The 57138-nt window shown below is 70.7% G+C and carries 55 protein-coding genes (1 of these 55 only partly in view); 32 read left to right on the plus strand and 23 right to left on the minus strand.

The annotated features are described in order from the left end of the window. The 7 genes from D450_RS0101375 to D450_RS0101410 form a co-directional block, all read left to right on the plus strand. On the plus strand, window positions 1-718 hold a 718-nt coding region (locus D450_RS0101375; RefSeq protein ID WP_026128319.1), incomplete at its 5' end, for a polymorphic toxin-type HINT domain-containing protein. 60 nt (window positions 719-778) lie between these two features. After that, a complete protein-coding gene (locus D450_RS0101380; protein WP_017536893.1) occupies window positions 779-1426 on the plus strand; it encodes a hypothetical protein in 648 nt (215 codons plus the stop codon). 240 nt (window positions 1427-1666) lie between these two features. Then, entirely contained in the window at window positions 1667-2878 is a 1212-nt protein-coding gene (locus D450_RS34245) for a colicin E3/pyocin S6 family cytotoxin (RefSeq protein WP_206539647.1), read from the plus strand. Between the two features lie 32 nt (window positions 2879-2910). Next, a complete protein-coding gene (locus tag D450_RS0101395) occupies window positions 2911-3150 on the plus strand; it encodes a DUF7683 domain-containing protein (RefSeq protein ID WP_017536894.1) in 240 nt (79 codons plus the stop codon). A gap of 88 nt (window positions 3151-3238) precedes the next feature. After that, window positions 3239-3715, plus strand: coding sequence for a hypothetical protein (locus tag D450_RS0101400; protein ID WP_152520775.1), 477 nt, complete (start codon window positions 3239-3241; stop codon window positions 3713-3715). 120 nt (window positions 3716-3835) lie between these two features. Beyond that, window positions 3836-4087: a hypothetical protein gene (locus D450_RS29165; protein ID WP_017536896.1), complete on the plus strand. Its 252-nt coding sequence runs from the start codon at window positions 3836-3838 to the stop codon at window positions 4085-4087. A gap of 22 nt (window positions 4088-4109) precedes the next feature. Beyond that, window positions 4110-4625 (plus strand): hypothetical protein, encoded by a 516-nt coding sequence (locus tag D450_RS0101410; protein WP_017536897.1) that lies wholly within the window; start codon window positions 4110-4112, stop codon window positions 4623-4625. Window positions 4626-4662: 37 nt separating this feature from the next. Here D450_RS0101410 and D450_RS0101415 read toward each other — a convergent pair whose 3' ends face one another. From D450_RS0101415 to D450_RS0101435, 5 genes are all read right to left on the minus strand, one after another. Next, window positions 4663-5166, minus strand: a complete 504-nt coding sequence (locus tag D450_RS0101415; protein ID WP_241483015.1) for a hypothetical protein — start codon at window positions 5164-5166, stop codon at window positions 4663-4665. Beyond that, a complete protein-coding gene (locus D450_RS0101420; RefSeq protein ID WP_241483016.1) occupies window positions 5159-6541 on the minus strand; it encodes an alpha/beta hydrolase in 1383 nt (460 codons plus the stop codon). The genes D450_RS0101415 and D450_RS0101420 overlap by 8 nt, the downstream gene beginning before the upstream one ends. A gap of 715 nt (window positions 6542-7256) precedes the next feature. After that, window positions 7257-7802 carry a hypothetical protein gene (locus tag D450_RS0101425; protein ID WP_017536900.1) on the minus strand — a complete coding sequence of 182 codons (546 nt, stop codon included), beginning with the start codon at window positions 7800-7802 and terminating at the stop codon, window positions 7257-7259. A gap of 143 nt (window positions 7803-7945) precedes the next feature. Beyond that, window positions 7946-8338, minus strand: a complete 393-nt coding sequence (locus tag D450_RS0101430; protein ID WP_017536901.1) for a hypothetical protein — start codon at window positions 8336-8338, stop codon at window positions 7946-7948. Between the two features lie 158 nt (window positions 8339-8496). Next, entirely contained in the window at window positions 8497-9780 is a 1284-nt protein-coding gene (locus tag D450_RS0101435; RefSeq protein WP_017536902.1) for a hypothetical protein, read from the minus strand. A gap of 1096 nt (window positions 9781-10876) precedes the next feature. Here D450_RS0101435 and D450_RS35095 point away from each other — a divergent pair. The 6 genes from D450_RS35095 (at window position 10877) to D450_RS0101460 (ending at window position 15976) form a co-directional block, all read left to right on the plus strand. Beyond that, window positions 10877-11002, plus strand: a complete 126-nt coding sequence (locus tag D450_RS35095) for a hypothetical protein (RefSeq protein ID WP_275041879.1) — start codon at window positions 10877-10879, stop codon at window positions 11000-11002. Window positions 11003-11076: 74 nt separating this feature from the next. Beyond that, complete coding sequence (locus tag D450_RS0101440; RefSeq protein ID WP_017536903.1) at window positions 11077-11799, plus strand: hypothetical protein; 723 nt, start codon at window positions 11077-11079, stop codon at window positions 11797-11799. Between the two features lie 142 nt (window positions 11800-11941). Next, window positions 11942-12415, plus strand: a complete 474-nt coding sequence (locus tag D450_RS0101445) for a hypothetical protein (RefSeq protein ID WP_241483017.1) — start codon at window positions 11942-11944, stop codon at window positions 12413-12415. A gap of 613 nt (window positions 12416-13028) precedes the next feature. Beyond that, complete coding sequence (locus D450_RS0101450; RefSeq protein WP_017536905.1) at window positions 13029-13580, plus strand: hypothetical protein; 552 nt, start codon at window positions 13029-13031, stop codon at window positions 13578-13580. A gap of 267 nt (window positions 13581-13847) precedes the next feature. Continuing rightward, on the plus strand, window positions 13848-15269 hold the full coding sequence (locus tag D450_RS0101455; RefSeq protein ID WP_017536906.1) for a C2 family cysteine protease: 1422 nt from the start codon (window positions 13848-13850) through the stop codon (window positions 15267-15269). A gap of 23 nt (window positions 15270-15292) precedes the next feature. Next, window positions 15293-15976: a hypothetical protein gene (locus D450_RS0101460; RefSeq protein ID WP_017536907.1), complete on the plus strand. Its 684-nt coding sequence runs from the start codon at window positions 15293-15295 to the stop codon at window positions 15974-15976. 59 nt (window positions 15977-16035) lie between these two features. Here the strand turns inward: D450_RS0101460 and D450_RS0101465 are convergent, their stop codons facing one another. From D450_RS0101465 to D450_RS0101495, 6 genes are all read right to left on the minus strand, one after another. Next, on the minus strand, window positions 16036-16419 hold the full coding sequence (locus tag D450_RS0101465; RefSeq protein WP_241483018.1) for a hypothetical protein: 384 nt from the start codon (window positions 16417-16419) through the stop codon (window positions 16036-16038). Window positions 16420-16569: 150 nt separating this feature from the next. Further along, entirely contained in the window at window positions 16570-17190 is a 621-nt protein-coding gene (locus tag D450_RS0101470) for a hypothetical protein (RefSeq protein WP_241483019.1), read from the minus strand. Then, entirely contained in the window at window positions 17187-18638 is a 1452-nt protein-coding gene (locus D450_RS0101475; RefSeq protein ID WP_017536910.1) for a hypothetical protein, read from the minus strand. The genes D450_RS0101470 and D450_RS0101475 overlap by 4 nt, the downstream gene beginning before the upstream one ends. A gap of 877 nt (window positions 18639-19515) precedes the next feature. Then, window positions 19516-19911: a hypothetical protein gene (locus D450_RS0101485; protein WP_017536912.1), complete on the minus strand. Its 396-nt coding sequence runs from the start codon at window positions 19909-19911 to the stop codon at window positions 19516-19518. Further along, a complete protein-coding gene (locus D450_RS0101490) occupies window positions 19908-21494 on the minus strand; it encodes a hypothetical protein (RefSeq protein ID WP_241483020.1) in 1587 nt (528 codons plus the stop codon). Before D450_RS0101490 ends, D450_RS0101485 begins: the two co-directional genes overlap by 4 nt. Before the next feature lie 202 nt (window positions 21495-21696). After that, complete coding sequence (locus tag D450_RS0101495) at window positions 21697-22449, minus strand: hypothetical protein (RefSeq protein ID WP_017536914.1); 753 nt, start codon at window positions 22447-22449, stop codon at window positions 21697-21699. 176 nt (window positions 22450-22625) lie between these two features. Here D450_RS0101495 and D450_RS0101500 point away from each other — a divergent pair, with 176 nt between their 5' ends. The 5 genes from D450_RS0101500 (at window position 22626) to D450_RS0101520 (ending at window position 25868) form a co-directional block, all read left to right on the plus strand. Beyond that, the gene (locus tag D450_RS0101500; RefSeq protein ID WP_241483021.1) at window positions 22626-23513 is read left to right on the plus strand and encodes a hypothetical protein; all 888 of its coding nucleotides are present in this window, start codon (window positions 22626-22628) and stop codon (window positions 23511-23513) included. 144 nt (window positions 23514-23657) lie between these two features. After that, window positions 23658-24050: a hypothetical protein gene (locus tag D450_RS0101505; RefSeq protein WP_241483022.1), complete on the plus strand. Its 393-nt coding sequence runs from the start codon at window positions 23658-23660 to the stop codon at window positions 24048-24050. After that, window positions 24047-24298, plus strand: coding sequence for a hypothetical protein (locus D450_RS33165; RefSeq protein WP_152520777.1), 252 nt, complete (start codon window positions 24047-24049; stop codon window positions 24296-24298). The genes D450_RS0101505 and D450_RS33165 overlap by 4 nt, the downstream gene beginning before the upstream one ends. A gap of 170 nt (window positions 24299-24468) precedes the next feature. Further along, window positions 24469-25167, plus strand: coding sequence for a hypothetical protein (locus tag D450_RS0101515; protein WP_152520778.1), 699 nt, complete (start codon window positions 24469-24471; stop codon window positions 25165-25167). Between the two features lie 176 nt (window positions 25168-25343). Next, window positions 25344-25868: a DoxX family protein gene (locus D450_RS0101520; RefSeq protein WP_017536919.1), complete on the plus strand. Its 525-nt coding sequence runs from the start codon at window positions 25344-25346 to the stop codon at window positions 25866-25868. A 48-nt stretch (window positions 25869-25916) separates the two neighbouring features. Here the strand turns inward: D450_RS0101520 and D450_RS0101525 are convergent, their stop codons facing one another. Next, the gene (locus D450_RS0101525) at window positions 25917-26771 is read right to left on the minus strand and encodes an urea carboxylase-associated family protein (RefSeq protein WP_017536920.1); all 855 of its coding nucleotides are present in this window, start codon (window positions 26769-26771) and stop codon (window positions 25917-25919) included. A 210-nt stretch (window positions 26772-26981) separates the two neighbouring features. On the opposite strand from D450_RS0101525, the gene D450_RS0101530 reads away from it, so the two are divergent. Next, window positions 26982-28286, plus strand: coding sequence for a C15 family peptidase (locus D450_RS0101530; RefSeq protein ID WP_017536921.1), 1305 nt, complete (start codon window positions 26982-26984; stop codon window positions 28284-28286). Between the two features lie 84 nt (window positions 28287-28370). Here the strand turns inward: D450_RS0101530 and D450_RS0101535 are convergent, their stop codons facing one another. Further along, on the minus strand, window positions 28371-29051 hold the full coding sequence (locus tag D450_RS0101535; protein WP_017536922.1) for a type III secretion system chaperone family protein: 681 nt from the start codon (window positions 29049-29051) through the stop codon (window positions 28371-28373). 521 nt (window positions 29052-29572) lie between these two features. On the opposite strand from D450_RS0101535, the gene D450_RS0101540 reads away from it, so the two are divergent. From D450_RS0101540 to D450_RS0101550, 3 genes are all read left to right on the plus strand, one after another. Further along, entirely contained in the window at window positions 29573-29782 is a 210-nt protein-coding gene (locus D450_RS0101540; RefSeq protein ID WP_017536923.1) for a hypothetical protein, read from the plus strand. 108 nt (window positions 29783-29890) lie between these two features. Further along, window positions 29891-30706, plus strand: coding sequence for a pentapeptide repeat-containing protein (locus D450_RS0101545; RefSeq protein ID WP_017536924.1), 816 nt, complete (start codon window positions 29891-29893; stop codon window positions 30704-30706). 23 nt (window positions 30707-30729) lie between these two features. After that, the gene (locus D450_RS0101550; protein ID WP_017536925.1) at window positions 30730-31185 is read left to right on the plus strand and encodes a hypothetical protein; all 456 of its coding nucleotides are present in this window, start codon (window positions 30730-30732) and stop codon (window positions 31183-31185) included. 71 nt (window positions 31186-31256) lie between these two features. On the opposite strand, the gene D450_RS0101555 is transcribed toward D450_RS0101550, so the two are convergent. The 6 genes from D450_RS0101555 to D450_RS0101580 form a co-directional block, all read right to left on the minus strand. Beyond that, a complete protein-coding gene (locus D450_RS0101555; RefSeq protein ID WP_026128321.1) occupies window positions 31257-32390 on the minus strand; it encodes a serine/threonine protein kinase in 1134 nt (377 codons plus the stop codon). A gap of 216 nt (window positions 32391-32606) precedes the next feature. Further along, the gene (locus D450_RS0101560) at window positions 32607-33455 is read right to left on the minus strand and encodes a LolA-like protein (protein ID WP_017536926.1); all 849 of its coding nucleotides are present in this window, start codon (window positions 33453-33455) and stop codon (window positions 32607-32609) included. 269 nt (window positions 33456-33724) lie between these two features. Beyond that, complete coding sequence (locus D450_RS0101565; RefSeq protein WP_017536927.1) at window positions 33725-35119, minus strand: Nramp family divalent metal transporter; 1395 nt, start codon at window positions 35117-35119, stop codon at window positions 33725-33727. A gap of 227 nt (window positions 35120-35346) precedes the next feature. Then, complete coding sequence (locus tag D450_RS0101570) at window positions 35347-35946, minus strand: mycothiol-dependent nitroreductase Rv2466c family protein (RefSeq protein WP_017536928.1); 600 nt, start codon at window positions 35944-35946, stop codon at window positions 35347-35349. A 140-nt stretch (window positions 35947-36086) separates the two neighbouring features. Further along, complete coding sequence (locus D450_RS0101575; protein WP_017536929.1) at window positions 36087-37298, minus strand: NAD(P)/FAD-dependent oxidoreductase; 1212 nt, start codon at window positions 37296-37298, stop codon at window positions 36087-36089. 155 nt (window positions 37299-37453) lie between these two features. Beyond that, a complete protein-coding gene (locus tag D450_RS0101580; RefSeq protein ID WP_017536930.1) occupies window positions 37454-37921 on the minus strand; it encodes a hypothetical protein in 468 nt (155 codons plus the stop codon). Between the two features lie 189 nt (window positions 37922-38110). On the opposite strand from D450_RS0101580, the gene D450_RS0101585 reads away from it, so the two are divergent. The 6 genes from D450_RS0101585 (at window position 38111) to D450_RS0101610 (ending at window position 46643) form a co-directional block, all read left to right on the plus strand. Continuing rightward, entirely contained in the window at window positions 38111-39685 is a 1575-nt protein-coding gene (locus D450_RS0101585) for an OFA family MFS transporter (protein ID WP_017536931.1), read from the plus strand. A gap of 245 nt (window positions 39686-39930) precedes the next feature. Next, window positions 39931-41223, plus strand: a complete 1293-nt coding sequence (locus D450_RS0101590) for a pectate lyase family protein (RefSeq protein ID WP_017536932.1) — start codon at window positions 39931-39933, stop codon at window positions 41221-41223. A 234-nt stretch (window positions 41224-41457) separates the two neighbouring features. Next, window positions 41458-43836 carry an FdhF/YdeP family oxidoreductase gene (locus tag D450_RS0101595; RefSeq protein WP_051063537.1) on the plus strand — a complete coding sequence of 793 codons (2379 nt, stop codon included), beginning with the start codon at window positions 41458-41460 and terminating at the stop codon, window positions 43834-43836. A 450-nt stretch (window positions 43837-44286) separates the two neighbouring features. Beyond that, on the plus strand, window positions 44287-45207 hold the full coding sequence (locus D450_RS0101600) for a DUF3592 domain-containing protein (RefSeq protein WP_017536934.1): 921 nt from the start codon (window positions 44287-44289) through the stop codon (window positions 45205-45207). A 179-nt stretch (window positions 45208-45386) separates the two neighbouring features. Continuing rightward, window positions 45387-46307 carry a DUF3592 domain-containing protein gene (locus D450_RS0101605; RefSeq protein WP_017536935.1) on the plus strand — a complete coding sequence of 307 codons (921 nt, stop codon included), beginning with the start codon at window positions 45387-45389 and terminating at the stop codon, window positions 46305-46307. Window positions 46308-46427: 120 nt separating this feature from the next. After that, on the plus strand, window positions 46428-46643 hold the full coding sequence (locus D450_RS0101610) for an EF-hand domain-containing protein (RefSeq protein ID WP_017536936.1): 216 nt from the start codon (window positions 46428-46430) through the stop codon (window positions 46641-46643). A 54-nt stretch (window positions 46644-46697) separates the two neighbouring features. On the opposite strand, the gene D450_RS0101615 is transcribed toward D450_RS0101610, so the two are convergent. The 4 genes from D450_RS0101615 to idi all read right to left on the minus strand — a co-directional run bounded on the left by D450_RS0101615 (window position 46698) and on the right by idi (window position 51469). Further along, window positions 46698-47936, minus strand: a complete 1239-nt coding sequence (locus D450_RS0101615; protein WP_017536937.1) for an endonuclease/exonuclease/phosphatase family protein — start codon at window positions 47934-47936, stop codon at window positions 46698-46700. 102 nt (window positions 47937-48038) lie between these two features. Next, entirely contained in the window at window positions 48039-49643 is a 1605-nt protein-coding gene (locus tag D450_RS0101620) for an alpha-amylase family glycosyl hydrolase (RefSeq protein ID WP_017536938.1), read from the minus strand. A gap of 180 nt (window positions 49644-49823) precedes the next feature. After that, window positions 49824-50783 carry a nucleotidyltransferase domain-containing protein gene (locus D450_RS0101625; protein ID WP_017536939.1) on the minus strand — a complete coding sequence of 320 codons (960 nt, stop codon included), beginning with the start codon at window positions 50781-50783 and terminating at the stop codon, window positions 49824-49826. A gap of 125 nt (window positions 50784-50908) precedes the next feature. Further along, window positions 50909-51469 carry an isopentenyl-diphosphate Delta-isomerase gene (idi, locus tag D450_RS0101630; RefSeq protein ID WP_017557323.1) on the minus strand — a complete coding sequence of 187 codons (561 nt, stop codon included), beginning with the start codon at window positions 51467-51469 and terminating at the stop codon, window positions 50909-50911. Window positions 51470-51826: 357 nt separating this feature from the next. Between idi and D450_RS0101635 the strand changes: the two genes are divergently transcribed. The 4 genes in view from D450_RS0101635 to D450_RS0101650 are tightly spaced (each overlapping or abutting the next) and all read left to right on the plus strand, a layout consistent with a single transcriptional unit that may run on beyond the window. After that, window positions 51827-53425: an ABC transporter substrate-binding protein gene (locus D450_RS0101635; RefSeq protein WP_017536941.1), complete on the plus strand. Its 1599-nt coding sequence runs from the start codon at window positions 51827-51829 to the stop codon at window positions 53423-53425. Beyond that, the gene (locus D450_RS0101640; RefSeq protein ID WP_017536942.1) at window positions 53425-54384 is read left to right on the plus strand and encodes an ABC transporter permease; all 960 of its coding nucleotides are present in this window, start codon (window positions 53425-53427) and stop codon (window positions 54382-54384) included. Before D450_RS0101635 ends, D450_RS0101640 begins: the two co-directional genes overlap by 1 nt. Continuing rightward, window positions 54381-55295 carry an ABC transporter permease gene (locus tag D450_RS0101645; RefSeq protein ID WP_017536943.1) on the plus strand — a complete coding sequence of 305 codons (915 nt, stop codon included), beginning with the start codon at window positions 54381-54383 and terminating at the stop codon, window positions 55293-55295. The genes D450_RS0101640 and D450_RS0101645 overlap by 4 nt, the downstream gene beginning before the upstream one ends. Then, window positions 55292-57138, plus strand: the 5' portion of a protein-coding gene (locus tag D450_RS0101650) for a dipeptide ABC transporter ATP-binding protein (RefSeq protein WP_017536944.1). The gene runs 49 nt beyond the window's last position; only the first 1847 of its 1896 coding nucleotides appear in the window; it begins with the start codon at window positions 55292-55294; the stop codon falls past the right edge of the window. Before D450_RS0101645 ends, D450_RS0101650 begins: the two co-directional genes overlap by 4 nt.

Here is a 57138-nt window from a genome sequence, read left to right on the forward strand (position 1 = left end):
ACCCCAGCCGGTGACCGCGGTCATCGGCTCCTACGGCGACAAGGAGCTGGTCTCCCTCGGCTTCCACGACGGAACGGGGATCACTGGCGCCGGCGGGATCACCGCCACCGGCGGCCACCCCTTCTGGGTCGAGGACGAGCAGACGTGGAAGGAGGCTCGGGACCTCGACCTCGGGGACGAGGTCATCGGCCCCGACGGAGAGGTCTCGCGCGTCACCGCCGCCAGCACCGAGCGGCGTGCGCAGCAGGTCAACAACCTGAGCGTGGCGAACTTCCACACCTACTACGTGTGGGCCGGAAGCGGCGCCGCACTGGTCCACAACTGCAAGCTCAAGGAGCTCAACGGGCCGGGCCGCCCGTTCCAGACCCCGAAGGGGCTGATCTTCAGGGACCGGACCTACAAGGAGGGCGACCAGCACGCGCTCCAGCATGTGCTCGAACACAGCTCCGACTCCTCGCCCAAGGCGATCGAGCGCATGAAGAACGGCCAGCCGCACACCAAGTTCAAGCAGGACGGCAACGCGCTGCAGACACTCAACGACGCCTGGGGCAAGCGCAAGAAGAAGGACGTCCAGAAGTCGACGAACAACGGCAGGACGACCTTCTGGATCCCCATGGACAACACCATCGGTGACGACGGTGAGAAGATCGTCAAGATCGTCGTCGAGAAGGGGAACGAGGTCGTCACCGCCTACCCGGTGAAGAACAAGGGCGACTGAGCCGGTCGCCGGTGAGAGGGCGGCGGTGATCGGGGGTCGCCGCCGGTACGAGGGGGGCCGATGCAGCGGTGCAATGAGTGCGGAACGATCGACCTGGGCAAGGAGTGCGCCGAGCGCACCGGGGAGTGCCTGTGGGTGTGCGGCGAGTGCGGCTCCATCTGGCGCGAAGGCGAGGACCTCGCCGGCCCGGCGTCCGGGGAGACCAATTCCTACGTTCCTCCGCCGGGCGGAGCACAGTTGGCGGAGTTCGTCCCGGTCCCGGCGTCGCCGCACGATCGTTCGGCCTACCCGAAGGCGGTCCGCGCCGTCGGAGACCTGGTCTACATGGGCTCCTACGGCGGGATCATGCTGGGCACGTCCGTGACCGAGGCCCCGTCGCTGCTCGCCTTCGGCTCCGGAGAGGGGCAGTGGACGCCTGAAGAGGGCCCCTTCCGGGTCAGGATCAGCGCCGACCGGGTCGCCGGGATCGAGATCCGTCCGCCCGGCGGTCCGCTGCCCATGCCCGGTGACCTCCCCCCGGGGCCGGACCTGTCCCTGATCAACGTCTCCCTCGCAGAAGAGGCGGTCGCCGATGCTCATGGGTCGTCCGAGCGGGCCGGAGAGTTCATGGGGAAGGTGCGCGTCGACTTCCGGACCCCCGACACCGTGGGCGACCTGCACTTCGTCCGCTACCGCCTCGTCCGCGCCCGGGTTCGTCCAGCGGACTAGACTCGGCGCTCCGACAGGTCGGGAGGGCGCTCAGCAGGTTCGCGGCCGCCGATCCCGGCGGCCCCAAGAGACGAATCCGTCCTCCTCTGGCCAAAAGTGCCGATCTGGGCCCATTCCCCCGCATTTTGGGCCTGGGGACACTATTCCCCTGCTCAGCCCCCCTCATAGGCTGCTGTCCCGCTCCAGCGTCTCTTGCGCATGGGCGGATCTGTAGACGGCAGCCACGGGGGATCACGGGACATGCGTTGGGTGTGGAAGGCCGAACACGGCGGGTTCAAGGTCGAGTACGGGGCCCTGATCCTCCTGGTGGCGACGATCGTCGTGGCCGTGTTCGCGTTCGGGCTGCCCACCCGCACCCAGGAGCTGTACGTCGCCGCCCTGTGCCGTGTCGACCCCGAACGCCAGGACTGCGAACAGTTCGGCGGGGGACCGGGCACCGGCGGTGAGGACTCGGCCGACGGGAGCGACGGCGAGAACGGCGGGCCCCAAGACGGCGGTGACGGAGAGGGCTCCGGAGACGGCGACGGCTCGGCGGACGGGGAGGGCTCCGAAGACGAGGAGTCCGGGGACGAAGAAGGCGGGTCCGTAGACGAGGAGGACGGCTGGGACCCCGCTCTGGCAGAGGCGCTCTACGAAGCCGAGCAGGACCTGGACGATGCCGAGGAGGAGCTGGCGGACGTCGACGATCCCTGGGACGAGCTCCTCGACGTCGTCGGCGACATCATCGGCTACAACGATGCCAAAGCCTGCCTGACCGAGGGCGACCTGGTGGCCTGCCTGTGGACGGTCGTCGGGTTCTCCCCCTGGGGAAAGGGCGCCAAGCTGGTGAAGAACATCCCCAAGATCACCAAGCTCTGGAACCGCTGGCGCAAGGCCAAGAAGCTCAAGAACACGCGCAGGGCCAAGGTCGCCGAGGCTCAGCGCAAATACGATGACGCGTTCAGCGCCTGCGAGGAGTTGGCCGACGCGGCCGTGGACGGCGCGGCCGGCGGCCGTGTCCATCCGGTCACCGCCACGGTGGTCGGCGGAACCCTGGTCCTCGACCCCGCAGCGGTCCAGCCCGCCGACAACCCCCCGGCGGTCGGCCTCGCTCCGCTCGGTCCCTCTCCGGCTCCCCTCCCGCGGTCGGGCTCCGGCTCCATCTCCGAGACGGGGACCTTCCTCCCCGCGGGGAAGAAGGACAAGAAGCCGGCGGCCTGCAACTTCCACCCGGCCCCCTCCTCCCTGTCCGCGTTCCCCAAGGCGAAGAAGGTCAAGCCGAAGACATCGGTACAGGGCGGCGGTAAGAAGCGGGCCCGCTGGAAGGACGACCAGGGCAACATCTATGAGTGGGACTACCAGCACGGCACCGTGGAGAAGTACAACAAGCGCGGGAAACACCAGGGCGAGTACGACGCCACCACCGGTGAGGAGACCAAGCCCGCCGACCCGCAGCGCAAGGTCGAACCGTGACCGTGCCGTGCCGCGCCCTGGGGAGGAGTCGGATGTACCTGACACGCGAGATCTGCGGCTACGACCGGGAGACGGAATGGCAGGTGTGGAGCACGTCCATCGACGAGGAATCAGCGCGCGCTCTGGCCCGGTTCCTCGACACTGAAGGCGATGACGACCTCTTGTTCGTCTACGACCTGGAGGGCGAGCCCCTCCAGGCGGCCGCGCGGCTGGTCGGCTTCGAGATCCGCCCCGGTCTCGACTACACGTTGGAGGCCTCCCAGGGTGCCTGACGACCGGGGTGGAAGGGACAGGATGACGAGGTCTCGCTGCACACCCCGTGGAGGACTGGCCACACCAGCACCTACGATGGCTGACGCGATGAGCCGGACGATCCCCCGGCTGCGCCGAAACCTTCCGGGCCTGCGCACACTCGCCGTCGGGGCGGTGCTCCTCGGCTCCGCCATGGCCTGCGGGGCAGACGCTGACGAACCGGTGGAGCCGGTGCGGCCGTACACCGCTCCCTCGGTCCGAACGGTCAATCCGACCCCGACGTTCGCCGACGGGGAAGAGGCGACGCTGACGATCGCTCAGAGCACTGTGGGTACCATGCTCGGGCTGCGAATCGGTGTCCAGTCCGTGGGCGGAGGCGAGGCGAGCCTCTCGGTCATCGAGGCGGCCCGCGAGGACGGCGAGGGCGAGGGAGTGACCGGTTCCGAGGGCGAATCCTTCGAACTCGATAACGGTTATACGGTCATCATCGACGAAGTCACCGAAGTAGGGACCCCCTCCGACGTCGAGGGTGGCGAGACCGGTTCGGTGACCCTGACGGTGAAGGCCCCCGAAGAGGAGGAGTAGCCGCCTGCTGTCGGGCTGCGAACCGTGGGCGGGGCGAGGTGCTCCGAGGTTTCCGGACAGGGGCCGAACAGGTTCCCTGTACGGCGGGAGCACCACGGAACGGGGAACGGCTCATCCCCCGTGTGGAAGTTCATCGCATCGGCAGGGGTGCGGCGGGTGCTGTCCTCGCACCGGTGGCTCACCGTGGTGCATCTGCCGCGCGACGCCCCTGGGCCCGACACGGTCGAGGCGCTGTGGTCCCAGGTCAAGACCAGGATCGCCGACAGGGCCTTACATGACCTGGCGGAACTGGAGGTGGCGCTGACGACCGTACTGCGCTGGTTCCAGAAGTCGAAGAACCCCTATCCGACTCCGACATCGACAAGGCTCTGAGCTACTTGGACCTGAAGCGGCCATGATCACCAACGAAGCGATGGACCGGCTCCTCATAGAGAGGGGCCCTCTCGGCGACGACCCGCTGCCCGAGCCGCTGCGCGGGGTCGCGGACGCGCCGTGGGGGCGCGGTCCGACCGGGGTCCTCTCTCCCGGTGGACCACCCCCGGACTGGACCTCTGAGGAGCCCGACACCGGCCCTGAGGGGCTGATGGACACCGAGCTGGAGGTCAACGACTTCCGGATCGACGATGAGGACCTGGTGGAGGACCCTTCCTCCTACCTGCAGGCGGCCCTGTCGCGCGGGCTCCGCTTCGCGGCGCTGTGCCTGCGGAACGCAGGAGCACTCCCTGAGGCGCCGGACCTTCGCGCGGTCGTGGCGACCGCGGTCGACGCGGACTTCCTGGTGAGCGGAACGACCGTGCGGTTCTTCCTGCTGCGGGACGCCCTCCCCGGCCGTTACCAGAACCTCGCGCGTTTCACGCTGGAGGCCATGGCCGTGATGGATCCGAAGGACGCGGAACGGATCGCCGGTTAGGCCGCCGACCGGGACCGGTCGGCGGCCGGGGACCCGGTCAGTCGGTTCCGGACGGGTGGATACACGGTGACGTCGCATCGATCGACAGGCCGCCCTGCTTGCTCATCGCGACCGACATCGTGAACCCGTCCTCGTCGTTGACGGCCGTCACGAAGACGTCGTCCGGGCGCAGATCGTCCGTCACCGTGAACCCGCCCTCCTCCCAGTGCTCGACCAGCAGGTCCACATTCTCTTCGTTGTCCTCTTCGGGCAGACCCCGCAGCCAGTACGCCTCGCTCACCGTGATGAGGGGGTCGGTGTCGCACGCGGCGCTGACGCGGCCGTTGCCCACCTCCTCCAGCTCCACCTCACCGGGCAGCGCCTCGACCGCGTCCTGGATGTGCGCGGCCACGCGCTCGCCGGCCTCCGCCTCGTCCAGCGGGCTGCCCGGTTCGGCGTCCTGCCCGCCGCAGGCCGTGGCCACGAGCGCCGCGGCGACGGCGCAGAGGATCCTCGCCGGCCACGGGCCGGGGACGGCGTGTCGTGCGCCCGTCTCATCCACCCGCGACGATCTCTCCGAACTGGCGCAGCTCAACGGTGTCCCGCCCGTTCTCCTGGTTGAAGTACGCGTCATGCTCAGTATCGTCTCCGGTCGTGATCCGCGACACATCGGGGTGGTCCAGGCCGTCGTAGTCGTGGAACCCCTTCAGCGGACTCTTATTGATCCAGTCCTCGTCCGACATCGCGATATGGATGTCCTCGACGCCGCCGTCGAAGTTGAGCTCCTCGACGGGGCCGCCCACCCCGGGGCTTCCGACGAGGATCAGATTGTCGGCGTAGACCCCCGAGTCGTTCTGCGCGGCGTGCCCGACGACCACGGAACCGTAGCTGTGCCCGATGAGCGTGTTGTTCGACGGCTCGCCTTCATGGGTGACCCGAAGACCGTACTGGAAGTCCTGGAGGTCGTCCTTGCCGTCGTCGGCCTTTCCGCCCCAGGGGGCCTGGACCTCGTTCGGGCTGTCGTAGCCGATCCAGGAGATCACTGCGTTCTCGGCCTCCTCGTCGACCCGCGCGGCCGCGTTGCGGACGTTCTCCGCACGGCCCAGCTGTCCGTTGATGGCCGTCCACTCGATGCCGGTCCCCGGGACCAGGGTGGCGACATTGTCCGCGGTGTCGGGGTTCCCGGAGGACACGATGGACCGCCCCTCCTCGGGGTCCAGGGCCAGGATGTAGTGGTCGGAACCCTCCTGGCCGACGGTCCTCTGCAGTTTGGCCATCTCCCAGAGCTCCAGGCTGGGGGCTCCGGGGACGGGGTCGTCCCGGACCTGGGCGAGGTCGTAGTCGAGCACCTCGTCGGCGGTCAGTCCCTCCTCCTCGAGCATCCGCTCGATCTCATCGTCGAGGAACTCGCGGTTGAGCTCGTCGCGGACGTCGGCCGGGATGCCGTCCAGGTCGCGGATGTGCTCGGGCTCCTCCTCCATCACCTCGTCACGCTCCGCCTGGCTCAGGCCCTCCCACCAATCGTTCACCCCATCGGGCTTGGTCTCGGGGCCGGGTGCGAGTTCCGGTCCCTCATCGCCTCCGAACCAGTCGAAGGCCACCGGCTCCACTCGGGTCGGGGCCTGGTCCTCGGACTCTTCGGAGGCGGCCGGCAGGTCCGCGTCCTGCGGTCGCCCCTCCCCGGTCGGGAGGTCGGCGCTCTGGGGCCGACCGGTGTCGTCCTCGGAATCGGAGCCTGCCTCAGGGGTCGCCTCCCCCTCTTCCCGCGGGACCACACGCCGGTCGAGCGGCGCGTCCGCTTCTTCGGGCCCTTCGTCGGAGGCTCCTTCACAGGCGTGCGCACCGGGGTCGGCGACGCACTCCAGGCCGTGGGTGATCAGGCCTCCCACACGCCCCGGGACGTCCACCAGAATGACCGCGCCGATTATTCCCGCCACCAGAAGAACCGTGGCACCGTATTCGATGAAGGAAGCGCCCCGATCTCCTCTTCGTACGAGTCGAAGCATTCATTCCTCTTTCGGGCAACGGGGACGGGCATGCGCTCCCCACGGTGGAGGCTGGGACCAAGGGGGAGGGAATTCACAGGCGCAGCACCGCCCGTACGGACGGCCTCCGCCATCGAGAGAGATCAAGCGCCTCGATGCCCGGCACATTAACGGGGAGGGAAGCCCGGCCACCAGGGCCCACGGACCCAATCGTGAACACATCGCCCCAGGACTCGTCTTCGCACGCCGACAGGCTCGCCCCGCCCCCGTACTGGAAAGATGAGCCAGAGACGCCGTCCGAGCGGCCCGAAGCGGCATCCACCGCCCTGGACCAGGTCGATTTCCTCAGAGCAATCCAGGCCCTCCAGGTCGGGAACGCGGTCGGACACCGAAGCCCATCAGGAGAGATCGCCCCGCCTAAGACCATCTTGGGCCCACGGACCCTATGTCCAGCAATTCCGTGCATTTTGCGGTGTCCGCCCTCGGAAAAGGGCCGACCTCCGGGCAAGGCAAGGTTCGCTCAGAACGCATGACGACGGCCTTCGCCGACGCAGGGGGAAGGCGGGAGGGGACCTGAAGCAGCCGCCTTCCCCGGTTCTCCCTGGTCGGGCCTTGGACCGGCCACCGCCAAGGTCCGGTCGCCCGGCGCCGGGAGCACAGAGACGCGTCAGCGCTTGGGCCACAGGATGCTGTGCGCATAGACGACGGCGACGTCCTCACCGTCCGGCGCCTCCGGCCCCTCCTCGAATCCGTCCTTCGGGAAGACCACGGACACCAGGCGCTGCACCCGGGGCTGCCTCGGGTTGCTGCCATCGCACCTGACGCTGTCGCCGATCTCGTCGTCGCTCTCCTCGTAGTCGAAGACCTCGCGCTCCTCGTCTCCCGGAACCTCTTGCGAGGTATAGACGCCGAGATTGTCCGCGTCGCAGACGACTTCGGCCCCTCCACGCGTGGTGACGAACCGGAGTTTGTACTGGGGGCGGGTGCCCTCCAGCATCCACGCCTGAACGTCCATGTCCGAAGCGTTGTCCGGGATGACGAGCCCGCTCTGCTCCTCGAAGGCCGCCAGAAGTTCGTCCGTGTCACCGTCGATCGGCGAAGGAGAAGGGGACGGACGGTCTCCGGTACCGGGTTCTGACGGCGACGATCCACCGCAGCCGCTCAGAGCCAGTGCCGTGACCCCCGCGACGATGCCGATCACAAGGTGCTTCAACGTCTCTCTCCCCTGACTTCGGAAGGCCCGTCCCTTGAGAGCGGCCGCGGCACCGCATCCGGTGCGACGGATTTGCGGGCACACGGCGTTCAGCCCCCCGTCCAGAGGGGCGTACGGCGACTGGTAAGAGTACATGGAGTGACTCACCCGCCCAGGTAATGGTCGCGAGAGGGCCGGGCGATCAGCAGCACGATGATCCCGATGGACGCGGTGATCTGCACCAGGGCGGCCTCCGGGTAGCCGCTGAGGCTGTAGTCGTCGAACCTCAGGACGCTCCACACGAGGAAGCCACAGGCCGTCAGCAGAATGGCCGCGAAGACGCCCTTGCTTCTCCTGCCCGCCAGCGCGGACAGCAACAGGGCGAAGAATCCAGGGACCGCGAACAGCGCGGCGATCAGTGTGAAGTCCATGTGTGCGGGAAGCGCCAAGTACCAGCCCACCGCTCGGTAGGCGCCCGCGAGGAACAGGGCCGCGAGCAGGATCCTGATCCATCGCAGCGAGGCCGGCGACGAGGCCGGGGCCGATGGGGCGTACATGAGGGGTCTCCAGTAGTGGTCGGCTGCTTGTGCGGTGGATGCCGTGACGGGCGCGTGGCCGTGGCGGTGCCGCCGGCCGGTCACAGACGGCTCCGGCGCCTGCTTGCACGTGATGCTGTGAGCGCGCCCGTCCGTCGCCTATTTCAGCGTCGGGCACCTCACCCTTCTACGGTGGGCAGGTCCTTGTCACCGCGGACCCAGAACTCTTGCGCGGCACCGTGCTGGTGGAGCAGCGCCAGGTCGCTGTGGGAGAACCCCATCTGGTCGGCCTTGAGCCGGTCCACGAAGCCGCTGTCCTCGTCCGCCTCGAAGAGCGGGTCGAAGGCCGTGTCGTCGTTGTCGGGATCGTCGTCCTCGAGGGTCGACGGGTCTCCGCGCTCCCAGCTGTACCACTTCTCCATGTTGATGCTGGTGTCCATGGAGTAGGTCGGTTCACCTCCGGGCTCCTCAGGGGGATAGACGGTGATCTCCCCTTCGAGCCAGTAGTGGAAGCTGCCGATCGCGTTGGCCCAGTCCGGGCTCTCATAGACGAAGTCGCCCCCGTTGACGGCGTCCGGCGGGTACCCCCATCCGACCTGTTGGGTGTGGATCGGGTAGGTCAGCGGTCCGTCCATCCCCCGCCCCTCCGCGTCTGCGAGCACGTCCTCGACGACCTCGTTCTGCTTCCGCTCGATCTCCTCTTGGAACTCGGGCACGTCGGCCAGGAAGTCGTCCATGTCGACGATCATGTCCTCGCCCGAGGCCCCCAGATAGTGCTCGAAGTAGTCCGCGGCATTGGGACGGCAGTACGCCCACTGCTCATCGGAGAACCAGTACCTCGGGTTGCCGCAGGCAAGGCGTGCTCCATCGATCGCGTTCTTGACGCCGATCAAGGTCTCGCACACGCTCTCGCCGGTGTACTCGTGCTCCATGGAGTTGTCGGGGCCGAGTCCGCACCAGAACGGTTTGCCATCGCCGACGCTCTGGAAGTCGTCCCGGGACTCCCGCACGTCCTCCATCTGGACGTACTCTTCAGACGGGTCGTACGCGGGGCTCTCCTCCGGAGGAACGTCTCCACTGGTGGCCAGGTCGTCCTCGCCGTCCTCATCGCCATCGGACCCCTCATCGCCTTGGCCGGGGTCCGAGGCCGGAACCACCTGGTAGGGCCAGGCCGTGTCGTCGTCCGGTACCCGTTCATCGGGGTCGGGGGGCTCGTAGTCGCTCAATGGGACGACGGTCGGGTCCTGAGCATCAGGAACGCCGCTCGCGCTCTGTGTCCCTTCGGTTCCCTCACAGTTCTGAGGATCAGTGATCCGGCACACGCCCGTCCGGTACAAGTCGGCGATCCGCTCCGGGACGCCCACCAACACGACGGCTCCCACGATCGCGCTGACCAGAAGGATGACGCCGCCGTATTCGACGAAGCTCGCTCCCTTATCGACGGTGCGGTTGCGGCCGAGCACGGCTCTCTCCAGTTGTTCACGGGGATGGGGGGGTTGTGACGCTATTGGGAGTGATCACTCCCCCGCGTGGGCCCCGGGACCCAAATCTCTCGCCTTTCGGGCCCAAGTGGGGATCGCGCCCAACCACCTGTGCGTCGGATCACAGCCGCCTCTGTCTCAAGCCGCCGACGGATGACCGCGAAGGAGCGCTGCTATCCCCCTCCTCCTCAAGAGGGCCCACGCCAGGACAGCTACGGCGAGATCGAGGGCGGATGGCCCAAGAACGCCATGGATACCATCGCAGGTTTAGGCGGCTCAGAAGCCGTAGAGCTCACGGTCTCCCCGACGGAGTAGGTCGGGTGTCAGCGCCTGGGAACATCTTTGTCGCTTCTCCAGGCGCATCGCCCGTGGTCTCCCGTCCGTGCTCAGACCCACAGGTTTGGGCCCGTCTATCAGCAGATTGGGCACCGGGACACTGTCCCGCTCATCGTCCTCCCCGAGAGCCTGCTGCGCAGCCCCGGGACCTGTCGACTTGCGCCGTCGGGCTCGCACATCACGGTGAGACATGGAGAATGCGCTGGGTCTGGAGAGCTGAGCACGGCGGCTTCAAGGTCGAGTACGGGGCCCTGATTCTGCTGGTGGCCACGATCGTCACGGCCGTGTTCGCCTTCGGGATGCCCACACGCGTCCAGGAGTTCTATGTGGCGGCCATGTGCCGCATCGACCCCGAACGCGAGGATTGCGAACCGTACGGTGGAGGCCCCGGCACCGACGACGGCTCCCAAGACGACAGCCAGGACACGGAAGGCTGCTCTACGGCGAGGACATCGATCCCGTCAGCGCCGTCACAGCTCCCGATCCAATCGGAGACGGCTCCCTGGTTGAGGCGCCGCCCCTCAGTGTCGCATCCACCCCTGCCGCAGCACCTGCCGACACGCCTGACAGCGGTAGGAGCGACGCCTGCGAACGACCACCGGACAATCCGGCGACGAAAAAGGTTGACGGCCTCAAGAACGAGATCGCCGAACAGTTGCCCGATGCAACTGTGAAGCCTGCCAAGACCGGTTGGGTTATCAAGGTTCTAACAGGAAAGAACAAGTCCGTCACAATCCGTGTGATGCAGGACGGCAAGGGAAACGCACGGGAAGGCGAAACCTACTACCGCGTCAGTGTCGAGAACAAGGGAGCCGTCGGCAAGAGCGGCAATCCGTCGAGTGATCGCGCGGCGACGCACATCGACTGAGACGATAACTCACTTGCCGACATCACCGACACCGTCAACAAGTACAAGAAGTGATCCGGGGAAGCGGGCATATTATGGAATCGACCGAGGTACTGGGAGCCGTCTGGGCCGGCCAGATCGAGTCCGTCAGACTCGACGTGCTGGCCCGGCGGGTCACGTTGTCGATCGTGGTCGTGGACGGCTCCCGTCCCGCCGGGGAGGCGACCAGCGCTCACCAGCTCGTCTTCCACGGAGTATCCTCCTTCCACTGGTTCGACATCGTCGAGGGTCCATGGCTGCGCGTTGAAGCGGCCGAGATCTATGCGGAGCGGCTCGCCGGCGGCCACCGGGTGAGCATCTGGTTGAACGACGACGACAATCGACTGGTGGTCGACACAGCAGAAGCCACACTTGACGGGGTTGCGGTCCTCCCCCGCGACTCGGCGGATGTCCCCGCGGTCCCGGCCCCTTCCCCGGATGCCCGGCCCGGAGCGCTCGGCGGCCTGTGGGGCGGCCGCTTCGAGTCACTCCACATCGATCTGCCCGCGAAGCGGGCGTCGCTCTCCCTGCTCATCGAGCCCGTGGGCGACAACCCGCTCACCGGTCCCACCTCTCATCTGATCGTCCTGCAGGAGGTGTCGAGCCTTCGACTCCTCGCCGCGGACGAGGCACCCCGGGGAGAGGTGTTCGTCAGCACGATCCAGGGACAGACCACTGAGGAGGGTTGTCGACTCGACTTCTTCTTCGATCCCCCAGGTGACCGACTCGAGGTCCATTCCGCATCCGCACTGGCGGACTTCGGGAAGCTCACGCTCTAACCCAACGAATGTATACGGCTCTTTTTACTGACAGCACGCCATCGGCTTCCGCGGAGTCAAGCTGATCTGCCCGAAACGCAGAGTGGGAACGCGAGTATCCGTTCCCTTCGGCAGCGGGGCGTACCACCGTCACGATTCACGGATGCGAAGGACGAGCATGCACCGGATCGAGATCGCGTCGTTCCTCAAGTCCTCTGAAGGCGCATTCGTCCCTCCCGATCAGTGGGAGGGAGGCGTCGAGGACCCGGACTACGTCGAAGGCGCCGTCGCTCTGACGATCGACGGCATCCCCCTGCTCGACACCGAGCTCTGGGACTACGTCGACCAGCTCTGGGCCTACATCCTGACCATGCTCACCGACCTGCGCACGGAGTGGCGGGTTCGCACCTACTTCCCCGACCAGCCGATCGAACTCGTGCTCCAGAGGACCTCTCCGGGGCGCCTCTACGTGTCCGCCAGGGTCGACGATTCGGACGTGCGCAACGCCCACGTCGATGAAGCGGAGTTCACAGGGGCGCTCGTCGAAGCCGCCGAGGCGTTCTTCACGGGGATGGAGCGCATCCTCCCGGGGGCGTACTCGACTGAAGCCCGGCAGCTGGCAGCCCTGCGGACCTGACCCGCATCTGCTTCCGCTCGCCGCCCACGGTCCCGTGCCGGCCCTGCACTCCGATGCCCCGGCGAGCCCCGGAGAGGCATTCGTGCACGGGACCCGCCCGGTCGGGAAGTATCGGATTGCGCTTCGGTCTCGTTTTCGCCTCGGAGATCCATCGACTCGGATCACATTCCGGCTTCACTGCGGCGGAATTCGCGATGATCGGTCGGTGAGCGGAGGGCGGCGCCCGCCGGACCGCCCCTTCCGCATCTCCCTCCGACATGGAGGAGCGCAGCTCAAACCGAGGACGAGGTCCCAATCGGACCCAAATCCAGCAGCCCCATTTGGGACCTCTTGGGCCTTCTATCCCTCTTGTCGGCCTGCTTAGCCTCATAGTGCGAGTACTGAAAGCCGGACGGCAGGGACCGCTTCCGTCCACAGCCCCCTGCCCCCGGGACCGGCGCCTTCCCCGCTCCTCGTCGGCGATCCGTCGGCGTGACCGCGCCGCCCTCTCCGGCCGCGTGCCGTGGGCCCGCCCCTTTCGGGGTAGGGGTCCATCGCGCTCCGCGGTCGAGGCGGTGCGGCGTGCGCACGCGGGCAGGGTGCCCTGAAGGAGCGGATCGGAGGATCCCCGAAGATGGGCAAGTTGAGGGGCGCTGGGTGCATTACCGTCTTGGTGGTCGCGGGGGTGGCCTCCGGCGTCTATTACTTCGCAGCCCCTCCGCCCGAAGGAGTGCTGACCGAGGAGCGCGCCGACGAGCGCACGTCGCAGTACATCGCCTCGGCGGTCCGGTCCCTGCCCGGAGACTCCACCATGGACGAGAGTGCACTCCTGCCGGCCGTGAGCGCTCCCTGCAAAAGGAATGAGCAACAGGTCTCCAAGAGCTACCGGGTGGCGACCGGCTCCGATGAGAAGAAGGCCGAGGTTGCCGACGCTCTTGTCGACCATTGGGGGAACCGGGGGTACACGCTCCAGGAGGACATGCGTCCAGACGAGATGTACGTCCGGTTCCGCAACGATGACGGGTTCCGTCTGTCCCTCAGCAACTCGTCCGCTGAGAACAAACTCGCCATCAGCGCAAGCTCTCCGTGCTTCGGCCCTGAGGCCGACGGCGGAAAGGGAATCCCGGTGGTGACCGACATGTGGTCCAGGGTGCGGTCCGCGATCGACGGCATCGGCGAGAAGTGAGCGCTTCCTATGGCGAGCGCCCCTTGCTCGCCTGATGCGTGGACTCGGCGGATACGACCAGGACAACGGCCGTGACGAGGAGGAGCCTGTCCGTGTCGATGGGCCCGTCGTCGCCAATGGGGCCCTAAAGCCGCAGCCGGAGCGTCACAGAGTGAACTTGGGCCCCGGGGCCCTAGGACGGTCACGCACGAGTGGCTAGCGTTCTCTCCAGCCCACATCCCCCACCACCGCCCGTGTCGGCGGTTTCCGAACCGACAGGTGGTCCCTGTGCTCCCCCGACGAGACCCCGGCGACCGCGGCGCCTCCTTCGTGGAATACGGCGCCGTCGTCCTCCTCGTGGCGGCGATCGTCGTCGCCGTCTTCAGCGCGGGCGTCCCCGGACGTGTGGCCGGGCTCTTCCAGACCGGGCTGGACCGCATCGGTGATCCGGCCGGCAGCGCAGACGCAACGCAACCGCCTGAGCAGGGCGGAGACGAACCCGAGCAGTGGAACCAGGCCGCACCCGACCAGCAGGGCGGCTCCTCCGGCTCCGATTCCGGTTCGGAGTACGACCCGGCGCCGCCCCCGGGGCACCCGGCCGGTCCGCCCGCTCCCGAGTCGCGGGGGGCCGACCCGGACGACGCCGATCCCGACACGGTCGACGCCGCCGTCGAGGACCTGGACGAGTGCCTGTCGAGATTCAGCCCCGAAGACGAAGTCCCCTGGATGGTCTCCAGCTGTGCGTGGGAGGTCTTCCAGGACCTGAGCCACGAGGAGTTCGGGGCCGTCGTCAGGGACATGTCCGAGGAGGACCTGTACCGGCTGTTCGAGACCGGGCCGGTGCCCCTCGAGCAGGACTACTTCGACTGGCTGGAAGAGGTCCGGCGCACCGCTGATCTCGACACACTGCGCAAGCTCGACGACTCCGAGGCCTACTTCTTCGTCGAACCCGACTTCTCCGACGTGGGCGGAGACCCGGCCGCCGGGAACTCGCCCTCATCGCTGAGCTACGGCGAGCTCGACGACTACTCGCTGTTCGCCTCCGGCGACGACGCCGTGGACTGGGAGCATGTCGATCAAGGTGCGTTGGGCGACTGCTGGCTGATGGCGACCATGGGGGCGATGGCGGTCCAGGACCCCGGAGCGATCGAGGACATGATCCAGGAGAACGTCAACGGCACGTTCACGGTGACGTTCCCGGGCCAGGATCCGATCACCATCACTCCGGACCTTCCCCTCGACGCCGCCGGCAACCCGGAGTTCGCCTCCTCCAACGAGGAGCCGCCGGTCATCTGGCCCGCCGTCCTGGAGAAGGCGTACGCACAGATGAACGGCGGAGACTACTCCCGCCTCGAGAACTGGCACCCCGGTGCCGCCATGACCACGTTCGGCGGCGACGCGACCGACTATGCGCCCGACGACTGGGTCCCGCCCTGGGAGGACGTCACCATGGACGGCCTGGCGGACAAGTTCGAGTCCGGCGAATCGATCACCCTGTCCACCCCGCTCGACGGGGAGGACTCCGCCCTCGTCGACGACGAGGAGGATACGCTCGTCTCCGCCCACGTCTACTTCGTGTCGGACGTGGACCGGGAGGCCGGAACCGTCACGGTGCGCAACCCCTGGGGGTCGGAGACCGACGACATCGTGCTGGACATCGACCAAGTGAACGACAACTTCGCCGCCTTGCACGCGGCCGACCTCGGATGACCCGGGAAAGGAGAGGAAGCGCCATGGCCTCGTCCACGATCGGCCGTGCCGCCTCGGCACTCCTGGCCGCCGCGGCCGCGGCAACGCTCGCGGTCGGCTGTACCGAGGACGGGCCCGAGGAGCCGGACGGCGACCTGCCGGCGGACTACCTGTACATCTCCCAAGGCGCCCAGCACACCGAGGACGACCTGTCCATCGGGGTCGGCAGCATCTCCGACGGAACGGCGGCCCTGCACATCGGGGCCGATGACATCGACGGCACGGAGGTGGTCAAGGCCGGCGCCGGGGACACGGTCGAGGCCGGTCACCGCACCATCACCGTGCACCGCGTCGATGAGGGCGACCGGTCCGAGGAGGGGGTGGCCCTCACCGTCGACGACGGGGAGGAGGGGGACGGCGGTGGCGGTCCGGAACCGACGGCCTCGGAGGACGCCTCGCCCCGGCCCTCGGACGACGCCGCCTCAGGGGATCCGATGGACGACCCTGCGGTGTTCGCCGCACTCCCCGGCCGCAGGACGACCAGGGACGGCGTGACCTTCGCGCTCGGCTCCTCCCAGGACGGGGTCGCACGCCTGCTCGTCTCGGCCGAGGGGCACGAAGACGAGGAGATCGAGGGCGAAGCCGGCGACGAGATCGATGTGGCCGGGCGGACCGTCGGCATCGTCGAGGTGCGCACGCACTCGGTCTTCTTGAAGTTCGCAGACTGACCACGGTCGAGGACCACGGGCGCACCGGAACGGCCCCGGCGCTCGCCCGCGCGCCGTCCTCACCGGCGCCGCGCACCCGCGACCGCGCCTCCGACGGAGCCGAGGAGGCCGGCCACCGCATGGGCGGCGGCGATCGGCGGAGCACCGGCCCCGCTGAAGAACAGAGCGAGCACCGCCGCGACCGCCGCCGCCGGTCCGCACAGTCCCGCCACCGCCGCGGCCGGAGGCCGCACCCCTGCCCTCCTACCGGCCACGGCGGCACCCAGGCCCGACACGGTGGCGGTGAGCAGCATCAGGGCCGCAACGCTGAGGACGTCGAAGACCGATACGGCCCCTGCTCCGCTCCTCCCTTCCGGAAACGCCGCTTCGGAGGGCACCGGCCGGTTCATCGCCACCCCTTGCGCGCCCACCGCCCCGATCAGGGCGTAACCGAACAACGTCATCGCAAGTCCCCCTGCGAAGACCGCGGCGCACCACCCCAGCGGCCTCACGTCGTTCTCCTTTCTTGTCGTCCGTCCCCGGGTCCGTGGGGCCGTCCCGGCACGCTCACGCACCTCCACAAGGCGCCGGCTCGGGCGGACGCCCCCGTGGCTTCACAGCAGGGCAAGAGACTCTTGGAGCTCCTGGGCCCCGCCCTCAGGCTCCTGTCCGTCGCGCCAGCTCACCCGCACCAGGTACATGTCACGGTCGCGGTGCAGGACGAACGCCGCCCCGGCGCACTCCCCGCCCTCCTCAGAGCACGTGTAGGTGTAGTCGATCCGGCGCGCGGCCTCGGCGCCCTCCACCACGATGTCCTCGGGCTCCTGGGCGGAGTAGTCGTCCCAGCGCACCTCCTGGGCCGCCCGGGCGATGCCGATCCCGGCCTCGATGGTGCCCACCTGCCCCTCGAAGGCCTGGAGGTACAGGCCCGCGTCCCCGCCGTCGGCGGGGGCGGCCGTGTAGAGCACGGGGTCGGTCTCCTGCATCTCTTCGTCTTCGGCGACCTGTGCCTCCCACCCGTCGGGCGGGTCCAGGGCGACCGGCACACCGTCGACGACGGGGGCGGTGCCCCCCTGAGGCGTGCACGCGACGGCGAGGACCGCCGCCGCGACCGCACCCGGCAAGGCCAGTGTTGGGCCGCCCCGGTGGGGCCGGCCGACCCGGCCGGCCGGCCCCACCGGGTGGGCGGAACGGGAACGGCGGTCCACTCGCGGCCAGAGGGTTCGGCGGATCATTCGGCCTCCTTGGACAGGCAGTCGGGGAACTCCAGGAACGAGCGCGTCCCGTCGGGCCGCGGGGCTCCCAGGAACTCGGCCTCGACCGTGTGCGCCTCGGACGATTCGGTGGACAGTTTCAGCCCCAGCCCCATGCCGAGGGCGACCTTGCCGCCGAACGCCGAGGCATCGGTGCTCTTCTCCTGCACCGTGTTGGAGACCGTGGCCTTGTCGTAGAGCAGGTCCTCGAACGGACCGCCCTCCTCCGGAGGGGCGTCCAGCAGGTCGTCTCCGTCTCCGAAGAGCTGGCTGAAGGCCATGGCCGGCATGCCGGTGAGCCCCTTTTCCTCCAGGTACCGGTCGGCGACCGCCCGTTCCTCCGGACTGTCGAGTTGGACGGTGGTCCGGGTCTCCTGCAGGAGCGCGTCGGCGTCCTTGTCCTTCAGCCCGCCCTTGCCGTTCTTGCGCTTGTTGCCGAGCCGGTCCTTGTCGACGATCGAGGAGTCCACGGTGGTGGTGTACACGATCTCCACGGGTTCACCGGCCTCGTTGCGCATCACCCGGACCGCTCCGGACCAGTTGTGCAGGTTCTCCGCGCCCGCCCCGCCGATCTCGGTCCCCACCCCGACCTGGCCGTCCACCTGGTACGTCGTTCCGGTCAGGGGGTCGTCCGGGTCCCGGGTGTCGGTCCGTACCGCCACCTGGCCGCCGACGCGGACCTTGCCGTTCAGACCGGTTCCGGTGTCCCAGTACTGCTCTGCGGTGGACGTCTTCACCCGTGCCCCTGCCTCGGCGTTGGCGCCCGCCTCCAGACGCAGGGTGGCCGTGCTGATGCCGGGATCGGGGATCTCCGGTGGCGGGTTCAGGGCGTAGTACAGGGCCGATCCCGGATTCCGCGCCATGCTGTCCATGGCCGTCTGGTTCTCGATGATGTCGTCCTTGAAGGACTCGGCCTCGGCCCGGTTCCCGAAGACCCAGGTGTCCCCCACTCCGGCCTTGAGGTAGGCGCCGACCTTGGCCTCCGCCCCCAGACGCATGTTCCTGCCGCCCTCGGTCCTGACCTCGAAGGCCTTGCCCTCGACCCCCAGTTCGGCGTTGTGCGGCATGAGCGTCATGCGGTACGTGCCGTCGGCCATCTGCTGTTCCATGAACGCGTACTCTTCGCCGAACTTGAAGATGCCGACGTAGAGCGAGTAACCGGCCTTGTCCTGCGTCTGCAGCACCTCGCAGCGCGGAGGCAGGTAGTCCTCGTCGTTCGGCGCGTCGGCCTGGTCGCCGTCGGCGGGGAGGGAGCAGTCGTCACCGCCGCTCACCAGGCACAGCCCGTACTCGGCGAGGCCCGCCACGCGCCCGGGCACCCCGGCGACGGCGATCGCGCCCACGAGGGAGGCCACCAGCAGGACGAGGGCCGCGTACTCGGTGGCCGCCGCCCCGGTATCACCGCCCGGTCCCCGTATCCCCGCGCCCATCGGAACCTCCCGCCCCCGTTCCTCGGAGAAATACCGAGCGGGAGAGAGATTAGGGGGCCAGGCCCGGGAACATCAGTCCCAAGAAATGCCTTGCAAAGGTGGGCCTGAACTGGGCCCAGAGGCGGACGGGTAGCGCGGAGCGCCGGACGATGAATGGGCATCGCCCCTGGTAACAGCTCCACAGTGGGCGTTCAAGGAAGAAGGAGGGGGCCCAGGGATTCTAGGCCCGAACCCGGAATTCCATGGTGAGGACACCTTCGCCTGCGCAACCATTCCCCCGGCATTCACCGTTATTTCGCCCCGCCGGGCGCCCTCCGGATCAGCCGCGCGTGCGGCCGCCGAAGCCGGCACCGAAGGCGACCGCGAAGGCCACCGCCAGCCCCGCGCCGAGGGCCGGATTGTCCAGAGAAACCCCCAGGGCGACCCCCATGGCCAGTCCGAGAATGACCCCGCCTATGGTCCGACGTCGTCCTCTACCCACAGCCCACTCCCTTACGTGCCGACCTTCACCGGTTTCGACGCAGAAGGCAGGGATCCGGCTCCCTCCACACGGCTCAGGCGTCGCCCTACGCGCATTGCCGCCCACGCCCCACGCGGACACGATGGGGCCCATGCGGGTCCTTGGACCCTAATCATCCCAGAATGGGGTACACCACCCCTCCGGGGTGGCCTCAACCTGCCAATTCCCGACGGCCCCGGCTCCGGATGAGGGCCGGAGGGGCTCCGGGCGCTCAGCGCACAGAGGAGCGGCGGGGCCCGAGNNNNCCGGCTCCGGATGAGGGCCGGAGGGGCTCCGGGCGCTCAGCGCACAGAGGAGCGGCGGTCCCCGAGCGACGACGGGGCGTCAGCCGCTCGGGGGACTGCGCGAAAAGGGGCGTCAGCGTGACGCGAGGCGCATGGGCGCCCGGGCAGGGCGCATGAGGAGGTAGACGAGCAGGGCGCCGGCGACGGAGCAGACCGCCTGCGCCACGTTCATCGCCGCTTCGGTGCCGACGACCGCGCCGAGCACGGCCCCCGCCACCGTGTGAATCGCCGGGAGCGCCAGGACGACCACGGCTCCGCCCACCGAACGCAGCTCGTCGCGTCCGTGGACCAGGCCGGCGGCCAGCGCCATGAGCGCCGTGATCACCGCGTGCGGGAGCGCGAACCAGACGTACTCGCCGATGTCGTCCTGGAGCATCTCCAGGGGGACGAGGACGGGGATGAGCGCGGTGGCCAGGGTCCCGAGCAGCCACACGCCCGCGGCGGCTCCCAGCGCGGCAGCGACCTTCACTGGCCCTCCTCCTCGCTGTAGTCGTCGGACAGGCAGTCAGCGTAATCGATGAACCTGCGGCCGCCCTCGTTCGGCGGTTCCAGCATCAGGGCCTGCTTGGTGTCCTTCTCCTCCAGCTCCCAATTGACCGAGGCGCCGAACTGCATGCCCAGTTTGACCTGGGCGCCGAACTCCCCCTGGTCGATCTTCTTGTCGGAGGCGTACTGCCAGGCGGTGCCGCGCCGGTAGAAGATCTCGTCCCAGGGGTCGGCGTCGGGCCCCGGCTCCTCGAGGACCCTGCCGCCGTTGTCCTCCTCGTCCAGTTGGTTGGCCATCGCGTTGGTCGCGTAGGGCGGTGGTGCCAGGCCGTACTCGTCCAGCAGCTGTTCTGCGGCGGCCTGTTCCTCAGGGGTGTTCTCGAAGTCCACCTGGACCATCTGCGTGACGCTGTTGGCCTCGCCCGTCCCTACAGAGCCGTTTCCGCCGTTCTCGACGTCGTTGCCCTTGCCCGTCTTGTTGCCGACGTTCTTGTCCACGCCGAACGAGAACTTGCCCTCCGCTCCCGCGATGTAGCGGATGTTGGCGATCGAGCCGTCCTCGTTCCGCATGATGCGGGTCCCGCCGTTCCAGCTGATGGACCCGTCGGCGTGTGCGGACAGAGCGGTCGCACCGAGGCTGCCTTCGGCCGTCCAGCTGTAGGTGTCGGACTTCTGGATGTTGTCCGGATCGGTGTACCAGGTCGCGTGGTCGCGGGTCCGCGACGCGGTGAAGGAGCCCTCGGCCCCCAGGTTCATCGTCCAGGCCCCGCCGTCGCCGTCCTTCCTGCGCTTCTCTCCAGGGCCCGCCCAGGCACCGGCGCTGCCCGCCACCTCGGCCTCGATGCCGACCGTCGTGGTGCGCACGTCCGGGTCGCGCTCGATCTCCGGGTAGTCGTACACACCGATCCAGTCTCCGAAGCGGAGCATCCCGTCGGCGGTGGGGTTCATGGTCCTGCTGGTCTCCATGGCGATGGCCTCGTTGACCTCCTCCTCGAACTCCTCGAACTCGTTTTCGTCCTCGAAGATGTAGGTCATCCCCGAGCCGAGCTTGACGCCCGCGCTCGCCGAGACGCTCGCGCCGGCGTGCGCCGACTCCCCGGCGCCGAAGTCGAAGCCCGCCCCCGCGGTGGCCTTCGCCGACGACGTCGGCAGGAAGGTGATGACGATCTTGCCGTTGGACAGGTCCTCGCGCGCATAGGAGTACTCCTGGCCGAACTCGAGGAAGGCGATGGTGACCGAGCCCCCGTAGGTCTGCTTGGACCCCTGCTTCACGCAGTACGCGGGCGTGTAGTCGAAACCGGGCTCGGGCTCGATCCAGTCGTCCTCGTCCTGCGCCTGGTCGTCGCCGTCCTCGCACTCCCCGCCCATTCCGGCGGCCTCTTTGATGCGGCACAGGGCCGAGCTGAACAGGTCCCCGGTCCTGGCAGGGGCCACGACGGCGACACTGCCCGCGATGGCCGCCACGCACAGGATGAGCGCGGCGTACTGGGCGAAGGACGCCCCCCGGTCGTCTCGGGCCGTCCGGCCCCTGCGCCGTGGTGGTGGAGCATTGCGCGCCGCGCTCATCGAACGGCCCCCCGGGCGGACACACCTGCCGGGTCGCATCGTCGGTTCGTGAGGAGAGGCATTGGGCGAAAGTACGACCGGAGAGCATCGGGCGAGTAGAGCCCACAAACCCAACTCTGGGCCCAGGAAAGGCCCACTGACCGTCGCCGCCCCGCCGCCGGCGCCTCACCCGGCGTTCATCCGCCTCTGCGAGAGGGCCGGGTCATCCGCACGGCATGGACGGCTGTTCGAACAGCTCCACCCCGTGCCAGTCGTCGCCTTCGGCGTAGCACAGGCGCCCGGGAACGGAGTCCGCCGGCGGTTCGACCGTGTGGCCCCAGAGCTCGGCGGGGGTCTCGTAGCGGATGTAGCGGCCGGTGAGCCCGTCCTCATGGACCTGCGCACCGTCCTCCTCGGGGACCCCGGCGATCGCGACGGAGAAGTCGGCCGTCGGCTCCTCCGGAGTCAGCTCGGCGAGGACCTCCCCGTCGGCGGCCGTGTAGGAGGTGAATCCGCCCCCTTCCTGGTCCTCCTCCTCATCGGGCACCAGGACGGTGAAGTCCTTGCTGTGAACGAGATAGGCGCCCTTGTCGTACAGATAGGCGGCCGTTCCGTCGAATACGACGTCGTCTCCGGACCGCTCCGCCGAGGTGAAGGTGATGCTCAGGCGCGAGGTCCAGTCGACGGCGACCGCCCCGTTGTCCCCGGCCGGCTCGGAGAGCCGGCCGCCCGTCAGCAGCTCGATGGTGTCGTTGGCGGTGGCCTCCGTACGTACGAGGCCGACCTCGAGGTCTCCGCCGACGGGCCCGCCCCGCTCGCCCCGGTCCGTCGCTACGCCGTCGAACCGGCCGGGGCCGTCCTCGGTCCCGTCCCACGAGGGAGCGGCCTGCCCCTCGTCGCCGTCCGGCGGGCTGACGCAGCCGGTGAGCAGGAGGACCGGCAGAAGCAGAAGGGCCTTGGGAAAGGTTCCGTTCATCGGCAGGACTCCGGCTTTCACGGTCTCTCAGGGGGAAGGGCACCGCAGTCTAACGCACGGCACCGTCCGGAAAGCGGCGAGTGCCCGGGGCTCCGGAGTGACCTGACGGACCCTGGCCGGTATGGGACACGGCCGCATTCCCCCCGCTCGAATCGCTCGGTTAGGCTCCAGGAACTATGAGAACTCCCGTCCCCCGGACCGCCGTGCTCCTCGCGACGGCACTACTCGCCACCGCCTGCCAGAGCGGCGGCGAAGAGGACCCCTCCGAGCCCGCCCCCTCCCCCGTCGCGCCGGCGGCGATGGACGACGTCGAACTCCCGGACGCCCCCGAGGACCTCGCGGCGCTCGTCGAGGAGCGGATGCAGGAGGCCCTCTCCGTCGAGGTGACCATGTCGGTCGAACCCGAGGAGGGCGAGGAGGAGGGCGCCTCCATCGAGGACGTCACCATGTCCATGCTCTTGACCGATCCTCCGTCGGCGCAGATGACGACCGTGGACAAGAGCGGCGAGGAACCGGAGACCGCCCACACCGTGGTGTCCGAGGGCGTGACGTACATGATGCTGGAGGGGGAGCCGCTCGTCGGGGAGAAGGACTGGATGCGGCTCACCACCGAGGAGATCGACAGCGCCGAGGAGGAGCTGGGCCCGTTCGCGGAGATCTTCCGGGTCATGCACAAGGAGGTCAACGACTCTCTGGAGCAGGCCGCCGGGAACTCCAGCATGGACGTGGTGGCCTTGGGCGAACTGGACGGGGACCCGGCCGCAGAGGACGGGGAGGACGGTCCGGTCACCAGGTACACCGGGACCACGAAGACGAGCGACCTGGCGGACAAGGGCAACGACGACTTCAAGAACGCCGTCGACGCCGGCCTTGAAGAAGTGGAGTGGGAACTCGCTGTGACTCCGAAGGGCCTGCCGGAGGAGTTCACCGTCCAGATGGCCACGCCCGACGGCGAGGAAGCGATCAGCACCGTCCACTACAGCGCGTGGGGAAGCGATCTGGAGATCGCTCCTCCGCCCGAGGACAACACGGGGAGCATCCAGGACAGCCTCGACAGCGCTTGACGGGTCGGGGGGCGGTACGGGTCGTTCTCGTCGGTTTTCGAGGGGACCGGTGGCGTCGGCACCGAAACCCGGCCGGGGAGAACGCCGAGGCGGGGCCTGAGGCGTCTGGAGACCGGACCGTCCGGATCCGGTGAGGTGGTCCGCGTGAGGCTCCGACCGACCACGCTGATATCGCTCCTCGGCCTGCCATTCGTCCTGCTATCGCCCGCCGCCGCAGGGTGCGGGGAGCGGACGACCCCGCAGGAGGCACCGTCGGAATCGGCCGATGAGCTGCCCGAGGTCCCCGAGGGTGCCGCCCGCGTCTTCCAGGGGACCCGTGGGGATTTGGGCGACTATGCCGTCACCTCACTCGGCACCGTCGACGGCCGGTCCCGCATCGAGGTCTGGACGGTCGAGGCCGAAGAGGAAGGCGAATACGGCGGTGAGGTCTTCAAAGCGACCGAGGGCGACGAGTTCGAATTCGACGGGGCGGCCTTCACTCTTCTGAAGGTCGACGACGACCATGAACCGCCTTATGTGACCGTCGTTCTCGAGTGACGCCTCCTCTGGGGTCCGGAGAGCGGGGCCGCCGGCTCCGCACGGTATCCACTCGGCCCTCGCTGCCGCCCGACGTCCATGCTCTGCCGGCGCACTGGGTGTTCGGGCGGGTCTCCACCGACGAGGCATCTGAGCCCCTACGCACCACGGACTCCGCGCGGTGGTGCTACCCGGAGGTCGCCCATTCGGAGAAACACAACATCGGGCTCATCGAGCGCGAGTACGAGGACCTGCAGATCTTCTCCTGAGAACAGCACCGTTGCGAGGAACCGGACTCCTGAACGCGGCTCCAAGCGCCGGCGAGCGCGCAGCCGGCATGGTCGACCGGGAGCGGAGCGAAACGGCGAAGGCCGCTCGCCGACGGTGGCCTTTCGGGAATCACGATCGGCTCAGGTACATGGGAATTCTGGTGGGCAGGATGAGCGCACAGGACGAGATCAGGCGGAAGATCTCCGCCGCGCACGCAGCGGGCGACCGCACACCGCTGTTCGCGGCCATGGCGATCGCGGGAACCCACATGCGCCCCGCCTTCGAAGCGTTCGCCTCCCGGCCCGAGGTGGACGACTACAGCCGGGTTCTCGAACTCCTCTGGGACAACGCCGCGTCCCCGCAAGAGCACTCGTTCCCATCGCTCCGCGAGGCCTTCCTCGCGGTCTGGCCGTTCGGCGATGACGACCCGGACGAGGACTACGACGACTCCTCGCCCGTCTACCACAAGCTCATGACCCTTGACCCCCTGCACTTCTTCACCTTCAACGCCCTTGAGCACGGCCTGAAGGACGGCGCCACCGTCGGGGTCCTCACAGCCTGCGATCTCATCACGGAGTTCGGCTTCTCGGCGGCGAACGCGACCGACGCCGAAGGCGCGACCCAGCGCAGCACAGAGCTGGAACGGCTCGGAGACCACGAGGAAATGCTGCTGTCGGCCGAGTTGAGCGTGCTCTCCGAGGGCGGCACCGGTGTGCTCGCCGCCTGCCGTCATCGGGCACTCGACCGAGAGCAGCACGTCCGCACCGTCCTGGTGCCCAACTGGACCGAGGCGAACTCCTGGGACGCGGACTTCCGGGCGGGGGCCCACGGTCTCCAGGACACGCTGGGGAACGCTCCGAAGAGGTGACGCCTGCCGGGCGGTGTGACCGCGGGCCACTGGACTGCTCCGGGGCTGAGGGCATGCGTCTTTGTCAGCGGTATTTCGGGCGGGTGCGATCGGGGTACGGGTCGGTGGGGAACCCGCGCTTCGGGGGAAGGCGTGGGGAGCCGAGATCGGGGGGATCCACTGTGGGACGTGTCGACATGGGAGACGTCGCCGTCTGTGCGCTGCGTGTCGGGCTCGGGGCGACGCTGTTCGCGCACGGGGCGCAGAAGCTGTTCGGCTGGTTCGGTGGCGGCGGGCTGAAGGGGACCGCTGAAGGGTTCCACGCGATGGGCTACCGCCCCGGTGGCGCCACGGCGCTGGTGGCCGGGGCCTCGGAGGCCGTCGGCGGGGCCGCGCTCGTCCTCGGGGCCGGCACGCCCGCCGGCGGCGCGGCCGTCGCCGGGACGATGGGGGTCGCCGCCGAGATGCACGCGCCCAACGGTTTCTTCAACACCGAGGGCGGGGTGGAGTACCCGGGGCTCTTGGGGCTGGCCGCGGTGTCGCTCATCGCCGGCGGCCCGGGGCGCCTGTCCGTGGACCACGCCACCGGGCACGTCTTCGACCGCCCGTGGATGCGCGCCGCCGCCATCGCCTCGGTGGCGCCCGCGGTCGCCGTGGTCGTCGCTCGCAAACGCAAAGCGCTGGCCGCCGAGGACGGAAGCGCCGCAGAGGACGAAGGATAAGTCGGCGGGCGCGTCGGGGCACGGCGGCCCCGGCATCGTGGCCCCTCGTCAGTCCGTCCCTGCGGTCTTCTCCGCCCACGTCTGTGCCCTGAGACCGTGGGCCCCGGCGTATTGCGCGGTGGGCGGAGGGCTCCAGCCCTTCAGTGGCTCCGGATCCGGGCGGTGGACCTCCACCCGGATGGGGTGGCACACGTCCACGGGGTCGCGCGCGTCCGGCCCCCATAGGGGCACGGACAAGTCTCCGCCCGGGCAGGTCGACAGGGCGCACAGGAGGTCGATCTCGGCGAAGAACTCGAAGTGGTCCCCCGGGCGGGCCGGGCTGGACTTCATGAAGTACCGGTCCTCGTCGTTGAGGCCCGTGCACTGGAAGACGTTCAGCACGTCGTGGACGTCGAACTCGGTGAGCCCGTAGGGCAGGACGGCCCGCACCAGGTTCGAGTGGCAGTGGTGGTCGAAGTCCTCACCCGTCAGCATCCGGTTCACGTACGGGTCGCACCTGGTTCCGAGGAGGTCGTGGACGCGGCCCCCTTCAGCGTCGGTGCCGTAGTCGGCGAGGGTGTCCGAGGTGACGGTGACCATGGGCCTCAGGAAAGGCAGCGTCGACCAGAGCCGGTCGTAGGTGCTCACGTGCGCGCGCTGGAGCTGGCGGGTGCGCGACGCCCACAGGCGCTCGCGGGGGTCGTGCCGGTTCCACAGGTTCAGGTCACCGACCTGCGGTCCCTCGACGGTGACGAGTCGGCACAGGTGGCCGCGCGGCACCTCCCAGGCCTGTCCGGAGCGGATGGGGACCTCGAAGGCGTCGACCCGCTCCCGCTCCGCGGAGGCGACCCGGTCGTAGAACGCCCGGTCGACGTCCAGGGCGCCCCCTTCCGAGGCCCGGTAGGCGGCTTCCGGTCGGCCCATGGCGCTCCCCCTCTGCTCGGTGCGCGTCCGCGGGTCCGCCGCACCCCTGGTCGTAGCGGCCCCTGGGGGTGCATGATCCCATTCCCGACACCGGGCGCACCAGACTCCACCTGAGCCCGAAGATTCCCATCCCCGACATCTGGCCGCGCCACCGACCAAGGTGCTAGGTTCCCTCGAACCGAGGATTGTTGAACAAATCACTTGTATGGAGTGATCCCCGTGCGAACCCCCTCCCCGTCCCCACGGCCGACGGCCCTGTGGGCCGCGGCGGCGGCCCTGCTCGTCGCGCCGCTGATCGCGGCCCCCGCCGCTGCACAGGCCGCCCCCTCCGGCGGCCCGGCCGACTGCCTCTCCCCCACCGGCGCCACGGTCGAGGAGGAGCGGCTCTCCCAGGACGTCCCCCAGGAGATCCTGCGCCGCTCCGGTTTCGACGGCATGGCCGAGGACTTCACCCGCTCGCTGTGCCGGGCGCCGAACCTGAAGGCCGCCGAGGCGGCCGTGCGCCGGCACGGTGACCGCCTGTGGCGCGCCGCCGTCGCACGCGTCCAGGACTCCGGCCCGTCCACGGGCGACCTGAGCGCCGGGGACGACCGCCCCCTGTACTGGGCCCGTCTGGGCATGACGGGGGCCCTCCACCGCTGGGAGCCGCGCTTCACGCTGTCCGGGACCGACCGGTCCCTGCTCGTGGAGGACCTGGAGCGCCGCTCCCGCGGGCAGGCCGACATGGACTTCCGCGGCGGCCCGAACCTCAAGCGCGTGGTGGTCACCGGGTTCGACCCGTTCCAGCTCGACGGCGACATCCGCCGCTCCAACCCTTCGGGCGCGGCCGCACTCGCCCTCGACGGCGCGGTCATCGAGACCGACGCCGGGCCCGCGCTCGTGCAGACCGCCGTGTTCCCGGTGCGCTGGCGCGACTTCGCCGACGGGATGGTCGAGTCGGCGCTCCTTCCCCACTACACCGGAGACCGCCCCGCCGACGCGGTCTTCACCGTCAGCCAGGGCCGCGAAGGGCGCTTCGACCTGGAGGCGCACAACGGGGCCTGGCGCGGCGGTGCGGACGACAACGAGCGCGTCGGAGACGAAGGGATGATCCCCGTCCCCGAGGACGTGCCGACCGTGACCCCGCAGCCGCAGTGGTCGGACTCCACGCTGGACCGGCCCGCGATCGTCGAGGCCACGTCCGGCGAGCCGTTCCCGGTCGTGGACAACACCCAGGTCACCGAGATCCCGGCCGGTGGGACCGAGCCGGTCGTGCGCCCTGACGGCCCGACCGAGGGGTCCCGAGCGCGCGCGGGCGGCGGCGGAAGCTACCTGTCCAACGAGATCGCCTACCGGAACACTCTGCTCCGGGACGCCACGGGCCTGGACATCCCGGCCGGGCACATCCACACACCGATCCTGCACTTCGGCGAGGGCAGCGAGGCGGTGACCGACCCGTCCTTCGAGGAGATGCGCGACTCCATCTCAGAGCAGGTCGAGGTGATCGTCGAGGCGTCGGTCCGCGACCGCTCCTAGGAACGGGCCGCTTTCGGGGCGGCGTCGGCCGGGACCGGTGGGGATCCGCTGAGCGGATCGTCCACCCTCCCGGCCGACGCCTTGTCATCCCTTCCGTTCCCAGACCTCGTCGGGGACGCGCTCGAAGAGGTCGGCGAGGAAGTCGGCAGGCTGGAGGTCCGGCTCGTGCCCCATCGGGGCCTTCTCCCAGCAGATCACGTGGTCACCGGTGAAGCGCAACGGGTACCGGTGCCCGATCGGGAGCACGGTCAGCCAGTCGCGCACTTCCCGGGGGAGCGCCGCGCGCGCGAAGCCGTCGTCGGAGGTGGCCACCCGGAAGGCGGTGTCGAACTCCGGGTCGTCCAGGCGGAAGTCGTGCATGCCGAGCAGGTCCAGGAGGGCGTGGCCGAAGTGGCTGTCCTTCACTTCGAGCACCGGGGTGGGGTGCGGGGTCTCCAGCGCGGTGATCCGGTAGCGGTGCGTGTGGGTGACGGTCGTCTGCCCGTTGTTGCTGGTGGTGGTGTAGCTGTACTCGAACTGCGTCATGCGGTGCCCCCGGTGGGCGCCGGTCAGCACGTGCTCGGCCTCGCCCCGTCCGGTGAACGGGGTGCCTTCGAAGTACTCGACGAGCTCGGGCCGCTCCTCCTGGTAGCGCCACCCGTTCCGCCCCGCCCACTCCTTGAGCGCCTTGACCTTCTTCTCGTGCGCGGCGGCACTCGCGGCGATGGCGGCGATGAGGGCGATCGCGCCCCCGACGACGAGCACGAGGACGAGGCCTTCGTCCAAGGTTTCCTCCCCATGAGCGGTCCGGTACGGCCGTCCGGTAGGACGCCGGCGGCGGGGTCGGGGTTCCTGCGCCCCGACCCGGGGGCCGGACCCGCGTCGGGGAAGGGTGAGACTCAGGTCTCACCGGAAATCCGGGAGGGACGGGGAACAACACCGGGGGTGCGCCCGTTGTACCCCGTGCAGGCCGGTGCGGTAGCAAGTGTCCCCCGGGCTCCATTCATAGCCTTCGCGGAATACCGCGTCGGGCCCTCCGGGTGCCCCGGCGGTCTTCGGAACCGCGTTGTGCCCCGCGCCGTGAGGCGACCGCCGCATCAGGCCTGCACACTCGGGAAGGCCCGGGCGGGTGGATCCACCCGCCCGGGCCTTTCCATCTCCCTCTCCCCGGGTCCTCCGGCGCCTGTGCGCCCCCTTTGCGGCCGAATCCGAAGATCCGCCCGCCGCCGCGCGCCCCGACGATTACAGTGACTCCGTGGGCCGTCTGCGGCGCCGTGCGAGGTCCTGATCCTTCCGGAGGGAGCCCGGTGGACACCGAACGCATGCCTGTGCGCATCCTGCTGCTCTTCGGCGAGGAGGCGCACCTGTCGACCCCATATATGGGCCCCGGAGAGACCGAGCGGGTGCCCATCTCGCAGATCAGCGCCGATACCGGCCTCTCGCGCGAGCGCCTTCCCGGTGCCCAGCTGGTCGCGCTGCTGCGCAACGGCGAGCTGGTGCGGTTCGAGCGGAACTGACGCGCCGCCGCGCGGCCCGGGGTGCGGTGCCCTCGCGGAGAGCGGCACAATGGGCCGGTCACGGCGCGGTGTCCGGCCGCGCTCCCGGCCCCAGGAGACCCTTCCCAGGTGAACACCCCCGACGAGCGCCGCGCCGAGTTGTCCTCGGACTGCGCGAACTGCTTCGGCCTCTGCTGCGTCGCGCTGCCGTTCTCGGCCGCGGCGGGCTTCCCCTACGACAAGCCGGAGGCGAGCCCCTGCCGCCACCTCGCCGAGGACTTCCGCTGCGGCGTCCACGCACACCTGCGCGATCGCGGGTACACCGGGTGCACCGTCTTCGAGTGCTTCGGGGCCGGCCAGAAGGTGTCGCAGAAGACCTTCGCCGGGGTGGACTGGCGGAGCGACCCCGGCTCGGCCGGGGACATGTTCGCCTCGTTCGCGGTCATGCGGCGCCTCCACGAGCTGCTGTGGTACCTCTCCGAGGCCTTGGAGCGCCCGGCCGCCGAGCCTCTGCGGGCGGAGCTGCGCGCGGCCTTCGACAGGACCGAGCGCCTGAGCCTCGGCAGCCCTGAGGAGCTCGGCGGGGTCGACACCGACGCGCTGCGCGGAGAGGCCGGTCCTCTCCTCAGGCACACCAGCGAGCTCGTGCGCAAGGCCGCCCCGGGCCCTCGCAAGGACCGCGCCGGCGCCGACCTGATGGGAGCCCGGCTCCGAGGGGCCGACCTGCGCGGCTCCTGCTTCCGCGGGGCCTACCTGATCGCCGCCGACCTTCGCGGGGCGAAGATGCGCACCGCCGACCTCCTCGGAGCCGACCTGCGGGACACCGACCTGAGTGGCGCCGACCTGTCCGACGCGCTCTTCCTCACCCAGCCCCAGGTGAACGCAGCCAAGGGCGACGCGTCGACGGTCATCCCCGACGCCTTGGCCCGCCCCGCCCACTGGTAGCTTCCTGGCTCCTGAGGAGTCCGATGAGGTACGTCGTGGCCGAATGGAGCCGAGACTGGAACGCGTACTGGTCGGATCCCAGGGCCTACCTATCGCGCCTCCCTGAGCTCCTTCCGGAACTGCCGCCTGGCGCAGGTGCATTCGCCCGCGAGGAGGCCCACTTCGACTTCTCCGCCCTGCGCTGCGTCAAGGACCTCGTTCTTGAGCGGATCGGGTCCACTCCCGGAGGCGGCCTGGCATTGGAGTTCGCTCCGGCCCCCTTCAAGCACGACGCCGGACTGCGCGTCGAGTACGCCGGTGTCGTCTCCTTCGCCCTGAGCACGGACAGCGGCGAGGACTGGGAAGGACTCGGCTCCGTGATGCTGGACGAGATCCTGCCCGCCGAGGTCGGGTGCTCCCATGAGATCGCCTTCACCGGCGGATCGGTCGGCGTCGCCTGCGCGGACCTGGACGCGGTCTGGACAGTGCGGCAGGACTGACACGGGATGAGGGGCGGGGCGTGTGCCTTTCCTAAGGCCCGTCCCTCCCTCGTCCCGGCGCATCCGCCGGGTCAGGAGAACCCGGCCGCCAGGTCCGGACGGAAGTGGGCGACGAACATCGCCGCGGCATCGGCCGGGCGGTGGAAGCGGGCGGTCAGCGCTCCTCTGTCCAGGGAGGTGTCCTGGATCTCCGAGTCGAGCCAGGTGAGCAGCCGCTCGCGCTCCTTGGCGTCCACGAAGAGGGCGGCCGCGCTTCTCGGGGACGCGTGCATGGCCTCCGCCAGCGCGTGGGCCGAGCCGTGCACCCGGCCGTCGAAGCGGAACGGGCTCAGCGGACGGAGCGGCTCGGTCCGGGGGCCGGGGAACGTCGACGGCGTCGCGAACAGGAGCGCACCGGGGCGGCGGGTGCGGCCCCGGTTGCAGGCGGCCACCACCGAGATCATCAGCTGCTCCGATCCCAGGCGGGCCGACGGGTCGCCGGTCAGGCAGCGGGGCACCAGTTCGCGCAGCCGCTCTTCGACCGCCCCCTCCCGCGCGGAGGCCGGCGGCCGGGCGGCGGTCCCGGCTCGTTCGGGGTCCTCGCGCCCCGTGGCGGCGAAGGCCATGACCGCCGCCCAGGCGTACACGTCCTCCTCCGGCCGGGGCTCGTCCCCGGGCCGGTGCTCGGGCGCGGTGTACTCGGGGGTGGCCGCGCGCGCCGCCAGGTCGGGGCGGACCGCCGCGTAGGCCCGCGCGAAACCGGCCCCCGTCACCTTCGGGGCGTCGGAGGCAAGAAGGATGTTGGACGGCGTCAGGTCCCCGTGCACCAGGCCGAACCAGTGCAGCACGCTGAGGGCCGCCGTCGTGCTCAGCGCGAGCCTGTGCAGCTCGTCCCCGCCGAGGGGGCCGTGTCTTCGCACCGCCTCGAGGAGCGTGGGCCCCTCGGTGTACTCGGTGGCGATCCAGGGCACCCTCGCCTCCAGGTCGGCCCCGAGGACCCGGGCCAGGCCGTAGCGTGTCGCGATGCGCGCGGCCTCGATGTCGCGCGCCAGCTCCCGCCGCACCCGGTCGGCACCGCCGCCGGACACGCGCGGGACCGTCACCACGGCCTGACCGCCCTCGCGGTCCCGGCCCAGGTGATTGCTGGCGAAGCCGTTGCGTCCCAGGTAGCGCTCGATCTCATAGGGTCCGATCCGGCGTACCGCCTCGTCCGACGTCGCCCCCACCCCCTTATTGCGCGCTCCTCCTGGGTTTCAACCCCAGCACGCCCGCAGGGTGCCCGACAACCGATTCATCCGGAATCGGCGTCATTCCCGAGATCGGAGTGACGGGCGGGGCGCAGGGGACGTCCTGCGGCCGCCCTCAGGAGGCGCCCCGGGCAGGCGAAGGGCGGTGCGCCACCGGCGCACCGCCCCTGGAGTCCGTCCCGCGTCCCGCGCGGATCAGTAGTCGAAGTCCTCCATGTCCCCGCCACCGGGAACGTCGCCCATCATGTCGTCCATCATCGAGTCGAAGTCCCCGATCTGGTCCTCACTGGGCCACTCGATGCTGACCGGCTCGTTGAAGCTGGTGAAGTCCATCGTGGTGGAGACGGTGCCGCCGGCGTCGGTGGTGACGCGGCGCGGCAGGCCCTCGTCGTCGACGAAGACCTCGAAGTCCACGCTGCTGACGCCGGACTGGTCGTAGACCTGCCGGGCGGCCTCCTGGGCCTCGGCGTCGAGCTCCTGAAGCGCCTCCTCGGTACTGTAGGAGCCGGTGTAGCGGGTGGTCTCGAGGCCGCCGACGTCGGCCGTGCCCTCCTCCTGGACGTCGTCTGCGGCGAGCAGCTTCTCGACCTCGGCGAGCGGGTCCTGCTGGGCGCCCATGTTGCCCTGCTCGCCCATCTCGCCCAGGTCCATGCGCAGCCACTCGGGGCCTCCGGGCGCGGCCCCGGGCATGTCCGACTTCATGACCATCTCGCTGCCGCGCATCAGGATGGTGGAGTCGGCACCGTTGCTGGTGCTCTCCATCTTGACGATCGGCTCGGGGGTGGCCGTGTACTCGACGTCGGAGGTCATGTCGAGCGAGACCCCGGACATCGAACCGCTCATCTCCAGCGTGGCGGTGTAGCTGTCGGCCTGCTCGGTGTTGTCCACGGCCTGGGCGACCAGCTCGACCGGGTTGAGGGAGGACAGGGGGCCGTCGGCGGCTCCCCCACCGCCACCGTCGCCGCCGCCGAACAGCAGGCCGCACCCACCGGTCGTGAGGACGATGCCCGTGCCGGCGAGCGCCGCACTGATCTTCTTGTACATCTCTCCGTTACTCCTCATGAAAAGGGGGATCACAGGCGGGGAGCAGGGGGCGCCTGTCGTCAGCGGTCCGACGTGCGTTCTGACGCGGGTTCCGCGCACCTGGTTCCCATGGAACGAGAAAGTCCCCGCCCCGGTAGTCCGCGGGGCGGAGACGATCGGTGCCGGTTCCGGGCTCGGGTCCGCATGACAGGCCCCGCTCGGTCCACCCGCGCAGGCGGGACCGCGGTGGGGAAGCCCGCGAGGAGGCTGCCGCCCGGCGGACCCGCCCCCTAGAAGAGGCCGAGGGTCTGCGGAACCACCCAGACGGTCAGCAGAGTCAGGACGACGACGCTGATCCAGCTCCACACGATCCCGAAGCGCCCGGGCCGGTAGCGCCGAGGAATGAAATTCAGCGCCACGTACAGGTTGATGGCGAACAGCACCGGGCTGATCGCGAAGGACACCGTGCCCGCGGCGGGCACCAGCCAAGCGGGGTCGGGCAGCACGGTCAGAGCGATGACCATGCACACCAGCATCAGCGCGATCATGCCCAGTCCGGCATTGCGCTCGTTCCACCAGGGGCGGTCGGCACGCGGGGGGAAGACGGTGGTGGCCGCCGCGGCCAGGGCGCGGGGGAAACCGTCGTAGATGATGAACGCGGTCGAGAACAGGGCCGCGAACGCCCCCAGGAGGAAGACCGGGAACATCCAGGCACCGACCGTCTCGGTGAAGATCCCGGAGATCGCCAGGACGGTGGCGGCTCCCTCGGGCTTCTCCTCGACGTCGAAGAGGATCGCCGCCCCCAGGAGCAGGTACATGGTGGCGATCACCCAGGAGACGATGTGCCCGATGCGGAAGTCGTACAGAGCGGCCTTGAACCACGCGTCGGCGTAGGGGCGGTATTGCTCAGGGGTGTCCTCGACCGCTTCGTCTCCCAACACCTCACGGATGCGGACCATGCCCTTGCGCCGGTCCTTCATCCACAGCGACCCCCAGACGCCGACCGTCAGGTCGGTGGGCATCCATCCCATCAGGCCGGCGATCATCAGCGCGGACCCCGCGGGGATGACCGGCAGGACCATGTAGAGGAGGGAGTCGGCCTGCACGCCGGCGAACACGAAGGCGACGACCGTGCCGAGCACCAGCACGACGGCGAGGACCTTGTTGACCGCTTCCAGGGCGCGGTAGCGGCCCGAGAGCAGCAGTCCGACGATCAGCAGCGACAGGCCGATGCCGTAGAGCACCAGCGCTCCGGCGCCGATCCAGGCCCACAGGACGGCGGCCGCGGCGGCGACGATGGCGCCGACGGCGGTGCAGCCGATGATGAGCGTCGCGATCCCGAGCGCCCACACCGCCCACTTGCGGGGCCCGGGCACGCGCGCGTAGGCGGCGATGACGGACTCCCCGGTGGCGGCCGTGTAGCGCACCGCCAGCTCGAACCCCTGCCATTTGAACAGGAACGCGACCGGGAGCACCCACAGCAGCGCGTACTCGAAGTTGGCCCCGGCGACGGGGGCGGTCACCAAGTGGCTGGTACCGATCCCCGCCATGGCCATCAGCAGGCCGGGGCCGATATAGCGCAGGGCGCGCAGGCCCCTCAGATCGGGCGGTGAAGCGGCGTCTTCGTCCAGTGATCGCAGTTCTGCCTCGCCTGAGGGCTGCAGCGGCTCGCTCGCGGGGGACATCGGGTCGTGCCTTTCTACCGGGGGGGGTGCGGGCATATCCGGAGGTCACGTGACCCTCCCGACCGGGCTCCGCATTTCGCACGAGTAGTAGGCAGGTTTCCCCCGTGTGTCAACCGGAGACCAGGGCGAGCACAGATGTATCGCCCGTTTCGCACCCCATTGTCCGGGATTGCGACCGGGTCCGGCCGGTCGCCCCCGCGCTGCCGCCCTCGGGAGGGGAGCGCGGGTCAGGTGCCCCGGGCCTTGAGCTCCCTGAACCCCGGAACCCCGGCGACCAGGAGCGCGCCGTCCCACAGGTCGGCGGCGTGCGCCCCGGTGGGCACCTGCTCGACGACGGGCCCGAAGAAGGCCGCCTTGGCCCCGTCCGGCGAGGTGACGGCCGTGATCGGCGTGCCGGCGCCCTCCCCCACGAGCGACAGGCCCTCGGCGTGGGAGCGGCGCAGGACCCCGTCGTAGTCCGCGCTCCCTCCGGCGGCGGCCAGCTCCCCGGGGAGGTCCGCGATGGCCAGGGCCTCGTCGAAGTCCCCGATCCAGTCGCCGTCCCCGTTCTCGACGGCCGACCACAGGGCACGGTAGAAGCGGCCGAGGGCGTCGTGGCCGTGCTCGTGCTGGACGGCGGCGCAGATGCGCGCCGGGATCCACAGGTACCCCTCGGGGTCGCCCTCGGGATCGTCGTCGCGCCCTTCGTTGAGCACCGACAGGCTCATGACCCGCCACGTGATGGAGACGGGTCGGCGGCCGGAGACCTCCAGCAGCCAGCGCGCGGTGTTCCGTGACAGGGGGCACGAGGGGTCGAACCAGAAATCAACGGTCCAGACACGGTCCATCGCCCCATCTTGGCACAGCGCCACGGCCTGAACAGCGAAACGGCGGGCCTTCCCGGCCCCCGCGGGAGCAGGGCGGAAAGGCCCGACAAGGGGCAGGGGCCGGTCGGTCCGGACCCCGGCCCCGACGGGCTCACTCCCGGTCAGTCGCGGAACGCCCGAGTCACCCGAGTCGCCCGAGCCACGCGAGTCGCCCGGGACGCCGTGGCCCTCCGCACCGCCAGGGACGCCGCGCGCACCGCGCTGTTGATGGAGATCTCCCCGCGCATGCCCGGGGCCGCCACCATGTCCCCCGCCAGGAACACCCCGTCCCCGCGATCGATGGCCGGGCGGTCGCGCCATGTACGGCCGGGCAGGTCCAGAGCGCCGGTCCTTCCCCGCGCCTGGGCGCTCCGCTGCCAGGTCGCCCGTTCCCTCCACCCGGGCACGCCGACGTCGGCCAGCGCGCGGGCGCGCTCGCGGGCCTCCTCCGACGTGTCCCCCGGGCGCATCGGGACTTGGAGCTGGTAGAGCCCTTCGCCCTGGGGCGCCGCGGAGGGGTCCTGCTGGGAATAGCTCTCGAAGAACCCGCCGCCGTCCATGTCGAAGCAGTTGAACAGGTCGTCGTTCCGCTCCTTGACGGCGAAGTCGAGCAGCATGCAGTGGCCGCTCTCCCAGCGCAGGGAGTCGTCTTCCAGCAACCGCCGGGCCGAGCTCAGTTCCGTGGCGACGATGACCGGTCCCCGTTCCACGGGGAGTCCGCTCAGGCGCGCGCCGGTCTCGACCTCCACGCCCAGTCTGCGCGCACGGTCGGCCAAGCGGTCCACCACCGCCTGCCACCCTCCGGCCGTCCAGCGGACGGCCGGGACCTTGGGGGCGAACACGCGGGTGAGGAGCCCCCAGACGAAGGCCGCGGAGAGGCGTCCGGTGTCGGCGTCATAGGTCGCGACCGCGATGGCGTTCGCCGCCGCCTCCGCGGCCTTCTCTCCCCACAGGCGCGAGGCCCAGGAGCGGAAGTCCTCGTCAACGGGCGCGGCCGCCCGCCGTCCGCGCAGGAGCATCCGCAAGAGGAGCGGCGGCGGTGCGTACCGCATGCGCCCCTCGTACAGCCACCTGATCCCCGCGGCCTTCCTGAGGGGCGGCCAGACGAGCGGCCGGACCAGCCGGCGCTCGGCGAGCCAGGTCCAGTGGGGCCCGTCGGCATAGAAGACGTGGCCGCCCTCATGGGCGAGGTAGGGCCCCGCGACGGCCCGCGCCCGGCCGCCGAGGTCGGTGTGCGCCTCGAAGAGGCGCACCGCGGCCCCCTTCTCGGCCGCCGCGTTGGCGGCGACGAGCCCGGCCAGGCCGCCGCCGATGATGGTGATCTCTGAAGCCATGCCCGCTCCCTGGTCCCAGCGCTCTGCGGGTACCGCTGGAGGTCGCGGTACCGACAAGGTGGACACGGCGGCCCGGCCGTTCGTGACAGACGGGCACTCCGGCCCCGAGCTGAGCGCTCACAGCCGCGGAGGTGGCCGGTGGGGTCGCCGCAGAGTCAGGACCGCCGCAACTCGCCGTCCTCGATCTCAAGGCCGAGTTGAGGGCCTTGCGCCCCGCAGTCGGGGCCGTTGGGGTAGACCATCTCCGGAGCCGCGGCGGCCTCGTGGGCCGACAGCGCCTCGCCGTCCGTCCCGCGCAGCTCGATGCGGACGTCCGCGGGCCCAGTGGTCAGGTCGTCGATCAGCACCTGTGCCCGCAGGCCCCCGGTCTCCTCGGCTTCGGCCGCACAGGTGCCTTCTTCGCAGCGCTCGGCGACGGCCCTCGTGTCCTCAGTGAACACGAACTCGTAGTCCTCGCACGCGTCGTCCTGGCACAACTCCATCTCGGCGGCCTCCACACCCTCGGCATCGGAGGGGGCCACCGTGAAGGTCACCGCGCGGGGAGCACCGATGTCCGTGCACGTCGTCCCGCCCCCGCCGACGCAGGCTCCGGCGGTCGTGAGCGCGATCAGCGCCGTTCCCATGTTCCGCGCGCGGCGCGTCCGTCCAAGGTTCGCCATCACGGTTGGACGCGCGAGCGGCGCCCGGGGATGCGTCTCCGCCTTGCCGGAACCGGAGGGATCTTCCCGGGGCCCACACCCGCGTGCCATGATCTCCCAGGTCTACGGTATGCGATATCCAGCACCGGGAAGAAGGGGATCCCCTTGTCCGCGTTGCGCGCCCTCGACCGCGAGCGCACGGTCGCCTCCCGGGGGTACAGCCGGTGGCTCGTCCCTCCCGCCGCCCTCGCCGTCCACCTGTCCATCGGGCAGGCCTACGCCACCAGCGTCTACAAGAACTCGCTCATCGCCCACTTCGACACCGGCCAGACCCAGGTCGGCGTCGTCTTCTCCGTCGCCATCGTGATGCTCGGCCTGTCCGCCGCCGTCTGCGGCCCCTGGGTCGAGCGCGCCGGCCCGCGCAAGACGATGCTCGTCTCCGCCGTGTGCTGGAGTTCAGGCTTCGGCGTCAGCGCCCTGGGCATCGCCGCCGGGCAGCTGTGGCTGCTCTACCTCGGCTATGGCGTGCTCGGCGGCATCGGCCTGGGCCTGGGCTACATATCCCCCGTGTCCACGCTCATCAAGTGGTTCCCCGACCGTCCGGGGCTGGCGACCGGCATGGCGATCATGGGCTTCGGCGGCGGAGCCCTGGTGGCCACGCCGATCTCCAACCAGCTGCTCGGCTTCTACGACCCCGCCTACGACGCAGGAACGGCCGGCTCGGTGGCCTCCGGCGAGGCACTGGTGGGCCTGTTCGCCACCCTCGGCGCCGGCTACTTCCTGCTGATGATGATGGGCGTTCTGCTGATCCGCGTGCCCCCGGAGGGCTGGCTTCCCGAAGGGTTCGACCCCGCGCGCACCGCCAAGGCGCCGCTGGTGACATCGGCGAGCGTATCGGCGTCGAACGCCCTGCGCACGCCCCAGTTCTGGCTGCTGTGGACGGTGCTGTTCACCAACGTCACCGCGGGCATCGGCATCCTGGAGCACGCCAGCCCCCTCATCCAGGACTTCTTCCGCGACGGGGGCACCACCGCCGTCACGGCGGTGGCGGCCGGCGGCTTCGTGGGCATGCTGTCGCTGTTCAACATGGCCGGGCGCTTCGTGTGGTCGTCCGCCTCCGACGTCATCGGGCGCAGGCCCACCTACATGCTCTACCTGGGCGCCGGGGCGGTGCTGTACACGCTGATGGCCACGGCCGGCGGCTCGTCGATGCTGCTGTTCGTGGCGACCGCCTGCCTGATCCTCTCCTTCTACGGGGGCGGGTTCGCCACCGTCCCCGCCTACCTGAGGGACCTGTTCGGCACCTACCAGGTGGGGGCGATCCACGGCCGGCTCCTGACGGCCTGGTCCGCGGCCGGAGTGGCGGGGCCGCTCATCATCAACGCCTTCCTCGACGCCGAGGGCGAACCGGGCACGCTGACGCAGAGCGCTTACCACGCGCCTCTGTTCACGATGGTCGGGCTGCTGGTGGTCGGGTTCGTCGCCAACCTGATGGTCCGCCCGGTCGCCGAGAGGTTCCACGAGCCTGAGGGGCGCGTTCCCGCCGCCGGAGCCGCCCCACCGGATACGGAGACCGGCCCCGCGCCGGGAGAAGGGGCCTCGGCGGGTGCGGCAGGAGCCGCGTCCGACAGCGCGGCGCTCCGTGCCCGCCGCACATGGCTGGTGGCGTCGTGGGCAGTTGTCTCGGTGCTGCTGCTGTACGCACTGGCCCGCATCCTCTCCACGGCGGCCCGGCTGTTCGCCGGATAGGCGGACACCTGGAGAACGAGCGCGGGGCCGGGCGCGTCATGCCCGGCCCCGCCGGTTCCCGCCGGACCGTGCGCCCCTGGCGTTCGCCGAACCCCCCTTGACGCAGGCGCCCCGGGGAGGCGACGGTGGATATCGGTAAGCGTTTTCCGGATGATCCTCTCCATAAACCACGCGTTGCTCGACATAAACCCTAAAACCTGCGGAAATCGCTTCCCTATCCCCGACCGGACAGAGAGGAATCCCCCGTGAGGAGAGCACCCCGGCTCGCGGTCCTCACCGCCGCGGCGGTCCTGACCGCCTCGGCCGCCGCCACCCCGGCCGCCGCCGACCACCGCCCGCCCGGGCACGGCCTCGGACACCGGACGCCGGCCGCGAACGACGGCTGGGCGTCGGCCGAGGGCGGCACGACCGGCGGATCGGAGGCCGCCGACGCCGACGTGACCACCGTGCGCACCTGGGACGGACTGCGCGAGGCGGTCCGCGGCGACCACCCCAAGATCGTCCGTGTCGCCGGCGACATCAGCGCGATGACCGGCGCCGACGGCGCCCCGCTCGAATGCTCCGACTTCGCCGACCCCGACTACGACTGGGACGCCTACGTCGAGGCCTTCGACCCCGGGCACTGGGAGGGCGGCGAGGACGGCCCCCTGGCCGAGGCCCGCGAACGCTCCTATGAGGAGCAGCGCGAGCACGTCCTGCTCACCCCGGGCTCCAACACCACCATCGTCGGCCTCGGCGACGCCTCGATCTCCGACGGCGGGATCCTGCTGGAGAGCGTGGAGAACGTGATCGTCCGCAACCTGGCGGTCCACGACTCCTACGACTGCTTCCCCGAGTGGCGGGGCTCGGACTGGGACGCCCAGTACGACAACATCGAGGTCTCCCGCTCCCGGCACGTCTGGCTGGACCACCTCACGCTCACCGACGGCGACACCCGCGACGCCGACCTGGAGCGCGTCTACGGCGAGCAGGTGGACCGCCACGACGGCATGATCGACATCGTCCGCGGCAGCGACCTGATCACCGTCTCCTGGAACGTGCTCGACGGGCACGACAAGACGATGCTCTACGGCAACACCGACTCCAACGATCACGGCGACCGCGGGCGGCTGCGCATCACCGTGCACCACAACCTCTTCACCGGACTCACCCAGCGCGTCCCGCGCGTCCGGTACGGCCAGGTGCACGTGTACAACAACCACTACACGCACGGCCCGGAGTCGGACTACTCCTACCTGTACTCCTGGGGCGCAGGCGTGGAGTCGGGCATCTACGCCCAGAACAACTCCTTCGACATGGGCCCCGGGATCGCCCCTGAGGACATCATCCACTCCTGGAGCGGCAGCGCGCTGTACGAGGAGGGGAGCCTCTTCGACGGCCGCCCCGTCGACCTCCTTGAGGCCTACAACCAGGCCCACCCGGATGACCGACTCGACTCCGACGTGGGCTGGGAACCCGAGCGGCACGGCAAGATCCACCCCACGAGGGCGGTCCCGCACCTGGTGCCCGCCAAGGCCGGTGCGGGAAAGCTGCGCTGACGCCCCGGCCCGGGCCGTCCTGACGGACCGCCCCTGAATGAGCGCGGGTGCCTCTCCTCTCCGGGGGCGCCCGCGCTCCAGTCCTCACCCCGGCCCCGTCTCCGCTCCTCCGGGCGAGACCGGATTGTGCAGGGTTTGCCGAACGCGGACATGCGTGTGGTCATCACGGCCGACGCCGACGGCTAGGTCTCCTGAGGAGCGGCCGCAGGCGGGCCGACCGAGTGAGGAGCACGCATGTCCGCTGAGCAGAGCACCGGCGAGCAGGAGGAACGGACTGCGGAGCCCGACAGGGACCCCTTGAGCCAGGGCGCCCCGGGGGTTCCCGCGACAGGGCGTGGCCCCGGCGGCGGAGAGCCTTCGCTGAAGCCCTATGACCATCCGACGGCCGGGTGGGGTGCGGCCCTGAGCGTCGGGAAAGTGCTGGCCCGGACCCGCGAGCCCGTCGAGGGACCGCGCGCGACTCTCCTGATGAACCATGAGAACAAGGGGTTCGACTGTCCCGGCTGTGCGTGGCCCGACGACCGCAAGGGTCTGCACCTGGACATCTGCGAGAACGGCATCAAACACGTCACCTGGGAGATGACGCCCAAGCGCGCGGGCAAGGCGTTCTTCGCCGAGCACACCGTCTCAGAACTGGAGACGTGGACCGACTTCGCCCTGGAGGACCAGGGCCGACTGGTCGGGCCGCTGGTCTATAACCCCGGCTCGGACCGCTATACCCCCATCTCCTGGGAGGACGCGTTCGCCATGGTGGGCGAGCGGCTCCGATCGCTCGACTCCCCCGACCAGGCGGCGTTCTACACCTCCGGCCGCCTGAGCAACGAAGGCTCGTTCCTCTACCAGCTGTGGGTCCGCGAGTTCGGGACCAACAACCTGCCCGACTGCTCGAACATGTGCCATGAGGCCAGCGGACGCGCGCTCACCGCCTCCATCGGCACCGGCAAGGGCACGGTGATGCTCGACGACTGGGACCAGGCCGAGGCCGTCTTCCTCCTGGGCGTCAACGCCGCGTCGAACGCCCCGAGAATGCTGACCCGCCTGGCCGAGGCCCACCGCCGCGGAGCGCGCATCGTGCACATCAACCCGCTGGTGGAAGCGGCGGCGGGACGCACCATCGTCCCGCACGACTTCGCCGCCATGGCCGCCTTCCACGCCACGCCGACCGGATCGATGAACGTCCAGCCGCGCATCGGCGGGGACCTGGCGCTGATCCGGGGGGTCGCCAAGGCGGTGCTGGAGGCCGCCGAGCGCGACCCCCACGCCATCGACCGGGAGTTCATCGCCCGCCATACCGAGGCGTTCGAGGAGTACCGGCGGATCTGCGCCGAGACCGAGTGGACCGAGATCGAGCACGGATCCGGGGTCGGCCGGGAGCGCATCCGCCGCCTGGCCGACGTGTACATGGAGTCCCGTCGCACCATCATCGCCTGGTGCCTGGGCGTCACCCAGCAGGAGCACGGGGTCGACACCGTGCGCGAGATCGTCAACCTCCTCCTGCTGCGGGGCAACATCGGCCGCGAGGGCGCGGGGCCGTGCCCCATCCGGGGGCACAGCAACGTGCAGGGCAACCGGACCTGCGGAATCGACCACCACCCTAAGGAGGCGTTCCTCGACCGGCTGGAGGAGGTGTGCGGCCTCACCGCTCCCCGCAGCCCCGGCCTGGACACGGTCCGCACCCTCGAAGCCTTGGAGCGGGGCGATGTGAAGGTGCTCATCGGGATGGGCGGAAACTTCGCCATGGCGGTCCCGGACACCGCGCGTGCCGCGGAGGCTCTGCGCCGTTGCGAGCTCACCGTCCACGTCAGTACCAAGCTGAACCGCAGCCACCTCGTGCACGGCAGAGAGGCGCTGATCCTGCCCTGCCTCGGGCGCAGCGAGCGGGACGTCCGCGCGGGCACCGAGCAGGGGGTGACGGTCGAGGACTCCATGAGCATGGTGCACCTGTCCTATGGCATGAAGCGTCCGGCCTCCCCGCACCTGATGTCGGAGCCCGCGATCATCTGCGGCCTGGCGCGGGCGACGCTCCCGGAGAGCGCTACGCCCTGGGAGCGCTACGCGGACGACTATGACGCCGTCCGGGACACCATGGGCGAGGTCCTCGACGGCTTCGAGGACTTCAACCGCCGGGTACGGCGCCCGCTCGGGTTCCGCATCGCCCAGCCGGCCCGCGAACGGGTCTTCCTGACGGGTTCGGGCAAGGCGGAGTTCTCGACGGCCGGCGTGCCGGACACCGACCCCGGGGACGGGCTGCTGACGCTCAGCACGGTCCGCTCGCACGACCAGTGGAACACCACGGTCTACTCCGATGACGACCGCTACCGGGGACTGAGCAACCTGCGCACCGCCGTCTTCATGAACCGGGAGGACATGAGTGACCGGGGGCTGCGGGAGTTCGACCACGTGGACGTCACGAGCATCGCCAAGGACGGGAGGCGGCGCACCGTCTACGGGTACAGGGCGGTTCCCTACGACATCCCGCGCGGCTGTGCGACGGGGTACATGCCGGAGATGAACGCCCTCCTGCCGCTCGGGGACTTCAGCCCGCAGAGCGGCCAACCTCTGATGAAGCACATGCGCGTGGAGATCAGGGGGTCGGCCCGTCCGCGCCGCTGAACGGCGACGGTGGCGAAGCCGCGCTCACGACGGGTGCCCGCGTAGGCGAGCCCGAAGACCGGGAGGGCCGTTACGAGCGGCCCGCCGGCCGGAACGCCGTGGCCGGAAGTGGTCGCGTGCCCGACCGCGCTGATGCCCACGCACACCGCCGCGAAGGCGGCGGCGCGGACGGCGCGCAGCGGGGACGGGTCGGCCATGGCAGGACTTCCGCACGAATGCCGGGCCTGCGGTAACCGGGGTAGGGATGATCGGGTTCCGGGACCGGCACTCGGGGCGTCCGGAGACGGTGCGGGCGGACGCGGGGGACGCGGGCGTGCGCACACTGCCCCCGCACCGACCCGGCGCATGCCCGGAACCGGCCGGTCAGGGGATCAGTATGCTCACCGCGCGGCCTCTGCCCCGGCCCATCGCCCCCGTCTCCCCCGGTCTCCTCCTGGAAGCGGTGCCTCCATGCTCACGGGCCCTCTCGGCCTCGCCCTCCTGCTCTCCATCTCCGCCGTGATCGCGGGCGCGAACCTGGTGTGGGTACGGCGCCCGCGGGTGCGCACGGAGAGGCTCCTCCGGGAGGGGGTGCAGTGCGACGCCGAGGTGACCGAGGTCGGCGAGCTCTCCCCGCCGACGCAGACCGAGCCGACGTTCACCCTCCGCTACTCCTCTCCCGGCGGCGAGGAGCACCGCCGCTCGTTCACCGAGGGGTTCCGCGGCATCGTCCCTGAACCGGGGTGGACCGTCCGGGTGGCCTTCGATCCGCGCGCCCCCGAGAAGGCCGAGATCATCCACAACCCCTACCTCCACCCGCTCCCGGGTGCCCCTGAGCCGCCACCGCCGAACCGTGCCCTGGTGCTCGTGCACTCCTACGGCCCCGCGCTCTACGCCGCGCTCATCGCCGTCCTCGCGCTCCCCTTGGCGTTCGTGGGTCCGTCGCCGCTCATGGTCCTCATGAGCGCGCCGTTCTTCCTGATCGCGCTCTACGTCATCGGCCGGGCATGGCTCTCCAACCGCCACGTTCGGCCGGGACTGTGGCACGACCCCGCCGAAGCCCGGGCGACCGTCACGCACTGCTGGGTGGAGCACGGCAGCAAGGGCAGGAAGTACCACCCGTTCAGCGTCGAGTTCCGCCTCCCGGACGGCCGCCGCTTCCACCGGGGCGTGCCCACCGATTCCGCACACGTCAGGAGCACGGTGGGCCAGGTGCGGCCGGTCGTCTACGTCCCCTCGGACCCGACGATCGTGTACGCGGGTTCGGCGCGCGCGGTACGCCGGACCGTCTCCCTGGGGCGCGGGTTGGCGCTCGGAGTGAGCGTTCTCTTCTGCGGCCTCGGGACGGTTCCCGTCCTGCTCATCCTGTTCCTCTCCGTGCTCGAGTCCTGACCGTTCCAGCGGCGGACCCGGCCGATCCCGCCCGAGGGCCGACGACCATCCGTCGAGGTGTGAAGGGCCCGGGGACCGCGGCCCACGGCCGGCGGTCCTGCCGCTGTAACATCGTGCGGCACTTGCCCCTGATCTCCGAACCGGGCCTGGCCGACGGTCCCCAGAGAAAGGGCGGTCCCGTGGCGGACGTCGACACCCTTCTGCCCGTCCTGATCGTCGCCGTGGTGCTCATCGGCGGGATCATCAATGTGGTCCGCAGTGTCCGCAAGCGGATGCGGCGGAACAAGCGCGCCCAGGACGGCGTCCAGAGCGAGGCCGAGGTTGTGGCGGTCGGGGAGCCGTCTCCGCCTGAGCAGACCGAGGCACCGTTCACGCTGCGCTACTTCTCGCCGGACGGCCGACAGTACGAGCGGGACTTCACCAGGGGCTTCCGAGGGATCGTCCCGGTGCCCGGCTGGCGTGTGCGGGTGCTCTTCGACCCCGAGGACCCCGGGAACATCGAGATCACCGACAACCCTTATCTGCACCCGATCCCGGGAGCCTCGCCGCCTCAGGCGCCCAGACCCGTGCTCCGCTATATCGCCCCGCCCGTGTCCGCCTTGGCGATCGCCCTGTACGCGTACCTGTCCTTCTCGGCGTTCTCCAGCGGCGGCACGTTGCTCCCGGTCGCCGTCGGGGGCCTGTTCACCCTCGTCGGCCTGGTGTTCCTCTTCATCGGGATCGGCGTCTGGCGCAGCCAGAGACGTCTTCGGGAGGAACCCGCCCATACGACGGGAACCGTCACGCATTCGTGGCAGGAGACCCGGCGCAGGCGGGACTCCGACGGCGGCACGACGTACCGCACCTTCTATCCGTACACGGTGCACTACGTCCTCCCCGACGGGAGGCACGTGCACAAGCGCAGCCCCTCCTCTTCCGGGCAGCGGGTACGGGCCGTGGGCGAGCGGACGCAGGTCCTGTACGACCCCTCCGACCCGACGAGCTTCGACGCCGAGGGCTCGTCCGCGTCGACCGTCCTGCCGCTGGTCCTCCTCGGATTCGGCATCGTCTTCCCGCTCCTCGGGAGTACGATCGCCGTGGTGTCCCGGCTCGCTTCCTGAACAGGGCGTCCGGCCCGGGCCGCGCCGCCGGCCCGGACCGCTGGTACTGTTCCGGCGCACCCGGCCGCGCCGCCCGTATCGGGGCCGCGGCACCGCCCGAGGACAGGAGCGTCACCCGCCATGCCCGAGACCAGTGAGTACGCCGCCACCTTCGAGCTGGTCGACGTCGACGGCGACGGCTGTATCTCCGCCGAGGAGCTGGTCAGCCTCATGGACAAGCTCGGCGGAAAGGTGACCCGCGAGCGCGCCGAGGCCCTCATCGCCGCCATGGACAGCGACGGCGACGGCCTCATCACGCTGGAGGAGTACACCCGCTTCATGAACGAGCGCTCCTGAGGCCGACGCCGTCGCGGCGTCCCGCCCCTCCGGGGGCGTTCGCCGCCGCAGGCCTCAGCGCAGGTCGACCCAGACGAGGCGGTGGTCGGAAGCGGCCGCCGCCGTGTCCGCCACCGGGTCGTCGGTGGTGGGCCAGTACACGCCCGAGCCGCGCACCGGAAGCCCCCGCGAGGGCAGGACGTAGTCGACGCGCAGGTTGCCGGGCGCCTCGTCGTTGAAGTCGGCCGTGTCGTGGGCGGGGTCGCCGGTGTGGCCGTCGTTGGCACCGCCCTGCAGCTCGGCGGCCTCCGCGCCGCCCTCGGCCCGCGGCACCTCCCGGCCGTTGACCCGGGGCGCCTCCAGCAGGCGCGCGACGGCGCGCGGGTGGCCGGCGCCGTCCTCGGGGTCGCTGTTCAGGTCGCCGGCGACGACGAACCGGGAGCCCGGCGCGAGACCGCCGTGCCTTCCGGTGTCGTCGTAGATGTAACGGCCCTTGCGGGGCGTGGTGTAGTCGGCCCAGAACCGGATCTCATCGTGGTTGCGGAGCACGTTCCTGCGCTCGGGCCCGTCGAAGGCGGGGGGTGTGGGGTGCGCCGCGAGAAGGTGCACGGGGCGGCCGTGTCCCACCCGGATGGGCACGTCCCAGTGGCTCTTGGAGGACAGGCGCAGCTCTTCGAGCTCCTCCTCGGAGTAGAAGCCCTCCCCGGTCTCAGGGTCCTCTGGAAGAAGGGCTCCGGGCATGTCGGCCCAGCGGAAGTTCTGGAAGGTGCGCACCCGGTCGGTGGCGATGGGGTGCTTGGAGTAGACCACCATGCCGTACTGGCCCGGGTACTGCCCGAACCCGAAGGCGTCCCCGGCGTATCCGGGCTCACCCGGTTCGGTGACCGTCTCCCCGTTGTTGTCCAGGTCCAGGCCTGAGGCGACGCCGGTGTTGACCGGTGCGGCGTACCGGTAGGGGTAGTCCACGGGGTCCGCGCCGCTCTGGCCGACGGACAGGTAGTTGCGCTGGAAGAGCTCGGCGGCCCGTCCCTCCTCGTCATAGTCGAACTCGTTGACCAGCAGGACGTCGGGGTCCGCGCGCTGGATGATCTCGGCCGCGGCGGCCGCCTGCTCGTCGTCCGGCGTGGACAGGTCCTCGATGAGCTCGCCCTCCGCACTGCGGTGCAGGGAGGCGTTATAGGTCGCGAACCGCACGCCCTCAGGGCCGGAACCGGCGCCCCTCTCGGCGGGCGCGGCGTTCGCGGGGGCGGTAGGGAAGAGGAACGCGGCCGCAGCGAGTGCGGCCGCGCCTGCGGGGAGAGCGCGGGGGTTCATGCACACCTCTCGTCATCATCGTGAGCGGTGGAGAAGTGTGCCGACCCTAACCGACCACCGGGTGGATCCAGGGTGGCCGCCGGCCGACACACGGGCGGCGCCTCAGCGCTGGAAGATCCCGAATCCGAACCCCTCCACCTCGATCCCCGACCGGGTGCACTCGGCCCCCTCGACCAGGAGCGGGCGCGAGGACCCGTACCCGGGGAGCGCCAGCGCGGCCGGCTCCCGGCGCGGGTTGACCGCGACCAGGTAGCACCCGTCGCGCTCGTAGACCAGCGGGTACCCGTCGTAAGCGACCTCCGCGGTGCCGCCGGTCCCCAGACCGGGGTGGGCCTTGCGCAGCGCGGTCAACCGCCGGACCAGGTTGAGCAGCGACCCCTCGTCGGCCCACTGGGAGGCGGCGTCGGGGCGCTCAGGGGCCGGGTCCAAGGGCAGGTAGAAGCGGTCCTCGGGGGCGGCGGAGAAGCCCGCGCCGGGTGTGGAGTCCCACTGCATGGGGGTCCGCGATCCCGCCCGGTTGCGGCGGGCCCCGGTGGAGCTGCCCTCCTTGTCGGGCAGGCCGGGTACGTACCGCATGCCGATCTCGTCGCCGTAGTAGACGGCCGGCAGGGCGGGCCAGGTCAGCAGGAAGGCGAAGGCCGCCCGGAGCTGCTCGGGCCCGCGCGGCCCGCAGGCCAGCCGGGAGAAGTCGTGGTTGGACGTGGGCAGGGCGATGTGCCCGGCGTCCCCGACGGCGGCCGTGGCCGCGCGCCAGGCCCGCAGGAAGGTCGCGGCGGATCCGCCTCCCTCGGCGTCGAAGTAGCAGGCGGAGCCGGAGAAGTCCCATGGGCCGAGGTCGGTTCCGGCGCGGTTGTCCCACAGCGACCGCAGGGCGCCGCCGCGGGTGGGGCCGCCGAAGTGCAGCAGGAAGTCGGCGTCGAACCCGGCGGGGACCGAGGTGGCGGGGTCCCCCCACTCGGCGAACAGCACCGCCTCGGGGTGGTCGGCCTCCAGCCGGGCGCGCAGCCCGGTCCAGACCTCGGCCGTGCGCCGGTGCCCGGGATCGTCCTTGACCAGCGAGTGCGCCATGTCCACGCGGAAGCCGGCGACCCCTTTGCCGAGCCAGTGGTCCATGACCTCCAGCAGCGCGCGGCGGTTGGCCTCGGGGCCGGGGGCGTCGACGGGGCGGCGCCAGGGCTGGCCGGGGCGGGGGTGGGCGTAGCCGAAGTTGAGCGCGGGCTGGTGGTCGAAGAAGTTGGGCAGGTAGTGGCCCTCGCGGGGGCCCGGCGAGGGCACGAACCCGCGCACCGGGCGGTCGGACCAGATGTAGCGGTCGTCCTCGGGGTCCTGGACGGCCTTCTTGAACCAGGGGTGCTGGTCGGAAGTGTGCCCGGCGACCAGGTCGAGAAGGACGCGGATGCCGCGCCGCCCGGCCTCCTGGACGAGGTGGGCCAGGTCCTCATCGGTGCCGTAGCGCGGGGCGATGGAGAAGTAGTCCGAGACGTCGTAGCCGGCGTCGTGGAAGGGCGAGGCGAAGCAGGGGTTGATCCAGACGGCGTCGATTCCGAGCCGTTCCAGGTGGTCCAGGCGCGAGGCGATGCCGCGCAGGTCCCCGATGCCGTCGCCGTCGGAGTCGGCGAAGCTCTGCGGGTAGATCTGGTACAGGACGGCCCGGTCGAGCCAGGCGGGACGCGGGCGGCGGGCGGTGCGGTCGGCGCGGTCGGCCATGAGCGTGCGGTCCTCCGTGGACGGGACACGGGACACGGGCGGAGACCGGGCGTCCCCGAAGAAGGCGATGCCCGCCGGACGCCGCCCGCTAACGCTGCCGTCGGCCGGTTCCGGCCACGGCAGTCGGAGCCGGGGCGGCGGTACCGGGGGTGGCGGCCGCCCCCGCCGCCCCGGTCCGGCTCATCCGTCGCCCAGGCGTCCCTCCTCCAAGGGCAGAACCTTCTCGGCCTCGGTGAAGGACGATTCGATGAGGGTTCGTGTCTCGGTGAGGGATGCTGCGACCGATTCAGGGAGGGACTCCGGAGCGGTCCCTTGAGCGAAGAGGTGCGCCAATGCCGTGTCGATCCGGCCCAGGCCGGCGTTGGCCAGCAGGGTCTTCTCGTTGGTCACCCACCGGCCGTGCGCGGCGGTGACGGCATGGGCGGCCTGCATCGCGGCGGTCGCGATGGCGCCTGCGGCCTCGGTCCGCAGGCCCTTGGGCGCGTGGTTGGCCTCGGAGTAGAGCAGGGTCAGGCGCGCCGTCGCGCTCCAGCGCTCGTAAGCGGTCCTCCGCAGTGCGCTCGGGTACTCCGGTCGGGGCAGCCGCCCCCGCAGCACCCGGTTGACGGCGAGTTCGCCCACCACCAGATAGCTGGGGATGCCCGCCAGGTGGAACATCAGGGGCTCGTGGTGGAAGCGGCCCTCGCGCGCTTCGGCCAGCTGGTGCTCGACCACGTCGAGGTCGCGGTAGTGGACGTCGACCTTGCACCCTTCGACGGTCAACCACGCGCCCCCGTTGAACACGCCGCCTCCCCAGCCCCCGATCTCGGAGACCTCGCCCGGCCACTCCTGCTCGCGTGCCAGGCTCCGCAGGTCCTCAGGGTCGAAGGCGCCCCGGTAGTAGACCGCCAAGTCCCAGTCGCTGTCGGGTCCGGCCGTTCCCAGGGCCCGGGATCCCCCGAGGGTCACCGCCTCGACGGCGGGGAGGGCCGCGAGCCGGTCCGCGAGGGGGGCGAGGAACCCCTCGTTCGCCGCGGTGCCCGCGGCGGTGTCCACCCCGCGGCCGACGGTGCCGGCCCCGGCATCGTTCTCGACGGTGTCATCGGCAGCGCTCTCCGCGGCTCCATTCTCCGCGGCTCCGTGCGCGCGATCGTTCTGCATCGGGAAGCACTCCTCAACTCAGCGACGGTGCCGCGCGCCCGATCGGGCATGCGCGGCGGGCGCCGGAGTCGGGCTCGACGGCGCCGGTTCGCGGAAAAGGGCGTCAGTGCTTCACGGCCGGGACGCTACCACCCCGCGCGAGGGAGGCGCCTGCGGATCTCCGGCAGCGCCGCCTCCAGGACCGTCGTGAACCAGACGGAGAAGGCATGGCGCTCACGCAGGGCGGCCAGCTCCACCGGAGTCGCGAAGGAGGCCTCGGCCACCTCTTCGGGGTCCGGGTCCAGTCCTTCCGGTGCCTCTCCGACGAACAGGTGGTTGTACTCGCGCTCCACCAGACCCGAGTCGGGGTCCTGGAGCTCGTAGACGACCGTCCCCGCCTCGGCCATCATCACGGGCGGCGCGCCCAGCTCCTCGGCGGTGCGGCGGGCCGCGGCCAGGAAGGGGGCTTCGCCCGGGCCGGGGTGGCCGCAGCAGGTGTTCGACCAGACGCCCGGCGAGTGGTACTTGCCGGCCGCGCGCTTCTGCAGCAGCAGGCGGCCCCGGCCGTCGAACAGGAAGACGGAGAAGGCGCGGTGCAGCCGCCCGGGCGCCAGATGCGCGTCCAGCTTGCCGTCGGTCCCCACCGTCGTTCCGTCGCGGTCCACCAGTTCCACCTGGATCGCGGCCTCGGCCACCCTGTCCCCCACACGGCCTCCCACACAGTCCCCCTCGTCGCTCGGCCACCGGTGCAGACCGGCCGCCTCCACGGTCGCACACACCCCTCGGACGACGTGGCCGAAGTCTCATTCCTGTGCACCACCCGGCCGCGCAGGCACCGCGCGGCCGGCGCCCGCCTCCCCCTCCGCCTTCGCGGCCGTGAACTGCGGCGAGACCGGAGCAAGCCCAGGGGGCCTACCCGCTTTGCCAGGGGTTGAACCAAATTTTTCCCTCACCTATCGTTCGTGACTCGCATCAATCGTTCACCGAACGAATCAGCCGTTCGCTGAACGATCTCCCTGTCCCCCGACCACCCCCGACCCATCGACCACGAGGGGAATGACCCCATGCCGCGTTCACGCGAGGGCGGCGGCGGGCCGCCGGCCGTCCCGCGCCGCACGGCCCTGCTGGGCGGCCTGGGCGCCGTCGGCGCCGCCGCCCTGCTCTCCGGCTGCTCCCCCGGCGGCCGCTCCGCCGCGCCGGTGCTGTCCCAGGGGGCCGCGGCCGGCACGCCCGCCGCCGGAGGCGTGCTGCGCATCGCCCGCCCCCCGGCCTCCCAGGCCGAGACCCTGGACCCGGCCGGGGCGCTTTCGGCCTACGAGTACCTGGGCGCGCTGTACAACCGCCTGGTGCGAATGGACGCCGACGGCGAGACCGCGCCCGACCTCGCCGAGTCCTGGGAGTCCGACGAGCAGGGCGTGCGCTGGACCTTCCGGCTGCGCGACGGGGTCCGCTTCCACGACGGGGCCCGTCTCACCTCCGCCGACGCCGCCTACACCCTGCGCCGCCTCGTCGACCCCGACCTCGCCTCACCGCAGGGCACGGTCCTGTCGCCGCTGGTCGACCCCGGAAAGGTGACCGCGCCCGAGCCGGGCGTGCTGGGCGTGGAGCTCAAGGAGCCCAACTTCGAGTTCCCCGCGCTGCTGACCAACTACAACTGCTACGTCATCCCGGAGGGCTCCGGCGACGCCATCGGCGGCACCGGGATCGGCACCGGCCCCTTCCGCCTGGAGTCCTTCTCCCCCGGCGGCCGCGGGCGCATCGTCGCCTACGACGACCACTGGGAGGGCCCGCCCGTCCTGGACGCCATCGAGATGTACTCGATGACCGACATCCAGGCCCGCACCAACGCCCTCCTCGCCGGTCAGATCGACCTGATCTCCCAGACCAACCTGGACTTCGCCACCGCGCGCGTCGTCGAGGCCTCCGATCGGGCCACCATCGCACGCTCGGTGAACGCCCAGTGGTACGTCCTGCCGATGCTCACCACCGCCGAACCGTTCACCGATCCCAAGGTCCGCAAGGCGATGAAGCTGGCCTACGACCCCCGGCACGTGGTGGACGTGGCGCTCCAGGGCACCGGGGTTCCGGGCAACGACAACCCCGTGCCGCCCGGCACGCCCTACTGGACCGACTACTCCGTGGAACGCGATCCCGAGCGCGCCCGCGCGCTCCTGAAGAAGGCCGGGGCCGAGGGCCTGGAGGTGGACCTGTACACCTCCTCCTACGACCCCGTGTTCACCCCGATGGCCCTGGCCTACCGCGACTCGGCGGCCGAGGCCGGGATCGGCGTGACCGTGCGCAACGCCTCGGCGGACTCCTACTACACGCAGATCTGGATGAACAAGCCGCTGATGGCGACCTACTGGTACACCGGCCGCCCGGCCGACCAGCTGCTCAACCAGGTCTTCCGCAGCGGCTCCTCCTACAACGAGACCGCCTGGTCGAACGGGGACTTCGACGGCCTGCTGGACCAGGCCCGCCGCACCCGCGATCCCGACCGGCGCAAGGGCCTCTACCAGGACGCCCAGCGCCTGGTGGTGGACGAGGGCGGCGCCATGACGCCGATGTTCGCCGACCGCCTGGTCGGCCTGTCCCGGGAGGTCCTCAACTACCGCGAGACCGGATTCGAGTTCGACTACCGCTCGATCGGACTGAGGCCCTGATGCTCACCTTCCTCACCCGGCGCCTGCTCTCGGCCGCCGGCACGGTGCTCCTGGCGGCGCTGCTCGTGTTCGCCGCGGTGCAGCTGCTGCCCGGCGACGTCGCCACCCAGGTGCTCGGCCAGGACGCCACCCCCGAGGCGGTGGCGGCCCTGCGCGACCAGCTCGACCTGAACCGCCCCGCGGCGCTGCGCTTCGTCGAGTGGGCGGCCGGAGCCGTCCGCGGCGACTTCGGCACCTCGCTCGTCTCGGGCGAGCCGGTCGCCGGCTCCCTCTGGCTCCACCTGCGCAACACCCTGCTGATCGCCGCCGCCACGGTGGCGGTGGCCGTCACCTCCTCCATCGTCCTGGGCGTGGTCGCCGGGCTCTACCGCGACCGCTGGCCCGACACGCTCATCTCCTCGCTCACCCTGGCCGGGATGAGCGTGCCGGAGTTCGTCGTGGCCACGCTGCTGGTGCTGGCGCTGTCCATCACCGTCCCCGTCCTGCCGGCGGTGGTGCTGGACGAGGCCTCGGCCCCGGTAGGCGACCTGCTGCCCGCGGTGGTGCTGCCCACGGTCGCGCTGTCGGTGGTGATGACCGCCTACATCGTGCGGATGACCCGCACCAGCGTGATCGACGTGATGGCGAGCGAGTTCGTCACCACGGCCCGGCTCAAGGGGCTGGGCGCGTGGCGGGTGGTGGTACGCCACGCGCTTCCCAGCGCGCTGCTGCCCACCCTGAACGTGATCGCGATGAACGTCGCCTGGCTGGTGGGCGGTGTGGTCGTGGTCGAGAACGTCTTCAACTACCCCGGCATCGGAAAGCTGATGCTGGAGGCGGTGCACAGCCGCGACCTGCCGGTGCTGCAGGCGGTCGCGGTGGTCGGAGCCGTGGTCTACGTGCTGTGCAACCTCGCCGCCGACCTGGCGGCCATGGCGCTCAACCCGCGCCTGCGCACCGGTGAGAGGAGCGCCCGATGAGCGAGGCGGAACCGAACCCCGTGGACACGGGCGGCCCCGTGAAGGGCAGGCCGGCCCGCAGGGCCGGGACGGCCCGCGCCACACTGCGCTCGATGCTGCGCTCCAAGCCCGCGACCGCGGGTCTGGTCCTGGTGGCGGTGCACGTGCTCATCGCCCTGCTGGCACCGCTGCTCACCCCCTACTCCCCCACGGCCAACGCGCCCGGCAGCGCCCTGCTCGGCCCGAGCGCCGGGCACTGGGCGGGCACCGACGCGCTCGGCCGGGACGTGCTGGCGCGGGTGCTCCATGGCGGCCGGTACGCCCTCACGGTCTCGTTCGCCGCCACCGCCTGCGCGGTCGCCCTGGGCACCCTGGTGGGATGCGCCGCCGCGCTCAAGGGCGGCCGGCTGGACGGCCTGGTGATGCGGGTCCTGGACGCGGTCCTCGCGGTCCCGCCGATCCTCGCACTGCTGGTGGTGGTGACCGTGCTGGGCGCCGGTCCGGCGGTGATCGTCCTGGCGGTGACCGTGGTCTACGCCCCCCAGGTGGTGCGGGTGGTGCGCGCCGCGGCCATGGGCGTCGCCCCGCTGGACTATGTGACCGCCGCCCGCGCGCGCGGCGAACGGACCTTCCCCATCCTGGTGCGCGAGGTCCTGCCGAACATCGCCGACGTGGTCTCGGTCGAGTTCGCGATGCGCGCCTCCTGGGTCGTACTGCTGATCAGTTCGCTGTCCTTCCTAGGCTTCGGCGCGAACCCGCCCACGCCCGACTGGGGCCTGATGATCGCCGAGAACCGCACCGCCATGACGGTGGTCCCGTGGGCGTCCCTGGCGCCGATCGTCGCCCTGGCCACGCTGGTGCTCGGGCTGAACCTGTCCGCCGACGGCCTCGCCAAGGCGTGGGGCGTGGACCGCGTGAAGGAGGCCCAGTGAGCGCCGAGCGGGAACCGAAGCAGGAGGCCGGGGAGGAGACCGCGGGTGGCGCCGGCGGCCCGTCCGAGGGGCGCACCGATGCCACCGCCTGGCAGGGCGAGGGCATCTACCGCCGTGAGGTCCCCGCCAAGGTGGAGGACCTCTCCGTGGCCTACCGGGCCGGCGGGCGCGACATCACCGTCGCCCGGAACGTGTCCTTCGAGGTCGCCGCTGGGCAGACCCTGGCGGTGGTCGGCGAGTCCGGCAGCGGGAAGTCGACCGTCGCCGGCGCCCTCCTGGGGCACCTGCGCCACGGCTCACGGATCACCTCCGGATCGGTGGAGGTCGCCGGCCGCGACGTCTTCTCTCTCGGGAACCGCGACCTCAAGGCGCTCCGCGCCCGCGACATCGCGATGGTCGGCCAGAACGCGGGCAACGCCCTGACCCCGTCGATGCGCGTCGGCACTCAGCTGGAGGAGGCCCTGCTGGCCCGGCCCCTGTCGCGCGCCGACCGCCGGGCCGAAGCGCGTGCGCTGCTGGAGAAGGTCGGCCTGCCTGAGCCGGACCGGATCGGACGCCGCTACCCGCACCAGCTCTCGGGCGGCCAGCAGCAGCGGGTGGCGATCGCGATGGCGCTCGCCGCGCGCCCGCGCGTGCTGGTGCTCGACGAGCCCACGACCGCGCTGGACGTGGTCACCCAGGCCCGCATCCTGGACCTGGTGGCCGGCCTCAGCGCCGAGCTGGGCCTGGCGACGGTCCTGGTCAGCCACGACCTGGGCGTGGTGGCGCGGATGGCCGACCACGTCGTGGTGATGCGCGAGGGCGAGGTGGTGGAGGCGGCCCCGGCCGAGGAGCTGTTCGCCTCCCCGCGCCACCCGTACACGGGCCGCCTCCTGGCCAGCGTTCCGCGGGTGTCCGACGCGGGGCTGGCCGAGGTCGGCGAGGACGGGACGCGGACCGTGCGCGACCGCGCCCCGGTGCCCGAGGACGCCCCTGATGTGGTGTCCCTGGAGGACGTCGTCGTCCAATACGGCCGCAGCCGCGCCGTGGACGGGGTGTCCTTGGGACTGCGCAAGGGCGAGGTGCTCGCCCTTGTGGGCGAGTCCGGCAGCGGCAAGTCCACGCTGGCGTGGTCCATGGCAGGTCTGCGCTCCCCGGCGTCGGGGCGGATGCGCCTGCACGGCGAGCAGGAGGGCGACCTCTCGGCGGGGGCCCGCCGACGCCCTATGGCCGTCCGGCGCCGCATCCAGTTGGCGTTCCAAAACGCCGACACGTCGCTGAACCCGCGCAGGATCGCGCGGGAGGCCGTGCGCCGGCCGCTGCACTTCTTCGGTCTTGCCTCGCGGTCGGACGCCGATTCCCGCGCGCGGGAGGTGATCGAGGACGTGGCACTGGACCCCGCCCTGTCGGATCGGCTGCCCCAGCAGCTCTCGGGCGGACAGCGGCAGCGGATCGGCATCGCACGCGCGCTGGCCGGCGGCCCGGACGTGGTCGTGGCCGACGAGGTGACGACCGCGCTGGACGTGTCGGTGCAGGCGTCGGTGCTGGCGCTGCTGGACGACCTGCGTACCGAGCGCGATCTGGCATTCGTGTTCATCAGCCACGACCTGGCGGTCGTGCGCGGCATCGCCGACCGGGTGGCGGTGATGAAGGACGGGCGCGTGGTCGAGGAGGGTCCGGTCGAGGCCGTGTTCACCGGGCCCAACCACCCCTACACGCGTCGCCTGTTGGAGGCCGTCCTGGAGCCGGCCCCCGCCGGGGCTCAGGGGGCCGAGGGGCCGGGTACCGCTCGGGACTCCGGCACGCCGCTCCCCGGCGCCGCCCAGACCGCCGGCGCAGCCGAGGCCACCGGTGCCGACGGCGC

Origin of the sequence: Nocardiopsis halophila DSM 44494 (genome assembly GCF_000341245.1) — a bacterium.
Classification (GTDB): domain Bacteria; phylum Actinomycetota; class Actinomycetes; order Streptosporangiales; family Streptosporangiaceae; genus Nocardiopsis_A; species Nocardiopsis_A halophila.

Bases quoted from the DNA above. Each gene is read 5' to 3' on its own strand.
- D450_RS0101520 (WP_017536919.1), top strand. From the start codon at position 25,344: ATGGGAGACGTCGCCGTCTGTGCGCTGCGTGTCGGGCTCGGGGCGACG.
- D450_RS0101640 (WP_017536942.1), top strand. From the start codon at position 53,425: ATGCTCACCTTCCTCACCCGGCGCCTGCTCTCGGCCGCCGGCACGGTG.
- D450_RS0101525 (WP_017536920.1), bottom strand. From the start codon at position 26,771: ATGGGCCGACCGGAAGCCGCCTACCGGGCCTCGGAAGGGGGCGCCCTG.
- D450_RS0101610 (WP_017536936.1), top strand. From the start codon at position 46,428: ATGCCCGAGACCAGTGAGTACGCCGCCACCTTCGAGCTGGTCGACGTC.
- D450_RS0101400 (WP_152520775.1), top strand. From the start codon at position 3,239: ATGAGCCGGACGATCCCCCGGCTGCGCCGAAACCTTCCGGGCCTGCGC.
- D450_RS0101395 (WP_017536894.1), top strand. From the start codon at position 2,911: ATGTACCTGACACGCGAGATCTGCGGCTACGACCGGGAGACGGAATGG.
- D450_RS0101500 (WP_241483021.1), top strand. From the start codon at position 22,626: ATGAGAACTCCCGTCCCCCGGACCGCCGTGCTCCTCGCGACGGCACTA.
- D450_RS0101560 (WP_017536926.1), bottom strand. From the start codon at position 33,455: ATGTACAAGAAGATCAGTGCGGCGCTCGCCGGCACGGGCATCGTCCTC.
- D450_RS0101625 (WP_017536939.1), bottom strand. From the start codon at position 50,783: ATGCAGAACGATCGCGCGCACGGAGCCGCGGAGAATGGAGCCGCGGAG.
- D450_RS0101495 (WP_017536914.1), bottom strand. From the start codon at position 22,449: ATGAACGGAACCTTTCCCAAGGCCCTTCTGCTTCTGCCGGTCCTCCTG.
- D450_RS0101470 (WP_241483019.1), bottom strand. From the start codon at position 17,190: ATGATCCGCCGAACCCTCTGGCCGCGAGTGGACCGCCGTTCCCGTTCC.
- D450_RS0101620 (WP_017536938.1), bottom strand. From the start codon at position 49,643: ATGGCCGACCGCGCCGACCGCACCGCCCGCCGCCCGCGTCCCGCCTGG.
- D450_RS0101550 (WP_017536925.1), top strand. From the start codon at position 30,730: ATGAGGTACGTCGTGGCCGAATGGAGCCGAGACTGGAACGCGTACTGG.
- D450_RS0101380 (WP_017536893.1), top strand. From the start codon at position 779: ATGCAGCGGTGCAATGAGTGCGGAACGATCGACCTGGGCAAGGAGTGC.
- D450_RS35095 (WP_275041879.1), top strand. From the start codon at position 10,877: ATGCAGGACGGCAAGGGAAACGCACGGGAAGGCGAAACCTACTACCGC.
- D450_RS0101515 (WP_152520778.1), top strand. From the start codon at position 24,469: ATGAGCGCACAGGACGAGATCAGGCGGAAGATCTCCGCCGCGCACGCA.
- D450_RS0101445 (WP_241483017.1), top strand. From the start codon at position 11,942: ATGCGAAGGACGAGCATGCACCGGATCGAGATCGCGTCGTTCCTCAAG.
- D450_RS0101460 (WP_017536907.1), top strand. From the start codon at position 15,293: ATGGCCTCGTCCACGATCGGCCGTGCCGCCTCGGCACTCCTGGCCGCC.
- D450_RS0101600 (WP_017536934.1), top strand. From the start codon at position 44,287: ATGCTCACGGGCCCTCTCGGCCTCGCCCTCCTGCTCTCCATCTCCGCC.
- D450_RS0101410 (WP_017536897.1), top strand. From the start codon at position 4,110: ATGATCACCAACGAAGCGATGGACCGGCTCCTCATAGAGAGGGGCCCT.
- D450_RS0101570 (WP_017536928.1), bottom strand. From the start codon at position 35,946: ATGGACCGTGTCTGGACCGTTGATTTCTGGTTCGACCCCTCGTGCCCC.
- D450_RS34245 (WP_206539647.1), top strand. From the start codon at position 1,667: ATGCGTTGGGTGTGGAAGGCCGAACACGGCGGGTTCAAGGTCGAGTAC.
- D450_RS0101440 (WP_017536903.1), top strand. From the start codon at position 11,077: ATGGAATCGACCGAGGTACTGGGAGCCGTCTGGGCCGGCCAGATCGAG.
- D450_RS0101465 (WP_241483018.1), bottom strand. From the start codon at position 16,419: ATGACGTTGTTCGGTTACGCCCTGATCGGGGCGGTGGGCGCGCAAGGG.
- D450_RS0101475 (WP_017536910.1), bottom strand. From the start codon at position 18,638: ATGGGCGCGGGGATACGGGGACCGGGCGGTGATACCGGGGCGGCGGCC.
- D450_RS0101615 (WP_017536937.1), bottom strand. From the start codon at position 47,936: ATGAACCCCCGCGCTCTCCCCGCAGGCGCGGCCGCACTCGCTGCGGCC.
- D450_RS0101565 (WP_017536927.1), bottom strand. From the start codon at position 35,119: ATGTCCCCCGCGAGCGAGCCGCTGCAGCCCTCAGGCGAGGCAGAACTG.
- D450_RS0101450 (WP_017536905.1), top strand. From the start codon at position 13,029: ATGGGCAAGTTGAGGGGCGCTGGGTGCATTACCGTCTTGGTGGTCGCG.
- D450_RS0101635 (WP_017536941.1), top strand. From the start codon at position 51,827: ATGCCGCGTTCACGCGAGGGCGGCGGCGGGCCGCCGGCCGTCCCGCGC.
- D450_RS0101575 (WP_017536929.1), bottom strand. From the start codon at position 37,298: ATGGCTTCAGAGATCACCATCATCGGCGGCGGCCTGGCCGGGCTCGTC.
- D450_RS0101490 (WP_241483020.1), bottom strand. From the start codon at position 21,494: ATGAGCGCGGCGCGCAATGCTCCACCACCACGGCGCAGGGGCCGGACG.
- D450_RS0101580 (WP_017536930.1), bottom strand. From the start codon at position 37,921: ATGGGAACGGCGCTGATCGCGCTCACGACCGCCGGAGCCTGCGTCGGC.
- D450_RS0101595 (WP_051063537.1), top strand. From the start codon at position 41,458: ATGTCCGCTGAGCAGAGCACCGGCGAGCAGGAGGAACGGACTGCGGAG.
- D450_RS0101430 (WP_017536901.1), bottom strand. From the start codon at position 8,338: ATGTACGCCCCATCGGCCCCGGCCTCGTCGCCGGCCTCGCTGCGATGG.
- D450_RS0101645 (WP_017536943.1), top strand. From the start codon at position 54,381: ATGAGCGAGGCGGAACCGAACCCCGTGGACACGGGCGGCCCCGTGAAG.